The following is a 57,671-nucleotide window of genomic DNA, read 5'->3' as shown; positions in this document are numbered from 1 at the left end:
CTCGCTCGCGTCGATCGGTGCGGCGCCGATGATGAGCGCCTACTGCGCCTCCAAGGCCGGCGTCGAGGCCTTCGCCCACTCGGTGCGGGCGGAGGTCGTGCACCACGGTGTGGCGGTGGGCATCGCCTACGTGAACTGGACCGACACCGACATGATCCGGGACGCCGACCAGCACCCGGTGCTGCGGGAGCTGCGCGCGCAGATGCCGCCGCCCGCCCGGCGCGTCCACTCGGCGGAGGAGGTGGCGGAGCGGCTGGCGCGCGCGGTGGAGCGGCGCCGCACCGCCGTCTACGTACCCGCCTGGCTGCGGCTCGCCCAGGTGACGCGGGCCGCCCTGCCGCCCCTGGTGCTGCGCCGCTGCCGACGCGAACTGGCCCGTATCGAGGCCGAGGAGCCCCTGTACCCAACGGGCCTGCTCGGGGCCGGCGGCCGGGCCGACAGCGGCGCGTCGGCCACGGCATGAGCGGCCCGAGGAGCACTCCTCAGTCGACGTCGGCGCCCGGTCTGCGGCGCAGCACGAGCAGCGCGGTGTCGTCGGTGGGCATGCCCGCCGAGTGGCGCCGCAGATCGCGGTAGACGGTGGCCGGCACGTCACCGGGGCGGATGTCGCCCCAGCCCGCGGCACGCTGTTCGAGCGGGTAGAAGCCGCCGGAGGGGTCGCGGGCCTCGGTGACCCCGTCCGTGCAGAGCAGGAGCGTGCTGCCGGGCGGGAAACCGAACCACTCGACGGTGCGCGGCTCCGGGGCCAGGGCGTCGAGACCCAGCGGAACGCAGGGCTCTGCCCGCAGGACCGGACCCGACCGCTCGGTGTGGAGCAGCAGGGGTGCGACATGCCCGCAGTTGATCGCCTGGACCTCCTCCTCGGAACCGATGCCGAGCACCAGCGCCGTCACGAACCGCTCGCTCTCACCGACCTGCGCCGCGAACGAGTTGTGCCGCAGCACCGCGTCCTCCAGGGCGTCGACGACGCCCGTGAGGGTGGGCTCGGAGACCGCGGCCTCGCGGAAGGCGCTCAGGACCGCGAAGGCCGCGCTGATGGCCGGCAGCCCCTTGCCCTGGACGTCGGCGATGAAGACACGGCTGCCGTACGGAGAGGTCACGACCTCGTAGACGTCGCCTCCCACCCGGCTGTCCTCCTCCACGGGCTGGTAGAGGCCATGGACGAGGAGCTCGTCCGTGACCAGCGGGAACGGGCGCAGAAGCTGCCGTTGCAGGGCGGCCGCGGCGGAGCGCAGCCGGGCGATCTCGCCCTCGTCGCGCACCCGCTGGGCCGCCCGCGCGACGCTGAGCCCGTTGAAGATCAGGGCGAAGACGACGGTCGCCACGCCGGCGCCGACCGAGTCCTCCGCGGCGTCGAACAGCGCGCCGATGATCATGACGGTGGCCCATCCGGAGGCGACGGCGGTCTGCCGCACGGTGCCTCGCCCGGCGACCAGCGCGGGCACCACCACCAGGAACGGGGCCAGTCTGGTCTCCCGGCCCAGGAACACGCCGACGACCGCCAGGACCGCCGTGAGGCCCACCAGGCAGCCGAGGACGACGGACCAGCGCAGGGGAGGTGCCGGCCGGACTCCGACGCCGACCGCGGACACGCCGTCCGGATCCCTCGACCCAGCCACCGTCCCTCCCGCTCGTGCGACCTGCAACGAACCCCCTCCACAACACCCTCCCGCACTATCCGCCCCCCGGCGCGGCGTGACGGCGGCCCCGCGCCGCACCGGACTCAGCCGGGCGCGGGGCGCTCTGCGCCGGGCTCGCGGCTGGGCCCGCTACTCCCGGACGCCGCGCCGGCGCCGGACGAGGAAGGCGGCGGACGCGGCCAGGACGAGGACCGCGGCCGCGATGCCGGTCCAGGCGGTGGCGGACCATCCGCTGTCCTCGTCCTCCTCGGTGCCGGCCGCCTGCGGGGCGGGCGAGGCGGTCTTCGCGGCGGTCGGTGTCGCGGCGGAGGAGGGGGTCGGCGACGCGCTGGGGGAGGGGCCGGCCGGCTCCGCGCCGGGTGCGGCCGCCTTCAGCTTCAGCACGGGCGCCTCGTTGCCGTGGCCGTGACCGTGCCCGTCGCCGCCGGACTCGCCCAGTTCGATCCAGCGGTCGACCGTGCCGTCGCTGTAGGTCTGGAGCGTCTTGAACGCCAGTTCCTCCGCGTCGGGCAGCCGGCGTACGACGATCGAGTGCTCGGCGTTCTCGCCGACCTTCACGGCGGGCCCCTTGACGGTGTAGCCGTCGCCGTCGGCGGTGAACGCCCAGCCCGCGGGGCCCTCGCCGTACACCACGTCGGCGGGCTCGATGCCCTCGGGCAGGATCACCCGCAGCTGGGTGATGCCGGCCGTGGCGGACTCCGACTCGGCGACGAAGGTGATCTCGACGTTCTCCGCGAGGGCCTGGGCCCGGTCGGACTCCACCTCGACGTGGGCGGCGGCCGGAACGGCGGTGAGCAGGACGGCGGTCGTCGCGGCGGCCGCGGCGACGGTCAGGCGCCGCGCGGCACGCGGCAGGGTGATGCGGGACATGGCGGTCTCCAGGCACGGGGCAGGGCGGGGCGGCCGTACGGCGATGCCGGACCGGTGCCCCGGTGGGGTCGGCTGACACGAGCGGTCCGCGCCGGGGGAGGACCCCGCCGTACCACCGCGTGGGCGAGCACCGGCCCCGCGGCCGGCAGCCCCTCGACCTCTGACGTCAGCGGGGTCGGCGGCCCCGGCTCCCGGTAGGCCGCCCGCCGTCCGGCGATCAGCCGGCGGACGGTGGCCAGGCGGGTGCCCAGCGCGTGGAGCGCCGCCGTCACTCCGTGCGTCAGCGTCCAGCACGCCGAGTCCGCCCGGTGCAGGAGGACCGCGACGAGGACGGCGACGACGGCGTGGGCGACCGTCATGGCCAGGGAGTCGTGCGGATGCCCGGGCCGGCCCGCGGGGAGGCCGGTGACGTCGGGGGCGTGTCCGCCGTGCCGGTGCGCGTGAGGGGTGCCCGTCGCCGTCGTCGGCCGGGGACGCGCGGCGGACCTGAGCCACAGGTGCAGTCCGTACTGGGCGACGACACCGCAGACGACGACGGTGACCGGACGGCGGGGGCGGCGTGTGCCGGCCAGCCCCAGTCCGAGGAGGACGACGGCCGCGGCCGCACCCCGCGCCCACGGCACCGGTCCCTCGGTGAGCAGATGGTGGGCGCTCATCCCCAGCACCGTGCCGACGACGGCGAACACGACTGCCCGCAGGACGGGCAGAGGAGCGCGGGGCGTCGGGACGGGCTGGTGCATGGCCCGCTCATCATGGGGCACGGCCAGGCCGCAGGCAGGCAGGTCGGGGAAAGAGGCCGACACCTCCCTGTCCATGCCCATCGAGCGGTTCTGCCCGGGTTCGCCCGGTCCCCGGCGCCGTTCCAGCGGGCCACCCGAATACCATGGCGAATTATGACAAAACGACGATGGGGGCGAGGGAAGGTGCCGGCTGCGGGCGCTCGGCAGGCCGCACCCCGCGCCGACCACCCCGGAGGGGCGTACGTCCCCCTGGGGGCGTGGCCGGACGGCGGCTGTCCGCAGCCGTTCCGGCAGCGCGCCCCAGTGATGCTGGAGGTTCCTTGTGACCAGCGCGGGTGATCCGGCCACCGCCGCCATCGAGGCCCTGGACGCCGCGTTCGCGGAGACGGTGCGCGGGACCGGCGCGGCCATCGGAGCGCTGTACCTGCTCTCACCGGACGAGCAGCTGCTGTGCCTGGACGTGCTGTGCGGGGCGCCGTCCGGGATGGCCGACCCGTGGACCAGGGTGTCGATGGCCGCGCCCGCCCCGGTGGCCGACGCCGTCCGGGAGGACCGCCTGGTGTGGCTGGGCAGCCTGGGGCAGATGGCCCACTTCTACCCGCGCACCGCGATGGCGCTTCCCTACCCGCTGGCGCTGGTCGCCGCGCCGGTCACGGGCGTCCGGCGGTGGGGCGCCCTGCTGCTGATGTGGCCGGCCACCCGCCCGTCGCACATGACCCGGCGGGAGCGCAGCCACATCGCGTCCCGGTGCCGACGTCTGGCCCGCCTGGTCGAGGATGCCGTCGAGCACGGCAAGCCCCCGCCCTGCGACGGCCGGCCCCGGGTGCTCCCCGCCGGAACCGGTGACCGGTTCGCGACCCCGGTGATGGCCACCGCCGACTTCATCGAGCGTCTGCCCGGCGGCAGCTGCGCCCTGGACCTGGAGGGTCGCTTCACCTACCTCAGCTCCGGTGCCTGCGTCCTGCTGGACCGCACCGCCGGTCAGCTGCTGGGCACCCTGCCGTGGCAGTCCCTGCGCTGGCTGGACGACCCCACCTACGAGGACCGCTACCGTGCCGCGGTGATCAGCCGCGAACCCGTCGCCTTCACCGCGTGCCGACCCCCCGACCGGTGGCTGGACTTCCACCTCTACCCGGACGCCAGCGGTATCAGCGTCCGCATCGTCCCCACCGGCGCACAGCCCCCGCCCTGGCCGGCGCCCCACCGCTCCCCCCACCCGGCCACCCCGGCCCGCGCCGGTCAGCTCTACCAGCTCACGCACCTCGCGGCCGCCCTGACCGAGGTCGTCGGCGTCCAGGACGTGGTCGACATGGTCGCCGACGAGATCATGCCGGCCTTCGGTGCCGACGGCCTGGTCCTGTCCACCGCGGAAGCCGGCCGGCTGCACATCACCGGGTTCCGCGGTTACGCCCCCGACGTCATCGAACGACTCGACGCCCTTCCCCTCGACACCTCCTTCACCCCGGCCGGGCGTGCCCTCGGCAGCGGTATCCCCGCGTTCTTCTCCTCCCCGGGGGAGATGCGGCGCATCTATCCCGAGGCGCCCCTGATCAGCGGCAAGCAGGCCTGGGCCTTCCTGCCGCTGATCGTCTCCGGCCGCGCGGTCGGCATCTGCATCCTGTCCTACGACCACCCCCGCGAGTTCCCGGCCGAGGAGCGCGCCGTCATGACGTCGCTCGCCGGGCTCGTCGCCCAGGCACTCGACCGCGCCCGCCTGTACGACACCAAGCACGACCTCGCCCACGGCCTCCAGGAGGCGCTGCTCCCGCGCACCCTTCCCACGGTCGGCGGACTGCGGGTCGCCGCCCGCTATCTGCCCGCCACCCGGGGGATGGACATCGGCGGGGACTTCTACGACGTGATCCGGCTCGGCGACACCGCCGCCGCGGCCGTCATCGGGGACGTCCAGGGCCACAACGTCGCCGCCGCCGCCCTGATGGGACAGGTGCGCACCGGGGTGCACGCCCACGCGGCCCTCGGCACGGCCCCCGACCAGGTCCTGGCCAGGACCAACCGGCTCCTCACCGATCTCGGCCCCGACCTGTTCACCAGCTGCCTGTACGCCCATCTCGACTTCGCCGGGCGGCGGGTGACCCTGGCCAGCGCCGGCCACCCGCCGCCCCTGCTGCGCCTGCCCGACGGCGACACCCGGCCCGTCGACGTCCCGCCCGGACCGCTCCTGGGCATCGACCCCGACGCCGACTTCCCCCTGACCGAGATCCCGCTCGTCCCGGGGATGATGCTCGCCTTCTACACCGACGGTCTCATCGAGACACCGGGCGTCGACCTGGACGATTCCATCTCCCGGCTCGCCGCCCACCTCGCCCACGCCGACGAGCGCGATCTGGACCGGCTCATCGACGACCTGGTGAGCGGGGCGGGCTCGAGCGGGCAGCGCACCGACGACATCGCGCTCCTGGTGCTGCACCATGCCGCGGCGGCGGTCAGGGGTGGCTGACGGGGTGGGCCACGTCGGTGGCGGAGTCGGACGGGCCGCCGCGGTCGTCGATCGCGTGCCGGATGGTGCCCGTGCCGCCCGGCGAGACGGTCCGGCCTCGCGGATCCGCACGAGACCGTCCGCCACCACGCGGTGCTCGGTCTCACGCGCCGGGTGAGGGCGGCCGGCGGGCCGGCGGGGGAGTGCCCGGAACGGCTGTCCGCCCTCGCCGCGGACCCTCCCCGTGGTTGCGGCGGGCCGCCGCCCGGTTGCCGGCGACCCTCGCCGCCGGCACGGACGACCGACCGCACCCCTCGGCCGTTCCGGAGAAGGGCACGCGGCGACGTCCGCCGACCGGCGGTCGCCGCGCGCCCTCACTCCCGGAACCGGGTCACGCCGGACGCGGGCCGCGTCTCACCGGCGCGTCCCCGTACCCACCAGCTCGGGCAGCGGGTTGACGAGGCCGTCGCCCGGTGTCTGCCGCTGGGCGGAGGGCCCGGTCGGCCACACCGCGGGGCAGTGGGTGCCCTTGCGGGGCGCCTTCAGGGTGATGAGGTACGTGTCGATCGCGTCCCGTGCGCACGGGCTCAGCCAGTAGTCACCGTGGCCGACGCCGTCGTACGTGAGGAACACGGCCTCACGGCCGATCTGGCGGGCCGCGTTGGAGCCCCAGGAGTGCGGGGTGGCCACGTCGTAGCGGCTGTTGGTCACCAGGATGGGCGGGGTGCCGTCGACACGGAGCCGGTGCGGTGGGTTGGTCACCTCGGTCGGCCAGTTCTGGCAGCCCGTCAGGTCGGTCCAGGCGAGCGAGCTGAGACGGGTGACGGGCGCCAGACGCGCCAGTTCGCGCTCGAAGCGGGCGAGCGTGGCGTACGACGGCACGTCGAAGTCGTAGTCCTGGCACATCACCGGCAGGTACGCGAACTCCGTCGGCTCCCCGCGCTTCCTGAGCGACCGCGCCGCCGCGGGGTCGGCGGCGTCGAAGTAGGCGAGGTCCTCGGCGAACTGCCACCAGGAGGCCGGGTCGTACATGGCGCCGAAGGCGATGATCTGGAGGTCCTGGGTGGTGACGGTGTAGGGCGGGTCGCCCGGCAGGACCAGTTCGCCGGCGTCGGCCCGCCGGTAGAGCGCGTCGAACAGGGCGCGGGCGTCCCGGCCGTGGAGCGCGCAGGACGCCGTGCGGGCGCACCAGTCGGCGAACTGGCCGTACGACTCCTCCATCGCGACGGTCTCGGTCCGCTGGTAGGCCCACGGGTCGAGGCTGTGGTCCATGTTCGAGTCGAGGGTCATCGCGCGGACGCGGTGCGGGTAGCGCTCGGCGTACTGCTGGCCGATGCCGGTGCCGTAGGAGACGCCGTAGTAGCTGATCCGCTTCTCGCCGAGGCCGACGCGGATGGCCTCCATGTCACGGATGACGCTCGCGGTGTCCATGTGGCCGACGAGGGCGCCGGTGAGGTCGAGGCAGTTCTCGCCGAGCGCGCGGTTCGCCTCGCGGAGGGCGGCGAAGGAGGCGGCACTGTCGGGGTGCAGCAGCGTGGCCTGCGCGGCCACCCGGTCCTCGTCGCACCGCACCGGGTTGCTCAGCCCCACGCCACGCGGGTCGAAGCCGACTATGTCGAAACGCTCGAGCAGGCCGGGAGAGAAGGAGCCGGGGGCGCTGAACGCGAAGTCCACTCCGGAGCCACCCGGCCCACCGGGGTTGATCAGCAGCGAGCCGATACGGCGCTCCGGGTCGGTGGCCAGGTGCCGGGCGAGCGCCAGATCGATGGTGGCGCCCCGTGGCCGCTTCCAGTCCACGGGCACCGTGAGGGTGGCGCACTCGAAGCCGCCCTCACCCGAGGGCGGCGTGCACGGTTTCCAGGCGATGTGTCCGGGGGACGGGGCACCGGTCGAGGGCGCGGCGACCGCGGGACCGGTGAGTAACTGGCCGAACAACGCGGTGACCAGGGCCCCGAGGGCCAGTCTCCGGCGCCCCTTGGAGCGCGCGGCCGGTGGGGGGTTGGAAGGCAAGGATGTTCCTCCATGCAGCGGGGTTCACAGACGGAACACAGCATGGTGTGAAGATCCTTGCGCGACAAGGACGTTGCTGGTCAGTGGAGTTCGGCTGATCCGGGAGCGGAGCCCCGGCCGGTCAGGCCCTCCCGTGCGCCTCCTGCGAGCGCCGGGAGAGCGAGTCGATGACGACCGCGGCGAAGAGGACTCCGCCCGTGATCACGAACTGGACGGCGGCGGGTGTGTCCGTGATCGCCATGCCGGAGGCGATGGACTGGATCACCAGCATGCCGAGCACCGCGGACCAGGTCGTACCGCGTCCCCCGAACAGGCTGGTGCCGCCGATCACGGCCGCCGCGATCGCGTTGAGCAGCAGGACGCCGGAGCCCGAGTTCTGGCTCACCGAGGTGATGCGCGAGGCGAGGAACAGACCGCCGACCGCGGCCATGGTGCCCGACACCGCGAGCACCGCGGTCTGCACGCGGATCACGCTGAGGCTGGCCCGGCGGGCCGCCTCGACACCGCCGCCGAGCGCGTAGACCTGCCGCCCGTAGTGGGTGTGCCGGAGCACGATGTCGAGGCCCGCCACCACCGTCAGGAAGATCAGGAGGGCGAGCGGCAGCCCCTGGAACCGGTTGAGCAGGTACGCGACGGTGAAGGCGATCACCGCGACCGATCCGGTGCGGACCGTGACGGAGCGGACCGAGCGGTGCGGCATGCCCATGGCCCTGCGGCGCCGCCGGTCCAGGTGGGTGACGAGGAAGACCGCGCCCGCGCTGACCACCGCCAGGCCGTAGGCGACGGCGTCGTGGGTGAAGTAGTAGCTGGTCAACCTGGCGACCAGCCCGTTCTCGTCGAGGTTGATGGTGCCGCTGGTCCCGAGGATGGACAGCATGAGGCCGTTCCAGGTCAGCAGCCCTGCCAGCGTGACGACGAACGCCGGTACCCGGGCCTTGGCGAAGGAGTAGCCCTGGACGGTGCCCGCCACGGTGCCCGCGAGCACCCCGATGACCAGGGCGAGCCATTCCGGCACCCCGTGGTTGACGTTCAGGACGGCGAAGACGGCCGCCGCGAGGCCGCTGATCGAGCCGACCGACAGGTCGAGCTCACCGAGCAGCAGCACGAAGACGATGCCGACCGCGATCAGTCCCGTCCCCACGATGTCCACGCTGAGGTTGGACAGGTTCCGCGGGGAGAGGAAGTTCTCGTTGAGGGACTGGAAGATGATCCAGACCACGGCGAGGACGAGAACGACGGGGAGCGAGCCCGTCTCACCGGCGCTCAGTCTGCGCCGGAAGGAGGCGATGCCGCCCCGCACGGCCCGTACGACGGTCCGCCCGTGCCCCGGCCGGCGCCCGTGCGCGTCGGGTGTGACGGGCGCGGCCCGGTCGGTGTCCGCCGTGTCGCGCGTCCCTTTCACCACGCCGCCTCCTGGGGGGCCGGCCGGCGCGGCACGTTCTCCGTGGCGCCGGTGATGGAGGAGATGATCTGCTCCTGGGACGCGGTGTTCACGTCGAAGAAGCCGTTGTTGCGGCCGAGCCGCAGCACGGCGGCCCGGTCCGCGAGCGCCTTGACGTCCCCCATGTTGTGACTGATCAGCAGCACTCCCAGACCGCGGTCGCGCAGCCGGTCGACGAGGTCCAGCACCTCGGTGGTCTGTCGGAACCCCAGTGCCGCGGTCGGCTCGTCCAGGAGGAGGACCCGCGGGTCGGCGAGGAGCGAGCGGGCGATGGCGACCGTCTGCCGCTGCCCGCTGGACAGGGAGACGAGGGGGGCGCGCAGATCGGGGAGGTCCTGGGTCAGGCGCTCCAGCAGCTGCCTGGTGCGGCGCTCCATCTCCACCTCGTCGAGGAACCCGAACCGGCGGATCTCCCGCCCGAGGAACAGGTTGCCGACGACGTCGAGGTTCCCGCACAGCGCGAGATCCTGGTAGACGGTGGCGATCCCGAGGTCCCGGGCGTCGTGGGGGCGCTTGATGTGGACCGGCCGGCCCTCCCACTCGACGGCGCCCCGGTCGGCGGGGGCGACCCCGGAGATCACCTTGACCAGGGTGGACTTGCCGGCCCCGTTGTCGCCCAGCAGGGCGACGACCTGGCCGGCGTGGATCTCGAGCTCGATGTCCTTGAGCACCTCGACGATGCCGAAGCGCTTGCACACACCGTGGAGCGCCAGCAAGGGGGGAGTCAGCACGCGAACCATCTCCTTCCCGCGGTCCGGAATCCGGCCGGAGCCCGCCCGTCAGGTGAGTCCGGCCCTGGAACAGGCGGCCCCGAGGCGGGCCGTGCAGATCTGCTGCACGGTGTAGACGCCGTCCTTCACCAAGGTCTCCTTGATGTTGTCGACGGTCACGGTCAGGGGAGACAGCATGACGGCGGGAACGGTCTCCCCGCTGTGCGTCCTCACGGTGTCCGTGGTCACCCGGTCGAGGCTCTCACCGCGGGCCGCCGCCACGGCCATGGCGGCGCCGCCGGTCGCCTCGGGGGCGAACGGCTTGTACACGGTCATGTACTGATGGCCGCTGACGATGCGCCGGACGGCGCCCAGCTCGGCGTCCTGCCCGGTGACGGGGGGCAGCGGGTCCACCTTGTTCGCCCGGAGCGCGGAGATGCTGCCGGCGGCGAGGCCGTCGTTGGCCGCGTACACGCCGTCGATGTTTCCGGCGCCGAGGGCGGAGATCGCGCCGGACATGTTCATGTGCGCGGACTCCGTCCTCCACTGGAGGGTGTCGTACGCCTTTCCGATCTTCACCCGGCCCGTGAGGACGGACAGCGCGCCCTTCTTGAACGACACGGCGTTGGGGTCGCTGGGGTCGCCGTTCAGCATCACGATCTGGCCGTCCGACACGTTCTCACCCATGCCCTCCAGCAGGGCCCTGCCCTGGAGCCGGCCGACCTCCTCGCCGTCGAAGGAGACATAGCCCGAGATCGGTCCCTCCACGAGCCGGTCGTAGGCGATGACGGGGATGCCCGCCTCGTCCGCCTTCCTGACCGCGGCGCCGAGCGACCGGGCGTCCACGGCGACCAGCACGAGGGCGTCGAGCCCCTTGGCGATCATCGAGTTCATCTGCTCCTGCTGGATGGCCACCTCGTTCTTCGCGTTGGCGTGCTCGACCTCGCACTCCTCGCACAGCTCCCTGATCTCCTTCTCGAGCAGGGGCCGGTCCTGCGTCTCCCAGCGAGCCGTGGTGGCGTCGGGCAGCAGCAGACCGATTTCCGGCCCGTTCCCTCCACCGGAGTCGGCTCCGGTGCCCGTCCCGCAGGCCGTGAGGGCGACGGCCGTCGAGACCGCGGTCAGGGCCAGGGCCACGTCCCGGATGCGGGCCCTCATACGGCAGACCTCCCTTCGACCGGCCCCCGCCGCGATGTCCGGGCGTCCCCTCGGGCGGGACCGGCGCGGGGTGCGGACGCGGGCACGGCGCGACCGCCGGTCGGCGTCGAGGAGGCGCGGACGGGGCGGTGGGGCCGTACCGGCGGCAGTCGGCGGGGCGCGACGGGGCGGGCGGCCCGAACGGCCACGCGAGCGCCCCGGCCGAGCCGGACCACCGCGTCGGCGTGGACGCTCGGCCGAGGCCGCGGCGCTCGTGGAGCAGCCGACAGACGACGACGCGGGCGCCGACCGTCCGCCTGGAACGCGCCGCGCGGATGCGGCAAGACGGCCACGTCGTCAGTGTGACACCGGCCGCGGTGATCTGCGAACGCAGTGCAGCCACCCGATCTGTCTGCTTCATCCGTATATGCGATTCTGGTGGGTGGGTGCCGGATCCCCACCTGCCGACACCCGTTGCCTGTACGGGGAGGTAGGTCGCGGACATGCCTCATGACGGCCGTACCGGGTCCCGGGTCTGGGAGCCGTCGGCTCCCGAGACCCGCCCCGCGGACCCGGGGGCACCCCCTCCGACGCCCGGGTCCACCGCGAGCGAACGGGCCCTGACCTTCGCCGGAGCGGCGCTGGCGGCCGTCTACCTGCTCGACCGGCAGAGCGCGGAGCTGCGGCTGGCCGAAACGGCCGGATGCGCGCCGTCGGCGTACGGACTGCCGGAGCGTCCGGCCCTGTCGGGCGGTTCCCCCATGGCCCACGCCCTCCGTACGAACCGGGCCCGGTGGCTCAACTCCGCCGCGCTCGGCGCCTACGGCGAGGGAGCGCCGGCACGGGCGGACGTGTCGCTCGCCGTGCTGCCGCTCGGCACGGAGAGCGCACGGCTGGGCTGCCTCGTCGTGGTGGGGACCGACGCGCAGGGCTTCGAGGCCGAGCGACGGCGCTTCCTGGAGCGGTACGCCGACGCGGTCACCGGCCTGCTGCACACCGGCGCCGGCCGCCCCGGACCGTCGTCGCTGCTCGGCCCCGCCCTGCGGAACCTGGGCGTCGGCTCGTTCGCCCTGGTGCCGGACATCGGCCAGGTCGAGGCGGACGAGACCCTGCTCGAACTCGTCGGGATCGAGCCGGACACCTTCGACGGCAAGGCGGAGACCCTGCTCGCGCACGCCCTGCCGGAGGACATGCACGCGCTGATGTCGGTCCTCGAACCGTCCACCCAGACGTTCGGCCGGCGTGAACTGGATTTCCGAGTCCGCTGCCCCACGGGTGAGACCCGCTGGCTGAGCCTGTGGTGCCACGTGGTGACGAGAGCCGACGACCTGCCGGAGCAGGTGCTGGGGGTGGTGACGGCGGCCTCGGTCCTGCGCCGTGGCGCCGACGACGTCTCCCGGATCCAGTGGCTGACCGCCGAGCTCGACGAGGCCGCGACCGCACGGGACGTCGGCCGCATCGTGGTCACCGCGCTGCGTGACCAGCTGGGCGCCGACCGGGTGGCCCTCGCCGAGACGCAGGGCGACCGGCTCACGGTCGGCGTGCTCCACCCGCCGGAACCCGCCGCGTGGCCCGAGGCCTGGCGTTCCGCCTGGCGCGCGGAGCGGCCCGGCGTACCGGCCGGCGTCCTGTCCGCCCTCCGGGCGACCCTGCGGGACGGCCGCATGGAACTGTGGCCGGCCAGGACGGCGTTCGAAGAATCCGGTCTCGCGGGTGTCGGCACCGGCGGTCTGGCCGTCCTGCCGCTGCCCGCCAAGGGCCGGGTCGTGGGCCTGTGCCTGGCCGGCTGGGACCAGCCGCACGAGTTCGTCCCCGAGGAACGGTCCTTCCTGACCGCCGCCGCGGCGCTCGCCGGGCAGGCCCTCGTACGTGCCCACGTGCACGACGCGGAAGAGGAACTCGCGACGATGCTGCAGCGCAGCCTGCTGCCCCGGCGGCTGCCCGACCTGCCCGGCGGAACGGCCGTCGCCCGCTATCTGCCCGCGCGGCGGGGGCTGCAGGTGGGCGGCGACTGGTACGACGTCATCGCCCTCACCGAGGAGCGCGTGGCGCTGGTCATCGGCGACGTCCAGGGACACAGTGCCGCGGCCGCGACGATCATGGGCCAGATGCGAACGGCGGTCAGGGCCTACGCGGTGGAGGGCCACCCGCCGGACGTGGTGATCTCGCACGCCAACCGGCTCCTGGTCGGCATGGAGACCGACCTGTTCGCCACCTGTTGCTACGCCGAGGTGGACATGGAGGAGGGCACCATCCTGTTCGTCCGTGCCGGACACCTCTCCCCGCTGGTCCGCCACCCCGACGGCAGCACCGAGGAGGTGCAGGTCGAGGGCGGGCCCCCGCTCGGCGTGCTCGCGGAGGCCGATTTCCCCATGACCTCGGTCGCCCTGGCCCCCGGGACGGTGCTCGCCCTGGTCACCGACGGCCTGGTCGAGGCGTCCGACCTGCCCATGGACGACGGCATGCACCGCACGCGCACCGCGCTCGCCGCGGCCGAACCGGCGGACCCCGGGGGCATGGCCGACGCCCTGCTCGGCGACCACGGCCGCCGGGAGGACGATGTGGCGCTGCTGCTGCTGCGCTACGACGGCATGAAGACCCGGCCGATCAAGGCCGGCTGGGCGGTGTGGCGACTGCCCGACGCCGTCATGCACGCCCGCCGCTTCACCGCGCGCACGCTGCGCCGGTGGAAGGTCGAGGACGCGGCCGACGCCGTGCTGCTGGTCGTGTCGGAGCTCGTCACCAACGCCCTGGTGCACACCCAGGGCCCGGTCCGCGTCGACCTGGTGCTGCGCGGGGACCGGGTACGCGTCTGCGTGAGCGACTCCTCGCCGCGCGCGCCCGCCAAGCCGGTGATCGTGGACTGGGAGTCGACCGGCGGACGGGGCCTGCTGCTGGTCGAGGCCATGTCGGACTCCTTCGGCTCGGTGCCGGTGGCCGGCGGCAAGCAGGTGTGGAGCGAGATCGTCGTGCCACGGCGCCGGCCGGCTCAAGTGGACCCGGCGCCGCTGACGCCCGCGGGGGGATCGTCATGAGAACCCGTGCGCGGCAGGCCGCGGCGGCACTCGTCGCCGGACTCATGACGCTGTCCCTGGCCTCCTGCGCCGGGGACGACGCGGGCGGCACGGACGGCTTCAGCGTCGGCCTGCTCCTCCCGAGCCGGGCGCTCCCGCGGTGGGAGCACTCCGACAAACCCCTCATCGAGAAGCGGCTGAAGCAGCTGTGCCCCCGCTGCACCATGGAGTACGCCAACGCCGACAACGACGCGACGCGGCAGCGGCAGCAGATGGTCTCCATGATCACCAAGGGGGTCAAAGTGCTGATCCTCGACGCCGCCGACACCAAGGCGCTCCGTTCCTCGATCCAGGAGGCGCGCAGGGCGGACGTCCCCGTCGTCGCCTACGACCGGCTCGCCGAGGGCCCGATCTCGGGCTACGTCAGCTTCGACGGCGCACAGGTCGGCCGGCTCCAGGGCGAGGCGCTCCTCGCGGCCATGGGCGACAAGGCCGGCACCAGGAACGTCGTCATGATGAACGGCGACCCCACGAGCCCCAACGCGGCGTGGTACCGGAGCGGGGCGCTGTCCGTCCTCACGGGAAAGGTGAAGATCGGCCGGTCCTACGACACCCTGGGCTGGAGCGCGGACAACGCCCACGCCAACATGTCCGCGGCCATCGCGGCCCTCGGCCCGGACCGGATCCACGGTGTCCTCGCCGCCAACGACGGCATCGCCGCGGGAGTCATCGCCGCCCTCAAGAGCGCCGGCGTCAGGAAGCTGCCGCCGGTCACCGGCCAGGACGCCGACCTCGACGCCGTACGGCGCATCGTCAAGGGTGAGCAGTACATGACCGTGTACAAGGCCTTCGACGAGGAGGCCGCGGCCGCCGCCGCCATGGCCGTCGCCCTCGGGCGCGGCGAGGATCCCCGCGACACCGCCACCACGACGACCGACAGCCCGACCACCAGGGACATCCCGTCCGTCCTGCTCACCCCGATCCCGGTCACGGTCGACACCATCGAGCAGACCCTGGTCGAGGACCGCGTGTACACCCTCGACCAGATCTGCACCCCGGCGCTCCGGTCCGCCTGCGAGAAGGCCGGGCTCGGCCGTTAGGGGTGGACCTCAGCCCGCGAGACGGCTGCCGATGGACCGGGCGACCTCGCCGTGGGCGAGGTACTCCACGATGTGGTGGGCCCGGTCACGGGCGTTGAGGACGGCGAGCTCGGTCAGTCCGTCCGCCCAGTCGTCGCCGAGCGGGCACCCGATGGACACCGCGTCGGTCGGACACCAGGCGTTGAGCCAGTCCGCCACCTTGTCCGGCCGCTTCGGCCCGCCGACGAGCAGCCGGGTGTACACGCTGTCCAGACCGAGGGGGCTCCCCGCCGTGGTCAGGTGGACGAGCTGCACACCGGGGGAGAGCCGGGTGATGACGTCCATGCCGACGACCGAGCCGAGGCTGTGACCGACGAGGACCACCTCCCCCGCCTCCGGCATCGTCTCCAGCACACGGTCCAGGACCTCGTCCCGGACACGCCGGTCGTCGAGGTACGCGGCCACGTCACGCAGGATCAGGGCGATGGCCCACGCGTCGAGATCGCTGCGGGCGGCCAGCCAGCTCAGCTGCCGCTGCAGCGGCCCGACCACGCCGCTCAGGCCGATCCGTTCGGTGGCCAGCTGCCTCTCGTGCGGCATGTTCCACTTCGTGGCCGCCTCACCGACGATCTCCTCGTACACCGCACGGGCGGTGGGAGTGGCGGGTGCGACGACCTCCGCCGCCGTGGCGGTCGGCGCCTCGACGACCCGGGGCACGGCCTCGTGCGCGGCGAGGGACTGCACCAGCGTGTCGCCGTAGTAGGGGAACCACACGTCCGCCGGGTCCACGGGGGGCAGCCCCGCGCGGACGAGCCCCTGGTTGAGTCCGGCCGTCCATTCGCGGCGCAGCCGCTCGGGGTCCTTGCCCCCCTGGGAGCGGCCGTGCAGGAACACCAGGTGCCGGTGGCCGCCGAACGCGCCGTCCCGGGCGCGCAGCCCCGCACGCGCGGCCGCCCTCTCCGCGGCCGGACGCGGCGCGCCCGCGCCATCCGCGGTGGGGGCCGCCACCGGAGCGGCCGCGGGGGCCGGGGCCGCGACCGGAGTGACCGCGGCGGCCGGAGCCGCCACCGGACCCAGGGCGGCCTCGGCGAGGCCCAGACCGGCCTCCGGGCCCATCCCGGCCAGCAGGGAACGCTCGCGGGAGGTGAGCGGCAGGGCGGCCAGGTGCCTCAGGAGGGAGCTGATCCGCACGCCCTCGTTGGCCACCCAGTCGATGGCGTCGTCGCCGTCTCCGGGCTGCCAGACCCGTCCGTCCAGGCGCAGGACGCGCCCCTGGTCGTCGGTCCTGGGAACACCGCTGTGATGGAGCGCGACGACCTCCCACTGGTCGTTGAAGACCGGGGAACCCGAGTTGCCCGGCTCGGTGTCCGTCCGGTAGTGGACGAAGTCGTCGAGGCGCACCAGGGCCATGTTGTCGCGTACGGCGATCTCCTTCAGGCGTCCCATCGGGTGACCGATGACGTTGACCGGCTCGCCGATCACCAGCTTTCCCGTCTGGGCGCTGAGCCGGCTCCAGCCGAACGTCTCCCCAGGAGGCCGCCCGTCCGGCCCGGGGGCGACCTTGACCAGGGCGAAGTCCAGGCGCTCGTCCGCCACGAAGAAGTCGTCGGGATCGAGCTCCAGCCGTGTCGGCGCCTGCGGAACGTTGTCCACGGAGACCTGGGCGTCGAACTCCGCGACGCACCTTTGGGCGGCCTCCACGTCGGTGAGCACGTGATGGTTGGTCAGCAGCAGGCTCGGCGACACCAGGAAGCCGGTACCGATCGGCAGTTCGCGGCCGTTCCGGCGCACCGAGATCCGGGCCACGGTACGCGCCGCCCGGGCGCCGCGCGGCAGGAAGCTCGCCGCCTGCAGATCCTTCGACGCCCCGAGGATGCGCTCGTACGCGGCGGGCGCGGTCAGCGGGTCCGCCCGGACGGCCTCCACCACCATGGCGGCCGACACCGCGTGCCGGTCGAGCAGACGTGCCGCGCGCGCCGCCAGCGCCTCCTCCGAGTCCGGGAAGGCGACCCCGGCGTCCTGCTGCCGCTCGACCGTCCGCCGCTCGTCGCCGGTCTCCTCGTACCGCGCGGCGGCCGCCGCGCGCTGACGCTCCCGCTCCTCACGGGACCGGTCCGTGACAGCCATGTCACTTCCCCGCCTCTCCGGCGGTGTGCCATGGCACGAAGGCGTTCGTCAGACCGGCGAGGGCCGTGCGCAGCTCGGGGTGGTGGCGCAGCAGCACGGTGATCATGCTGTTGTCGTCGATCCAGGCCATCCCGGCCTTGGAGTACACCTCGGGGGTGTAGTACTCGGTGAAGAAGCGGTCGCTGTTGAGGCGGCGCGAGGCCATCAGGATGAAGATGCGGAACGCCGTGTCGCTGAAGGCGAATCCGGCCGGCAGCTTCTCCGCGTACAGCCCGACCATGAGGTCGACCTTCTCGATGTCGCCCTCGTACAGCTGCTCGATCTGCTCCGCCCACGCCCGGTTCTCCGTCAGCTCCAGGAAGTTCTTCGCGGGCTTCAGCCGCAGCAGCCGCCGGAACTCGTTGTAGCGCGGGACGCCCAGCTCCCGGGAGCGCAGGATGTCGGTGGCGGCGAGGTCCTGCAGATGCCCGTCCGGACGCTCGAACTCCTGTAGGAACCGGGGGAAGTTGTGCAGGGTGACCAGTCCGGGGTGGAGCGTGCCGAAGCTGTACAGCAGGTCGGCCATGTCGGTGGTCTCCAGGACCTTCAGCGCCCCGGGGCCCGAGATGTCGCGCAGGGTGCAGTGGCGCAGCGTCTCGTCGTCGGCGAAGGAGCGCAGGTGCCACTCGTCGCGGATGAGCGGGTGCATGCGGTAGACGGCCACGAACTCCTCGGTGAGGGAGTAGGGGACCCCGTAGTGGTCCGTCTCACCGCCGGGGATGCCGCTGATCACCTCACTGTCGCTGATCCGGCCGAAGAGGTTGTGGACGCGTTCGCCCGCGACGCCCCACCAGTTGGCGCGCAGCGCCTTGACGGTGGTGGGGTGGCTGATCACGGCCGGGGTCCACTCCACGGTGTGGATCTTGGCGAGGAGCGCGGCGTTGACGAGCCGGGCCCGCTGGAACAGCTCCTCGTCGCCCCAGGACGGATACGCGCCGTGCAGGTGGTCGCAGATCGCGTTGTGCTCCCGTGCGAACAGGTCGTGCATCATGGCGAGGCCGAGCCAGAAGCCGGGGATGCGCGAGGGGTCGCGGGAGGGGTCGGAGGGCACCGGGGACTGCTCGTCGTCCCACAGGTGCAGCTTGCCCAGCTCGCCGGTGCGCATCAGGCGCTGCTCGGTCTCGTTCGTCCCGTAGATCTGGGACGCGTCCCACCAGTGGGAGGACACGTTGACGCGGGTGTCGGGCGTCCCCGCGGGTGCCTGCGGGTCGCGGGTCGGGTCGTCCGGTGTCCGCATGATCCGCATGGGGTGTTCCGGCCATGGGTCGTCGTCCATGAGCGGTACCTCCCACGGCCGTTCCGTGGGGCTGGTCCCGTGGCTGAACCAGTCGCGCACCATGAACTGGAGCCAGGCGGAGACGAGGGAGTTGACCGATTCGGCCGGAGTGAGCTCGTCCCGGGTGAGCAGGGCGCGGCTCACCTCGCGCGGGTTCGGCCGGGACAGCACCTCCTCGGGGCCGGCCGGAGGGATCCGGTCCAGTGGGATGTTCCGGCCGAAGCGGGTGCCGGCCATGCCCATCCGCGGCTCGGCGAGGTCGTTGTGACTGCCGTCGGCGGTCCGGTTGACCTTGTGGCTCTCGGAAGGGGGCGCCGGCTCGGGCAGACCGGCCGACGGCAGGCGGCCGGCGTCGTGGAGGTTCCTCTGCCGCAGCTTGACGCGCAGCCCGAGCAGGGTCACCAGTCCCGGGACGACGGGCAGCCTGTCCCAGCCGACGCGACGGTCCACCCACTCGGCGACCGCCGTGACGATCCGCCAGGGCAGTGACGTACGGTATCCGGCCGCGGAACTCCGCGCGGCGCGTGGTTGCTTGCTCATCGCGATACTCCTTGCGCGGCGAGGATCACGTCGCTCGCCTTCTCACTGATCATGTAAATGGGGGTGGCGACGAAGAACCCGGGGATGCGGGGGAAGACCGAGGCGTCGACGATCCGCAGGCGGTCCACGCCACGCACCCGGAAGTCGCTGTCGACGACGGCCGCCGGATCGTCCGCCCGTCCCATCCGGCAGGTGCAGGAGGCGTGGTGGCCCCAGGCCTCGTCCTGCACGAAGCGGCGGAGGTTCTCGTGGCCGTGGACCTGCTCGCCGGGCCACAGCTCCTCGGCGATCACCGAGCCGGCCCTGCGGTTCATCCCGCGCACGAACTCCACGGCGTCGGCCATCGCCTCGAGGTCGACGTCGTCCTTGTCCGTGCCCTCGGTGAAGTAGTGGAAGTTCACCAGCGGGGTGTCCCGGGGGTCGGCGGAGCGCAGCCGCACCCGGCCCCCGGTGTTGTGCGTACGGCTCTTCAGGATGGCCCAGGTGAAGCGGTCCCGATGCAGTGTCAGGTCCCGTGCGTAGTTCGGGTAGTAGCCCCGGAAGTCGAAGGGGCCGCCGAAGATGAACAGATCGGGGGCGTCCAGCGACGGCCGGGACTTGCGGGTGACACCGACGACGGCCCCGTTGGTCGTGTACAGACCCTCACCGCGCCGCCAGTCCCGGTAACAGCGGTCCGGTTCCGCGCCCGGCCGCGGGGCGTGGAAGTCGCAGTCCCCGACGGCCGGGAACGCGCGGTCCATCCGGCTGACCACCCCGACCTCGTAGCGGTCCTGGAGATGGGCGCCCACGCCCTGGAGATCGACCCGTACGGGAATGCCGTGCCGTTGCAGCTCCGCACGCGGTCCGATACCCGACAGCATCAGCAACTGGGGCGTGTTGAAGGCCCCCGCGGCCAGGATCACCTCTCGGGAGGCGAGCACCCTGCGCGGGACCGGCGGTGGCCCGGTGCCCTGCCCGCTCGCGGGATCGGCCCGGTAGGCGTGGGCCTCGTCCAGGTAGTCGACGCCGATCGCCGCTCCGCTCCCGTCCAGCACGACCCGGGCCGCCAGGGCGTGCGTGCGGACCACCAGGGTGTCGGGATGACTGTGCCGGACCGCCTGCACGCGTTCGCGTACCGCGCTGCGCCGGCCGTCCGCCGTGGAGAGCGGGATCTGCCACAGCCCTTGCAGCGCCCGCGTCTGCACCCGCCAGTCGTTGGGATCGACGAACGAGCCGAAACCCTCCAGCGGGGACAGCGGCCGGTCGAGGAGGTCGGTGAGCGCCTCCTCCGCGGCGGACAGGATGACCTTGAGCAACTGCTTGTCCCGTACGGCCAGTTCGGGGTCGGCGAGCGTGGTCGGCAGCCAGCCGTCGAACCCGTGCCGTGCGTCGTTGCGGTACCGGGCGGCCGTGAAGGGCAGGGCGTTCAGCAGTGCGGCCAGCCACGGGTTGGCGGGCGGGTCCTTGGGCCGCGGCCGGTACGTACAGCGCTCCAGCCGCTCGAAGTACCGGCGCATGGCCGCGCTGTGCCACGTCGTGTCGCCGGTCTCCTCCGCGATCGCGTCCCAGTCCCGGTTGTACGGGTAGACGGTGATCAACGCGTGGTGCGCGGTACAGCCGCCGACCGTCCCGGCGCGCGGATACAGGACGCCCCGGTCCGGGACGAGTTTGCTGTCGCGCTGCTGCTGCCGCTCGTCGGCGTAGTGCCGTACGAAGTAGTTCCAGCACTGGACGGGGTCCTCGGAGGCGTCCGCATGGAAGGCGGGGACCAGGTAGTTGTCGTTCTCCTCGGCACCGCCCGCGTCGAGGAGCAGGGTGCGCCGCCCCGCGGCGGCGAGGTTGGCCGCCAGCGGCCCGCCTCCCGCACCGGCACCGACGACGACGTAGTCGAAACCCGTCTCGGCGGGGGGAGCGGCGCCGGGCTCCGCCGTCACGTGCGCTTCCCCTTGGGGGAGTTGGCGAGGGAGAAGGCGGCCAGCACGGTGTTGGTGGCCGAGATCAGCGTGGTGAGCACGGCGGTGCGCGGGGGAAGCCGGCCGTGCAGGCCGAGCATGGCCGCCGTCGCGGTGTCACTGCCGTGGATCAGCACGCCCTCGCGCAGGTCTTCCCTCAGCCGCTCGTCGCGGTTGGTCAGCAGGTCGAGGCCGAGCAGGACGGTACGGATCCCGAAGAGCCGGAAGGCGTAGACGGCCGCCGGGCTGAGTGGTTCACGGTCGGGATCGAGGCGCCGGATGAGCAGGTCCGGCGCGAGCAGTCCGGTGGCCCCGTTGACGATCCGGATTCCGGCGAGCGCGTAGAGCGAGGCGGGGCGGGTGACGGCACGGTGCGTGGCCATCGTGTCTCCTGAAGCTGGAGCGAAGTGTGCGGCGACGGGAACTCCGGCCGAGCTTCCCGGCGAGGGAGGCGAAAACTCCCGAAACCCCCCTGGAAGCACTCCGACTACCACGTTATGGGAACGACTGCCCCACTGCACCTTGAGAACCACGCCTGTTGCGAGGGCAACCAACGGCACGGCACCGGCACCGGTGACCGCCCCGGTCTCCGTGCCCGCTGCCGCCCCGGTCGCCGCGCCCGTCACCGCCCCGGTCGTCACCGTCGCGCACCGGCCCACCGCCCGGCCCGAGGTGGCGTCAGCGATGGCTCATCGTCCCGTCACGCCGGTGGGTGGCCGGACGGGGGCCGCGCCGGGACGGCCGACGCGGGCTCGCAGCCACCGCTCGGCAGGGTGCTCGACGCAGTGGTATGCCAGCCCCGCGAGCGCGAGGCTGACCACCAGCACACCCGCCCAGAAGGCGAGTGTCTCGGCGCCCGGGGCGGGCTTGCCCCAGTGGAAGACGGCCGCCCGGATCACGATCTCGTGGATCAGGTACCAGGCGAACGACCAGTGCCCGAGCCGGATCGTCCACGGCCCGCCCAGTCCGGTGCGCCTGCCGTCGAGGTCGGCACGGGCGGCGGCGCAGATCAGGGCCGCGAAGAGGGGTGCCGACAACCACTGCGAGGCGTTGTAGGGGCTGTACCAGAGGGTGTCCGGCACGGCGTCGGACCAGGGGATCAGCAGCAGGTGCCAGCCGGCGACGAGCCCCGACGCCACCGGCAGGGGCACGGAAGGCCGCCAGCCGCGCTTGAGGGCGAGCCCCGCGACCACGCCCAGCACGAACTGCAGGAACCGGGTCAGCGGCAGGTAGTCGAGAGCCCAGTTGCGGGTGGTGGCCGGCAGACCGGACAGCGCCGGCCACAGCACGAGGGCGGCGCAGGTGACGGCGAGCGCCGTCCAGGCCCAGACCCGGGCGCGGCGGCCCGCGAGCAGCGCCAGCAGCGCGGGGAAGGTCAGGTAGAACCAGGCCTCGTCGCTGAGCGACCAGGCCGCCGGGTTGCCCCCCGTGAACATGACCGGCTGCGGGAACCACGCGTGGACCAGCAGCAGGGTCGCGGCCACCGCCTTGGCCGGCACGGCACGGTCCATGACGGCCCACACGGCGACCGACAACCCGGTGCTGACGGCGAGCAGGGGCCAGACGCGGGCGAAGCGGCGCCACAGGAAGACCCGCGCGGGCACACCCGCGCCGTCGTACGTCCACGCCAGTACGACGCCCGACAGCACGAAGAAGAACGTCACGCCGCTCCGGCCGTACCAGACGGTCTCACTGAGTCCCGGGACGAAGCCGACCTGCCGGGACAGGTGGTACAGGACGACGAGCAGGGCCGCCCAGAAGCGCAGCCCGGTCAGTGAGGGCAGCCGGTCACGACCGCCCCCCGGTATGGCATTCAACGATGGGTCCTTCAACCTCTGGAACACGAGCCCCGCTCGGCGGAGCAGAGAGTAACACCGGGCCCGGTTGTCCCCGCCCCGCCGCGTCCCCAGCTGGATGCGGTCCGCCGCCGACCGCTCGACCACGTCCGTCGCCGTCGACGTGCGAAGTCGCCCGGCGCGATGGAGCCTGGGAGTCATGCAGCGCGAGGGCGGGAACCGGCAGCGGGCGGGCGCGCAGGACGTGGAGTCCGCTCTGGACGAGCTGTACACCACCCCGCCACCCCGGTTCGTCGCCCGCCGTGAGGAACTGGCCGCCGCGGCCAGGGCGGACGGCCGCGCGGAGGACGCCCGCAGGATCCATGCCGCCCGCCGCCCCTCACTCGCGGCCTGGGCGGCGAACCTGCTGCTGCGATCCGAACCGCAGGAGAGCCGGCGGTTCCTGGAACTGGGCCAGGCCCTGCGGGAGGCGTACGGCGGTATGGACAGCGCCGGGGTCAGGGAGCTGTCCGTCCAGCGCCGGCGTGTGGTCTCCGAGCTGTCCCGGCAGGCCGTGCGGATCGCCCTCGAGGCGGGCCACCGGCTGTCGGGCGCGGCGCAGCAGGATCTCGAGGCCACCCTGCACGCGGTGCTCGCCGACCCGGCCGCAGCCGACCGGTGGGCCGGGGGCCGGCTGGAGAGCGCCCTCGTCCCGCCCTCGGAGTTCGCCGCCGTCGCGGCGTCCACGGCCGGCGCGCCGCCCGAGCCGGCCCGGCCCCGGGCGGCGTCAGCCCCGGCCCCCTCGGCCCGGACCCAGGACGAACTGGCGGAGCAGCGCCGTGAACGGCGGCGGCGGCTCGCGCGGGCCAGAACGGCGGCCAAGGACGCCGAGCAGCGGCTGCGGGCCTGCCGCACAGCGCGATCCGACGCCGACGCGCACCTGACGCGGGAGCACAGCCGCCACGACCGGGCCCGGCAGCAGGTGTCCGACGCCGAGCGGCGGCTGGGGCAGGCCCGCGAGGAACTCGACCGGGCCGCCGCGGCCGAACGGGAAGCCGGGGAACGCAGCCAGGCGGCGGCCGAAGCGGTCGTCGAGGCCGAGCGGGAAGCCCGTGAGGCCGCCGACGAGGTGGACCGGCTGTCCGCACGGACGCCGTGACCGCTGCCCACTGCGGCGTTCGGCAGCCGAGCGCCCCTGGCGGCCCGCGACGGTGACGGACGTCCGCGAGGGCGCGCCTGCCGCCTCGCCTCCGAAGGGTTGACCGTGACACTCGGCATGGTTCTCCGGGGCACGCCGGCCGGCCCCGACGCACCTCGGTTCGTCAGGCGCTGACAAAGGCGGCAGCCGCCGCTGCGTTGTTGTGAGCATCGCCCGACCGAGCCGTCCGCACGGACCTACGGTCCGGCTATGGACACGAGTCGCAGCAGTACAAGAACCGCGAAGTCCCTGCGCAGCGCCGCGCTGGCGGTCCTGCTGACCACCGGGGGGCTCACCGCGGCCGCCCCCGACGCGCAGGCGGCGAGCGGCAGGACCGAGACCGCCGTGGCGTCGACCAGCCCGGTCACCGGGGTGACCGAGACGGTGGTGCGGGTGAAGGCGCCGCTGCCGGCCTCCTTCGGGACCCGCCCGGCGGCGTGCGACTGGCTGTCGTACCTGCGCTACCGCGCCTCCGACGGACCGTCGGCGTCGGCCGACGCCGACCGGATCCTCGTCGCCCAGCCGGGCATCCTGGAGGGCGCCGGGGCGTTCGACAGCGTCGCCCGCAACACCGTGGCACGCGCCGCCGCACAGGGGCGGCACATCGAGTTCTGGGCGCTGGACCGGCGTTCCAACTGCCTGGAGGACCGCACCGGGATCGCCTCCGGCGACCAGCACACGGCGGTCGACTACTACTACCGCGGCAAGCAGGTCGACGGGCGCGCCTTCGCCGGGTACCTGGGCAACGACCGGCTGGGGTGGATGGCGAGACTCGGCATCGAGCAGACCGTCCGCGACCAGTACGACCTGCTCGCCGCCGAGTTGCCCGACCAGGGCCTGCGCAAGCGGAAGCTGCTGTGCGGAGGCCACTCGCTCGGCGGCGTCATCACCGGGTACTTCGCGACCGCCGACTTCGACGGCGACCGCGCCACCACCGCCGACGCCGGACACAACCAGTGCGCCGGGTACTTCGCCCTGGACACGACCGTGTCCACCTCGCTCGCCGACCTGAGCGGCAGCATCCCCGACGACACCAACCTGCCCGACATCGGTCTCGGCCACGGCGTCGTGCAGGCCGGGCTCGACAGCGGACTGCTGCCGCGCTCGCTGTCGGCGCCCGTCCTGCTCAACCCCGAGACCATGACCCTGCTGGCCATCGCCGGCCTGGGCGTCGTACGGGACCCCGACGGCGAGGCCGACCTGCCGGCCTACCTGCCCGTCAACACCAACATCGAGGCGACCCACCGCTTCCTGTTCTCCAAGGACGCCGCCGCCTTCCTCACCGGGTCACCGGCGGTGAAGGACTTCCGGCTCACCAACGCGGCGGTGCTCGGCGCGCTGATGGACGACAACTCCGTACCGCTGGCGTTCCTGCAGAGCAGCGTCGGCTTCTTCGACGGTGGGCCGATCGCCGACAAGAGCTTCCCCGTCGCCAACGGCGGCGACCAGCAGCCGGGGCCGTTCGGCACCGCCTACAGGGCGATCCCGGACCGGCCGCACGGGCCGCTGTACACCTGGCGCACCTACGACCGGGTGGGCGACCCGGACGACCCCGGCTACCGGTCGGCCGACGGCACGCCGTTCACGGGACCCGGCAAGGAGGTCACCGACCTCCAGGAGCTGGCCCGCAGCCTGGCCGAGCAGCCGCTGGACTTCACCGAGCAGTACTTCCCGACCAAGCTGGTCACCGACCTCCAGCTGTCCACCTCGCCGCAGGTGAAGCGGCTCGTCGTCCACCCCGACGGGCTGACCGCCAACCCGACGCTCACCGTGCTGGCGGGCGACGGACTGCTGGCCGGCCGCATACCGTCCGACCTGCGCCCCGTGGTCGCCGACGGGTATCAGCACCTCGACGTGCTGACCGCGGCACCGGTGCAGAACGACGGACGTCCCGAGCCCGTCTCGACGAGCCTCGTGGAGTTCGCCCGCACTCCCCGGTAGCGCGTCCGCGGGGAAGAAGGGCCCGGGAGGATCTCCTCCCGGGCCCTTCCGCGCGTGTTCGTCCGCCGCGGACTCAGACCTTGCCGGCGGCGAAGGCGGCCGCCGTGTCGGCGTCGTCGCGGTAGCTCAGATGCGCCAGGGTGTCGCCCCCGCCGCGCTCGCAGATGGGGTCGCCGTCCGCGCAGATGTCGAGGGTGCGGCTCTGGTAGGTGCCGGTGACGCTCTTGCCGAGGGCCCGGATCGGATTGCCGAACAGCAGGACCGCGGCGACTCTCGGCTCCAGAGCGGCCGGGATGGTGGCCACGATCGGACTGCCGACCACCGCGCCCGCGCTGCTGATGCCGATGGAGTTGTCGACGACGTTCGCGCCCTGGGAATAGCCCACCAGGACGAAACGCTGGTTCGGGCAGGCGGCCGCCTGGCTCCTGACGTGGTTCACCAGGTCCGCGTTGCCCTGCGCCGCCGAGGTGAGGGAAAGGTCCGCGGGATAGTTCACCTTGTAGCTGGAGAGGCTTTTGCCCGTCAGTTTCCTCTGCAGGGCGGAATACACGGGATCGCCGACGATGAAGCCGAGGGTGCCCGGCTCGAGGGTGCCGCGCGCGGCCACGACCTCGATGTCCGTGCAGGGTGCGGCCGAAGCCGTGGGCGCCGAGAGGGTGGCCAGACCGGCCCCGCCGACGAGTGAGAGCGCGGCGAGACACAAACGGATGCGCATGGGGATCCTTTGCGGGTGGGGCGCGTGCAGCGCCTGGGGAAAAGGACGCCCCGAACGTAATCGCGTGTCCCCGCCGGGTGTTATGGACGGGAATTCAGAAACTCCCCGGGTTTTGTTGCCGACATGAGCGGTCCCCGTGCGTCACGGGGTGAATCCGCTCCGGTCCCGCAGTTCCTCCGCGCGCAGGGCCAGGATGAGGTCCAGACGGGTGCCGGGATCGTGCAGCGCGTCGCCGAACAGCTTCTCCAACTGGCGCAGGCGGTAGCGGACCGTCTGCGGGTGGACGTGCAGCCGGGTGGCGACCTCCGGCACGTTGCTGCCGCTGAGCAGCCACGCCAGCAGTGTCTCGGCGAGCCGGGCGCGCTGCCCCTCGGACACCGTGTCGAGCGGCGCGAGGACCCGCGCGGCCAACCGGTCGAGCAGCGGCTCGTCGCTGTGCAGCAGCAGGGTCGACAAGTGGTCGGCGCACCGCACCACGCCCTGCCGGGGAAGGATCCCGCGCCCCATCAGCCCCAGGGCGCGGGTGGCCCAGTGCAGCGACCGGGCGGCCTCGGTGAGCGGGACCGTCGGGCCGATCGCCGCCGGGCGGCCCCGCAGGGCGAGGGCGAACGCCCGGCCGCCGAAGCGGCCGGAGCCGTCCGGGTCGGGCACCAGCATCCGGGGCGGCCGGGACTCCATGTCCACCAACGCGCCCGCCGCCACCAGCGGCCGGTCCTCCTGGTGGTGCTCCGGGCCGGCCGCGAGCGCGACGACGGCGACCTGCCGCGGCACCGACCACCGGGCGCCGTGCGCCAGGTCCTGCACCGCCTCCGGGGACACCGGCCCGTCGCCCAGCAGCAGGTCGAGCAGGCGCCTGCGACGCCGCTCCAGTTCGTCCGTGCTGCGCAGCTGAGCCTCCGCGTATCCGGCCGCGGCCGCCTCCGCCACCTCGTGCACCGTCCGGAACGCCAGCTCGCCCAGCGCGGCCACGACCGCGGAGTCCAGCCCGAGCTCCTCGGCGGTACGGCCCAGCAGCCGCCAGGCCTGCAGCCCGCCGACGCGCAGCGCGGACTGCAGCGCGTCCAGACCGCGGCCCTCCACCGCCTCGCCGCGCCCGAGTTCGTAGTAGGTCGCGGCGATCGCGTCCCCCCGGCCCCGCGGGTCGGCGATGTGGTCGACGAACAGGGTGAGCGCCTGGACGACCCCGGCCCTCAGGTGCGCGCGGTACGTCCCGTCGGCCGGCCGCGCGTACTCCGGGACCTGTCTGCGCACCTCCTCCTCCACCTCGTCGGCGACGGCCTCGAGCCGGTCGCGCAGCAACTGGGCCAGATCGGGCGGCACACAGGAGGCAACGAGGCCTTCCGGTACGCCGTGCGGGGTGGGGGCGGCCACGGCGGACCCTCCTTTCACACGGAAGCGGCTCACCCGCGGGGCGTTGCCCGCGGGGCGAGGGGTGACTGGCCAGTTGGACGCGCGCCCCCTGCGGTCCGTTCCGTGCCCCGACGGCAGCCCCCTCACTCCGGCACCCCCAGCGCACGGGCGAGCATCGGCCACGACGCGGTGAACTCCCGCTTCCAGTAGGCCCAGCTGTGTCCTCCTCCCGCGTAGTAGTGCGTGGTGACCGGGATGCCGAGCAGCGCGAGCGTGTCGGTGAAGTGGTGGGCGGAGGGCCACAGGGCGCTCTCCAGCGTCTCGGGGAGCCAGTCACCGCTGCCGCCGGCCACTCCGCTGCCGCTGGAGACGTACAGACCGGTGCCGCGCAGTCCCGCGGCGCGGACGCGCGGGTTGTGGGCGCGCCAGGTAGGGAGATGGAGGACCGGACTGCCCCACAGGGACAGCGGCAGCAACTTCTCACGGGCGACGATGGCGTCCACGATCGGCGGCACACCGGGTGCCGTGGTGTCGAGGATGCCGCTGTAGGAGGCCGCCGCCGTGAACGTGCCCGGATGGCGTGCCGCGTGCGCCATCGCGCCGTAGCCGCCGGTGGACACCCCGGCGACGGCCCGCACGCCGGAGGCCCGGTAGGAACGGGCCAGCAGCGCCGGAACCTCCTCGACCTGGAACGTCTCGTAGTCGGGACCGGCACGCCAGGCGCTGGGAATGCCGGTGGGTCCCGCGTCCGGCATGGCCACGATCAGGTCCCGGCCCTCGGTGAAGGCCTCGATGTCCGTCTCCCGGGTCCAGGACGTGTAGTCGTCGTGGGCGCCGTGCAGCAGGTACAGCACGGGATAGGTCCGCGCGGGCCGCGCGTCGAAGCCCGACGGCAGGATCAGCCGTACCGGCGCGCTGCGGCCCAGGGCGGCGGAGGACACGGACACGTCGAGGGTGCGCGGTCCGAGCCGGGTCGCGGCCCGCGCGGTGACGGCGCCGGTTCCGAACAGGGCGGTCAGACCGGCGGCCGCCGCGGCTTTGGTGACGGCGCGTCGGGACGCTCCGGGGGAGTGGTGGGGCATGGCGGCTCCTCGGATCCGGTTCAGCGGGTCTGTTCGGCGAGTCGTCGTCGCAGGTGGGCGGCGATCTCGTCGACGTGCGGGGGGTCGAGCAGCGACAGATGGTGGCCCGCGACCCGTACGACCGTCAGGCGCGGGCACACCTCGTCCCAGCCCAGTGCCTCGTCGCCCCGTTCGTAGGCGGGGTCGCGCACGGTGTGCGGTGCGGCGTCGGTCGCCCGGTACAGGACCACCCGCCCGTCGTACCGCCCCGGCCGGTGGGCCTCGCCGATCCTCAGGTCCAGGTAGGAGGAGCGCTGGTGCTCCAGGGCGGCCGGCGGCACGGCGGCGGCCTCGCGCAGCGCCCGCAGCACGGCGTCGATGCGCTCTCCGTCGTCGTCCATCGCGACGAGGTCGTCGTACGGCAGTTCCAGCCGGACCCCGTAGGTGTCGGCGACATGGCGGGCGAATCCCGTGAAGTGGGCGCGGATCCGGTCGGCCGGTGTCAGGCCGGGCCGGGGGAGGGGCCGCACGGAGTCGATCAGCACCACCAGTTCCACCTCCCGCCCGGTGGCGGTGAGCTGCCGTGCCGTCTCCTGGGCGACGAAGCCGCCGAAGGACCAGCCGCCCAGCAGACAGGGCCCGTCGGGGTGGACGGCGGTGACCGTCTCGGCGTAGCGCCGCGCCTTCTCGGCGACCGTGGGGGCGTCTTCCAGCCGCTCCAGTCCGTACACGGGCCGCTCGTCGCCGAGCCGTTCGGCGAGGGACCGGTAGACGTCGGTGGTACCGCCGGCGGCGTGCACGAGGAAGAGCGGCGGCAGGGACCCGGCGGCGCGCAGGGTCCGCAGCGGGGAGCACTCGGCCCGCCGTGCCCGGAGCGCCTGCTGGAGCCGGGCGGCCGCCTCCTCGACGGTGGTGGCACCGAGCAGGTCCCGCAGGGGCGGCTCGAACCCGAACTCGCGGTGCAGGGCGGCGCGCACGCGGACGGCCATCAGCGAGTCCAGACCGAGGTCGGCCAGGGCGGTGGAGGGCGCGACACGGCTTCGGGGATGGCCGGTGACGGCGGCGATGTGGTGACGGAGACGACCGGTGACGGAGGTGTCTTCCACCGTGCCGGCCTCCTCCACCGTGCCGGCCTCTCCCGTCGGCGCCGCCGGTGCGCTCGTCGCGGCGGCGGCGCCCGTACGCCCGTCCGTCCACCAGTACCGCACGTGCCGCCAGCGCGGTGAGGGCAGGTCGACGACCCGGCCCGGCGGCAGGGGCAGGCGTCCGCCCGCGGCGTACAGGGCTCCCACCTGCGTGAGGAACGCCGAGGAGCCGTCGGCGTCGCGGCGCAGGGTGCCGAGGGCGAGGGCGCCCGGCACGGTGTCGGTGACGGCCCGGGTCAGCACCGGGTGCGGCGAGATCTCCACGAAGGCGGTGTGACCGTCGGCCGCCGCGGCCGTGACGGCCCGGTCCAGACGCACGGGCCGCCGCAGGTTCGCCGCCCAGTGGGAGGCGTCGAACACCGCGTCGCCCCGCGGGTCGTCCAGGACGGTGGAGTACACCGGAACCCGCGGCCGCCCGCCCCGGACGTCGGCCAACGCGTCCGTCAACTCCGGCAGGAGCGGCTCCACCTGGGGCGAGTGCCCGGCCCCGGCCACCCGCAGGGCGCGGGCGGCCCGCCCCGCGCGCTCCAGCCGCCGTACCACTTGTGACACCGTCGGCTCGTCGCCGGTGACGACCTTCTGACCGGGCGAGGAGTGGACGGCGACGTGCAGGCCCGGGAAGTCCCGGCGCAGGGCGTCGAGTTCGCCGTCGTTCACGTCGACGACGGCCATGGCGCCGCCCCGCAGCTTGCCGAGCAGCCGGGCCCGTACGGCGACGACCCGGGCCGCGTCGGGCACGTCCAGGGCGCCCGCGCACACCGCGGCGGCCACCTCGCCCACGGAGTGGCCGATGACGGCGGCGGGCTCGACGCCGTGCGCGCGCCACAGTTCGGCGAGCGCCACCTGGACGCCGAACAGGACGGGCTGGGCGACCTCCACGCGATCGAGGGCCGCCCCGGACGCCAGATGGTCGTGCAGCGACAGACCGCACTCCGGGGCGAGCTGGGCGTCGAGCTTCTCCACGGCGGTGGCGAAGGCGGGCTCCTCGGCCAGCAGCCGCCGCCCCATGCCGGCCCACTGGCTGCCGTACCCGGAGAAGACCCACACCGGACCGGGCCCGACGAGATCACGCTCGCCGGTCACGACCCGGGCGTGCGGGCGCCCCCGCGCCAGCGCGCCCAGCGCCTCCGCGAGTTCGGCACGGTCACGGGCGGTGACCGAGGCCCGCACGGGCCCGCGGCCGACCCGCCCGGCGAGCGTGCGCGCCACGTCGGCGGGGCGCGCGGCACTCCCCTCGGGCGCAGCGAGCCAGTCGGCGAGCCGGGCCGCGGTGTCCCGGACACGCGCGGTGTCGACGTCCGACAGGAGATGCAGACGGGCGGCCGGTTCCTCGGCCCGCGGCGGCAGGACGGCGGGCCGCCACTCCTCCAGCACCACGTGGGCGTTGGTGCCGCCGAAGCCGAAACCGGAGACCCCGGCCGTGGCCGTGCCGCCGTAACGGGGCCACGGCTCGGGCTCCGTCACCACCCGCAGCCGTACGTCGTCCACGGAACTGCCCCCGGCGCAGTGCAGGGACGGCGGAACGAGGTCGTGGTGCAGCGCGAGCACCGTCTTGACCAGCCCGGCGATGCCCGCGGCGGACTCCAGGTGGCCGAGGTTGCCCTTGACCGAGCCGAGGAGCAGAGGCTGGTCCGGGTCGCGGCCCGCGCCGAGCACGGCGCCGAGCGCCCCCGCCTCGATCGGGTCGCCCAGCGGGGTGCCGGTGCCGTGCGCCTCGACGTAGTCGATGTGCGCCGGGGTGAGCCCGGCCCGCCCGCAGGCGGTCGTCAGCAGGGCCCGCTGCGCCGCGGGGTTGGGCGCCAGCAGACCGTTGGAGCGGCCGTCGGAGTTGACGGCCGTGGCGCGGATGACGGCGAGGACGCGGTCACCGTCCCGCTCGGCGTCGGACAGCCGCTTCAGCAGCACGGCCGCGCACCCCTCCCCGCGTCCGATGCCGTCGGCCGCCGCGGAGAACGGCTTGCACCTCCCGTCCGGGGCGAGGGCGCCCGCCCGCCGGAACGCGACGGTGACGGTGGGGGAGAGCAGCAGGTTGACCCCGGCCGCGATCGCCGTGTCGCACTCGCCCGTGCGCAGGCTGACGCAGGCCTGGTGCACGGCGACCAGCGAGGAGGAGCAGGCGGTGTCGACGGCCACGCTCGGTCCGCGCGTGTCCAGCACGTACGCCAGCCGCCCCGCGGTCACGCCCAGCGCGCCGCCGGCCGGTGCCCAGGGGTCGACGGCGGCCGGGTCGGCGCCGGTCAGCGAGCCGTACTCCGGGGCGGAGACACCGACGAAGACACCGGTGACGGTGCCGGCCAGGGATGCCGCCGGGACGGCCGCGTGGTCGAGCGTCTCGTGGACGACCTCCAGCAGGATCCGCTGCTGCGGGTCCATCACCGCGGCCTCGCGCGGCGAGATGTGGAAGAACTCCGCGTCGAACCCGGCGATGTCGTCGAGGTAGCCGCCGTACGGGAGGGCGTCGGCGGGCGGGAAGGCGGTGAAGTCGCGCCACCGGTCCTCCGGCACCCGCCGGATCGCGTCGACGCCCTCGCTCAGCAGCCGCCAGTAGTCGCCCGGGCCGTGCACACCGCCCGGCAGCCGGCAGCCGACGCCGATGACCGCGACGGGTTGAGCGGACGCCGGCGACGGAACGGGCGACCCCGCCGGCGCAGCGGTCGCCGGGCCGCACAGGTGCGCCACCAGGGCGTCACCGGTGGGCGCCTCCCACAGCAGCGTCGCCGACAGCTCACGGCCCGTCACCCGGGAGAGCTCCCCGGCCAGGACGACCGCCTCCCGTGAGGACATGCCGAGGTCCGTCAGCGGCCGGTCCATCGCCACGTTCTCGACGGCCGTGCCGGTCCAGGCCGCCACCCGTTCGGCGATCAGGCGGCGCAGCGCGCTCTCGTCGACGGCCCTCACCCGGCGGTCCCCGGCGCGTAGGCACCCTCCAGATAGCGTTCGCGGGTCAGCGCCCGCGACACCTTGCCGCTGGAGGTGCGGGGCACCGTGCCCGGCGGGACCACGACGACGTCGGCGAGCCGCAGCCCGTGCCGCGCGGAGACGGCCGCGCGCACCGCGCGGGCGAGGGCCGGCAGGTCGGTGTCCGCGAGGCTCGTGCCGCGTGCGTGCTCGGCGACCACGACCACCCGTTCACCCGGCTCGCCGGGGACCGCGAACGCGGCGAGCCGGTCGCGCCGCACGGCCGGGTGCGCGTCCTGGACCGTCGCCTCCAGGTCCTGCGGATAGTGGTTGCGGCCGTCGACCACGATCAGGTCCTTCAGGCGGCCGGTGACGATCAACTGCCCGTCCAGGACCGTTCCCAGGTCACCGGTGCGCAGCCAGTCCCCGGGTCCGGCCGTGACGTCGGCGAAGGAGGCGCCGAAGACGCGCCGGGTCTGCCGGTCCTGCCGCCAGTAGCCGCGCCCCACGTTGGGACCGCGCACCCAGATCTCCCCGACCTCCCCCTCGGACAGCCGGACGCGGGACACCGGATCGGCGATGCCCACCTCCTGGCCCGCCGGAGTGCCGCAGCCCGCCAGCGGCACGGCCCGGGGATCGTCGGGCCGCGCCGGCAGCGCCTTCCCGGCGGCGAGGGCGTCGCGGTCGAGAGAGAACCGGCGCAACGGCTCCCCGGGCCGGGCGGCACTGACGAAGACGGTGGCCTCGGCGAGACCGTACGACGGGCAGTGGGTGTCCGGCGCCAGTCCCCGCTCGGCGAACGCCGCGTGGAAGCGGTCGGCCGTGCCGGGTCGGACCGGTTCGCTGCCGTTGATGAGCGCGGCGACACCGTCCAGCCGCAGGTCGGCCTTCTGCGCGTCGGTGACGGCCGAGGCGCAGTAGTCGTAGGCGAAGTTGGGCGCGGCGCTCACCGCGCGCGGATGGGCCGCCAGCAGCCGCAGCCAGCGCGCCGGCTCGTGCAGGAACGCCACCGGATCCATGAGCACCGACAGCAGGCCCCGGACGACCGGGGCGGCGACGCTCAGTACGAGACCCATGTCGTGGTAGAGCGGCAGCCAGCCCACGCAGGTGACCGGACGGTCGTCGGCGCCGTAGGCGGTCAGCGCCTGACGGGCGTTGGCGACGACGTTGGCGTGGGTGATCTCCACACCGGCCGGTGTCCGGGTCGAGCCGGAGGTGTACTGGAGGTAGGCGACCGCCGAGTCGTCCGGCGGGACGGGCCGCCCCTCCCCGGCGGCGGCGTCCGGTACCCGGTCCGCCACGACGACCCGCACCGGCGTGCCCCCGCTCTCACACAACTCCCGTACCTCTTCGGCGGCCTGACTGGTGGTCACGACCGTTGTGGGACGCGCGTCGGCCAGGACCGCCGAGAGCCGGTCGCCGTGCCCGGGCAGGCCGGGCGGATACAGCGGTACGGCGACCAGCCCGGCGGTCTGCGCGGCGAGGAAGGCGGTGACGTACTCCGTGCCCTGCGGGCACAGCAGCGCGACCCGGGATCCGGGCTCGGCCTCCTCGGCGAGCCGGGTGGCCAGCGCCCGCACCCGCAGGTCGAGGCGCCGCCAGGTCAGGGTGCGGTGCACGCCACGCGCCCGCGCGGCCGGGTGGTCGACGAAGGTGAACGCCCGGCGGTCGGGGGTGTGTTCGGCCCAGTGCCGCACGTACTCCGGCAGACTCCGGTACGCGGGCGCGAGCGGGGGGCGGCGGGTGTCCATCGGGGATGGCTCCTCACATCGCGGGATCGGGTTGCGGTCGGGCGGTGCCGGGCGGGTCAGAGCGGGATGTTGCCGTGCCGGCGCTGCGGCATCGGGCCGCGCTTGCCGCGCAGCGCACGCAGGGCACGGCAGATCTGGGCGCGGGTGTCGCGCGGGGCGATGACGGCGTCGACGTATCCGCGTTCGGCGGCGGGATACGGCGTCCCGTGCGTGCTCTCGTAGGCGGCGACGAGCCGGGCGCGCAACGCCTCCGGGTCCTCGGCGGCGGCCAGTTCACGCCGGTGCAGCACGCCCACGGCACCCTCGGCGCCCATGACGGCGATGCGCGCGGTGGGCCAGGCGAGGTTGATGTCGGCGCCCAGGTGCTTGGAGCCCATCACCGCGTACCCGCCGCCGTAGGCCTTGCGCACCACGACGGTGACCTTGGGGACGGTCGCCTCGGCGTAGGCGTACAACAGCTTGGCGCCGCGCCGGATGATCCCGGCCTGCTCCTGGCGGACGCCGGAGAGATAGCCGGGGACGTCGGCGAACGTCAGCAGAGGGATGCCGAACGCGTCGCAGAACCGTACGAAGCGCGCGGCCTTCTCGGAGGCGTCGATGTCGAGGACACCGGCGGCGTGCAGCGGCTGGTTGGCGACGACACCGACCGGGCACCCCTCGACGAGGGCGAACGCGCAGACGATGTTCGGCGCGAACAGCTGGTGCACCTCCAGCAGTTCGCCGTTGTCGACGACGGCGCGCAGGATGTCGCGCATGTCGTAGGCCTGCCCCGGCCGGTCGGGCACCACCTCGTCGAGCCGCGCGCCGTCCGGCGCGGGCGCCGGCGCGTACTGCGGCGGGTGCTCGAGGTTGTTGGCGGGCAGGTACGACAGCAGGTCGCGCACGGTGTCCAGGGCGTCCACCTCGTCGGCGGCGAGGAAGTGGGCGTTGCCGTTGACGGTGTTGCTGGTGCGGGCGCCGCCGAGGTCCTCGGCGTCGGTGCGTTCGCCGGTGACCGTCTCGATGACGTCGGGTCCGGTGACGAACATGTGCGAGGCGCCGTCCACCATCACGGTGAAGTCGGTGATGGCCGGCGAGTACGCGGCCCCGCCGGCGCACGGCCCGAGGACGACCGAGATCTGCGGGATCACCCCGGACGCCTTGACGTTGCGGCGCACCAGCTCGGCGTAGAGGGCGAGCGAGGCGACGCCCTCCTGGATGCGGGCGCCGCCGCCGTCGTTGAGCCCGATGACCGGGCAGCCCGTCTTCAGGGCGAGGTCCATCAGCGCGACGGTCTTCTCACCGAACGCCTCGCCCATGCTGCCGCCGTAGACCGTGGGGTCCTGGGCGAACACACAGACCGGACGTCCGTCGACCGTCCCGTACCCGGTGACCACCCCGTCGCCGTAGGGACGACGGGCACCGTCCCCCCGGCCCCGGACGAACAGGCCGGTCTCGGTGAAGGAGCCCGCGTCCAGCAGCAGGTCGATCCGCTCGCGGGCGCCGAACTCCCCGCGCCGTCTCGGCCCGCCCGGAGCCACCGCCCGCGCCCAGCGGCTCTCCAGATCGGCCAGGCGCCCGGACGTGCCGTCGGGCACCCGCGCCGCCGTCTCCCTCGTCCGGGATGTCGTCGCCTCTCGTGTCACAGCCACCTCCGAAAAGTGGCTTCGAATATGGCAGCGAGACGGCGGAGGACCGGAGCGAACGCGGCTACGTGTGCGGGAGGTGAGTCCCGGGGGAACCAGGTTCGTTCCCCCATGACAACAGGCCGGTGGCGGGGCCTATTCGACCTTGGCCCAGTCGAGGGTGCGTTCGACCGCCTTCTTCCAGCCCGTGTAACCCTCCTCGCGCTGATCGTCGGACCACTGGGGCTCCCAGCGCCTGGACTCCTGCCAGTGGGTCCGCAGTTCGTCCGTGTCCCGCCAGAACCCGGTGGCCAGACCCGCCGCGTAGGCGGCGCCGAGCGCGGTGGTCTCGGCGACGACGGGGCGGCTGACGGGGACGCCGAGGACGTCCGCCTGGATCTGCATGCACAGGTCGTTGGCGGTCACACCGCCGTCGACCTTGAGCACGTCGAGGTGGACTCCGGAGTCCTGCTCCATGGCCTCGACGACGTCGCGGCTCTGGTAGCAGATGGCTTCCAGGGTCGCCCGGGCGAGGTGGCCGTTGTCGTTGTAACGGGCGAGACCGACGATGGCGCCCCGGGCGTCGGAGCGCCAGTACGGGGCGAACAGGCCCGAGAACGCGGGAACGAAGTACATGCCGCCGTTGTCCTCGACGGTACGGGCCAGCGTCTCGCTCTCGGCCGCGGTGCTGATGATCTTCATCTGGTCGCGCAGCCACTGCACCGCGGACCCGGTCACCGCGATGGAGCCCTCCAGGGCGTAGATCGCCGGGCTGTCGCCGAACTGGTACGCCACGGTGGTCAGCAGACCGTGCTGCGACCGCACCAGCTCCGTACCGGTGTTGAGCACGAGGAAGTTGCCGGTGCCGTACGTGTTCTTCGCCTCGCCCGGCGCGTAGCAGACCTGTCCGACGGTGGCGGCCTGCTGGTCACCGAGCACCCCGCTGATCGGGATGGCGGTCCGCAGGGGCCGGGAGGAGCGGGTGACGCCGAACGCCTCGCGGTGGGAGGAGGGGTTGATGGTGGGCAGCATCTCCCTGGGGATGTCGAAGAAGCCCAGCAGCTCGTCGTCCCAGTCGAGGGTCTCCAGGTCCATGAGCATGGTGCGGCTGGCGTTGGTCACGTCGGTGGCGTGGATCCCGCCGTCGGGGCCGCCGGTCAGGTTCCACAGGACCCAGGCGTCCGTGTTGCCGAACAGGGCGTGGCCCGCCCGCGCGGCCTCGCGGACGCCGTCGACGTTCTCCAGGATCCACTGGATCTTGCCGCCGGAGAAGTAGGTCGCCGGCGGCAGCCCCGCCTTGCGGCGGATGACGTCGCCGCGGCCCGAGCGTTCCAGGGCCGCCGCGATGGAGTCGGTGCGGGTGTCCTGCCACACGATGGCGTTGTAGTAGGGGCGTCCGTTGCGCGGATCCCACACCACGGTGGTCTCCCGCTGGTTGGTGATGCCGATCGCCGCCAGGTCCTCCGGGGACAGGTTGCCGTTGCGCAGGGCGGTCTGCATCACGGAGTTGGTGCGCTCCCAGATCTCCACCGGGTCGTGCTCGACCCACCCGGACTGCGGAAGGATCTGGGTGTGCTCCAGCTGGTGCCTCGCCACCTCGTTGCCGGAGTGGTCGAAGATCATGAAACGGGTGCTGGTGGTCCCTTGGTCCACCGCGCCCACGAAGTCAGCCATGGGATGCCGCCTCTGTTGCGGGGGTCAGCGCTCGGGGGTGGGGACGCGGCCGGGAGGCTCCGGCTCTCCTGTCGGCAGGAACCGGCCGACGAGGACCTTGTACAGGCCGGCGCCCACCAGGCCGCCGATCAGGGGACCGAGGATCGGCACCCAGAAGTAGAGGTTCCCGTACTGATCTCGCCAGGCGCTCCCGTACCCCGTGAGGAAGCTGGCCAGCCGGGGTCCGAAGTCACGGGCGGGATTGATCGCGTACCCCGCGTTCGTCCCCCAGGCCATGCCGATGCCCACGACGATCAGACCGACGATGAACGGTGCCAGGTTCGCGCCGGGCGGGTTGTTGAGCAGATCCGTGACGGCCAGGATCATCAGCAGCAGGATGGCGGTGCCGATGATCTGGTCGCGGAAGGCGCCCCACTCGTACACCGGCAGGTTGGTGTTGCCGTTGGCCGGGAGCGTGGAGAAGACGCCCTGTGTCTTGATGGTGTGACCGGGGTCCGCCTTGGCCAGTGCCTCGGTGTAGTTCCAGCGCACGATGAGGGCCGCGACGAAGGCGCCCGCCGTCTGGGCCACCGCGTACGGCGCCACCTTGCTCCACGGGAATCCCTTGAATGCTGCCAGGGCGACGGTCACCGCGGGGTTGAGATGGGCGCCGCTCAGCCGGGCGGCGACGTAGACGCCCAGGGTGACGCCGATACCCCAGGCCCACGCGATGCTGTCGTGGTCTCCGAGGCCTCCCGGCGGTGTCGTCAGCGCCCCGCCGGCGACCACCTGGGCCACCACGCCACAGCCGAAGAGGATCAGGATCATCGTGCCGGCGAACTCGGCCAACAGTTCGCCGACCAACCCGGACCTTTTGAGTCGCTCAGCCATGAAAGCCCCGCTTCCCACCGGCACGGGACCGGTGTCGACTGCCCGAGCACTTCTCAGATCAGAATAGGGCGGTCATGAAGTAAGCGCAGATATAGGTAGATGTTCGGTTTTCCGGATTTTGGGATATAATCCGCTGCTTGCCCGCACAAGTCGGCGAAGAGCGGGCGCCCGGCGGAATGGTTGCACCGGGCCGTGGTGACATCCGTCACGCGGGCTTCTCGTGTGTACGCCGCCCGGTAGTACTTGGCGCGCGGGCGATATAGGCGGATCTGCCGCCCGCAAGCGGACATACGGTGCGCGTGATCCGGTGGCGCGGGCCGGAATCGGTCGGTTCGCGCCGTCCGCCCGACGGGGGCGGCGTTCTGGCGGGGCGTCAGCTGCCGGCGCCGTGCGCCCGAGGCGGGTCTGCACACCCCCGGGCCGGTTTCAAGGGCCGTCGGCGGCTACGAGGCGGGGTAGTAGCGAGGGTCGTTGCCGCTTGCTCACCCACGTTTGAGAATGGCGGCGCCCAGAAGGCGTCACCGCAGGTCAGGCATAGCGTCCAGGCAGGACGAGCCCACCGGAGGCGCACTCGAGACGACCGAGCGAGGCCCGCATGAAGCACCGCAGGACAACGCGCCACCGGCACATAGCCATCGCCGCCGTCGCCCTTGGCGCGCTGGCGATACCGTCCGCCGCCATGGCCTGTATGGACGACCCGAGCGCCGAGGGCGCCGAGTCCTACGGTCAGTGGAGGGACGGGACGAACACCTCATGGGGCGAGCGATGGGGCAGTGGCGACGCCACCTCGCGGCCCGGGGCGTCGGCCTCACCGACGGCTACCGCGCCCGCCTCGACGGCGCCCACCGCACCGGCCTCGACGGCGCCCACCGCGCCCAGGACGTCGACGGCCCCCACGGCTTCCGCGAGCGCCTCCGCCCCGGCGTCCACCGCCGCGGCTCGCATCGTGGCCCTGGTCAACGGCGAGCGCGGCAAGGCCGGCTGCTCCCCGGTCACCCTGAACGCCCAGCTCACCAAGGCCGCCCAGGCCCACAGCGCGGACATGGCGAGCCACCGCAACATGTCGCACACGGGCTCCGACGGATCGAACCCGGGCGAACGCATCACGCGCGCCGGCTACACCTGGAGTTCCTACGGCGAGAACGTCGCGTACGGATACTCCACCCCGGAGCAGGTCATGGCGGGCTGGATGGCCAGCCCCGGCCACAAGCGCAACATCCTCAACTGCGGCTTCAAGAACATCGGCGTCGGCCTCGCGCAGCCCGGCAACTACTGGACGCAGGACTTCGGCACGCCCCGCTGACGCCGGCCCCGACCGGCCCGGGCACGGCGGGCCCCGTCGGCCTCCGGTGACCCCGACCAGCTGTGCGAGTCGAGCGGGCCCTCCTCGGAGAGGGCCCGCTCGACGTTCGTACCGGGGGACCGGTCCCGGCGCGGAGGAGGGAGAGCCGTCGTACGGCTCCCGTACGCCCCGTCACCCGCCCCCGCGCCCGCCGCCGGTCAGCCGGCCGGATCGAGCACGACCGGCAGTTCCGCGAGGCCGCGGAAGGCGGGGAAGGGAACCTCCATCCATCGGGGCTCCCCCGCGGGGTCGGCCAGGGTCATCCCCGGGAACCGGCCGAACAGCCGGGTGAGGGCCAACTCCATCTCCAGCCGGGCCAGCGGGGCTCCCAGGCAGTAGTGGTTGCCGTGCCCGAACCCCAGATGGGCGTTCTTGCTGCCCGGCCGCGTCACGTCGAACTCGTCCGGGGCGTCGAACTTGCGCGGATCGCGGTTGGCCGAACTGAGCGCGATCTGGACCAGGGCGCCCTTCGGGATCCGCGTCCCGGCGTACTCCACGTCCTCGGTCGCGTAGCGGAACGTCGAGCTCTCCACGGAGCCGTCGTAGCGCAGCACCTCCTCGACCGCCGGACCGATCAGCTCCGGGTTCTCCCGGACGGCGCCGAGCTGCGCGGGATGGGACAGGAGGTGGTGGACGGCGTTGCCGATCAGGTACGCGGTCGTCTTGTGCCCCGCGAACATCAGCAGGAACACCGTGGAGACCAGCTCGCTCTCGGTGAGCCCGCCGTCCGTGTCGCGCACCTCGGTGAGCGCGCTCAGCAGATCGTCACCCGGGCGGTCGCGCTTGGCCGCGAGCAGCTCCGTGAAGTACGCGTGCAGATCCTCCTCCGCCTTCTGCTGCGCCCGCTTGGACTCCGGGCTGAAGCCGGTCTGCGCCACCGTGGTGGACAGGTGCTGCATCCGCGGCCGCTCCTGCGGCGGCACCCCGAGCAGTTCGCAGATCACGATGATCGGCAGCGGGAACGCGAACGCGGGCAGCAGGTCGAAGGGCTCCCGGGTCGGGCACGCGTCGAGCAGCTCCTCGACGATCTCCCGCACGCGCGGCCGCAGTGCCTCCACCCGCCGCGGGGTGAACGCAGAGCTGACCAGCTTGCGCAGCCGGGTGTGCTTGGGCGGGTCGGAGTTGAGCATGTTGTCGTCCAGCGCCACGGACGAGTCGCCGAAGATCCTCCGGTAGGCGTCCATGGCCCCGTACATGTCCTTGCTCAGCCGCGGGTCCGACAGGGCGGCCCGCGCGTCCTCGTACCGTGTGATCAGGTACGTCTCGTTGCCGTGCGGCGGTCTCATGGGACAGACCGGCGCCGCCTCCCGGAGCTGGGCGTAGACCGCGTGCGGGTCGCGCCGGTACTCCGGGGTGCACCGCTCGGCCGCGGTGACGGCGTCCTGTGTGGTGGTCACGGACGGCTCCTCAGGTCGAAGAGGGTCTCGGCGTTGCCGCCGAGGATGAGCTGCTGCGACGCCTTGTCGACCGGCAGCTTCTCGATCATGCGGATGGAGTCCTCCAGTGGCGCCGCCATCGGCGGTGAGTCGGTGCCGAACAGCATCCGTTCGGGCCCCAGCACCTCCGCGTTCAGGCTCAGGTGCGCCGGGCTGAACGGGCTCGTGTCGACGTACATGCGCCGGAGTGCCGCGGCCGGGTCGGCCGTCGGCGCCTCGGCCGGCGGGCGTGGGGCCGAGGCCGCCGCGGCGGGCCCGCCGGTGGGCGGCGCGCCCCCGGACCAGTGCCGGGGGCGCGCCGCGGTCTGCAGGCGCTCCGGCAGCAGCGCCATGGCGCCGCCGCCCGTCGCGCCGATCAGCCGCAGACCGGGGTACTTGTCCAGCCATCCCGCGAACGCGATCATGGCCAGGCCGATGGTGAGGTCGCCGAACCGGCCGATCTGCTCGACGAAGCCGATCTCCTCGACCCGTTCCGTGCCCACCGGTTCGGCCGGGGCGTGCACCAGGACCGGCACTCCCGCCTCCGCGGCCAGCGCGAAGAAGGAGTCGGCGCGCGGGGAGCCGAGCAGCTCCCCGTGGACGCTGGACGTGGTGATCAGGCCGACGAAGGCGGGGTCCGCCAGCGTCTCCCGCACCCCCTCCAGGTGATCGTCGTCACCGAACGGGTTGGCGTACACGTAGCCGCGCAACTGGTCCGGGAACCTGGCGATCAGGCCTGACATCCAGGCGTGGAAGCCGCGCAGCCGGTCGCGTGGCTGGGCGTAGTTGTCGACGCCCGGGACCCGCGCCATCGCGCCGGCGCCGACGGGGCTGCCGATGATGGTCAGGTCGATCCCGGCCTCGGCGCGAGCGGCGAGCATGCCGTCGACGTCGGTCAGGCTCGGGGGCATGGGGAAGCGTTCGGCCGCCTCCGGTGGGGACAGGTGCCCGTGGATGTCGATGATCATGTGTCGCTTCCCGGGTTCGGTGAGAGGGCGTGGGCGACCGCGGCGCAGTCCTCGTCACCCAGCCCCTGCTCGGTGGCGCGGACGTGGGTCTCGGCCGCGGCGGCCGCCAGCGGCAGGCTCAGGCCGGCCGCCGCTGCCTGCTTGGAAGCGAGCATGAGGTCTTTCGCCATCAGGCGCAGCCGGAAGTCCGGCTCGTCGAAGCGGCCGGAGGCCAGGCGCCTGGACTTGAACGCCATGACGGGCGAGGCGAAGCCGCTGCCCGCGATGGTCTTGAGGACCAGCTGCCGGTCGAGTCCGGAGGCGGCCGCCAGTTCGGTGGCCTCGGCCATCGCCTGCACCTCCACACCCATCAGCAGGTTGAGGAGCAGCTTCATCCGCATGCCGGAGCCGAGTGCGCCCAGATGGACGACCTCCTTGCCCAGCGTCTCCAGCAGCGGCCGGCCGGCGTCGAACACCGACTCCTCGCCGCCGACGAACAGCCGCAGTTCGCCGTCGCGGGCGTGGTCGCGGTTGCCGAGCATGCCGACGTCCAGGACCGACGGGAGGTTGCCGGCGATCTGGACGACCTCCTCGGGCGCGACGGTGCTGGCGCAGATCAGCGTGCCGGGGTAGGAGCCCCCGGCCAGTACTCCGTCCGGTCCGCGCAGCACGTCGCCGAGGGCCTCGCCGTCGGCGACGGTGCACAGGGCGGCGGTCGTGCCCGCCACGGCGTCAGCGGGGTGGGCCGCCACGAAGGCGCCCGCCGCGGCGAGCGGCTCGGCTCGCTCCGCGGTACGGTTCCAGACCCGCACCCGGACACCCTGGTCGAGGAGGCGGCCGGCCAGGCCGGTGCCCATCCGGCCGAGGCCGAGTACGGCGACGGGGCCGTCGGGTATGCGCGTCATGACGCCACCCCCACGGTCTCCTTGACGATGCGGAACCGCAGCGACTGGGTCGAGTCGACCCACTGGCGCAGCGGGGCCACCAGCGCCCGGTGCTCCTCGCTCTGCTGCCACGCGAAGAAGTGCTCGGGCGTCTCCCACTCGCTGGTGATCACCCACTGGCGGGAGTCGTCCACGGGTTCGCCCAGCCTCTCGACGATGTGGCCGGGGGTGCGGGCGACGGACTTTCGGATCTGGTCGTACAGCTTCAGGAACCCCTGCTCGCCGCCCTCGATCACGCGGACGGTGAACACGACGGACAGGTTCCCGGCCGAACGGCCGTTTCGTTCAGTGCCCATGTCTCCTCCTGATGGTGAGATCCGGCAGGACACGACTCCCACCGACTCATGACCCCCAGGCGGACGCAACTCCGAACGGGGCGGAGGCCGGGCGGCACAAGGGGTTCACGCTCCGTCGTTGGGCCGTTCGGGTGGGTGACGGGACGTCGGGTCCGCCGCGCCGCCGGCCCGTCAGAGGCCCCCGGCCGGCGCCTCGTCCGCCCCCTGTCCACCGCCGGGGGACCGCGTCAGGAAGCGGCTCATCTCGCGCGCCACGATCTCGGGCCGGTCGAGCGTGGACAGCACGTACGCGTCGGGCACCTCGGCGTACCGGCCCGCGGGCAGCAGCTCGGCGAGACGGCGGCCGTGCTCGGGCGGCATCACCCGGTTGTCGGGCGACCACAGCACGAGCGTCTCGCCGGTGAATCGGCGCAGCGCCTCGGTGTCGCGGGCGAGTTGCCGCTTGTCGAACGGTCCGCGGCAGTAGGCGAGCAGGTCACGCCGGACGGCGGAATCGCTCAGCACCGGCTCGGTCCAGCGGTGGACGAGGTCGTCGGCCAGCGGTCGCCGGGCCATCCGCCCGAGCAGCGGGGGCAGTCGGCGGAGCCGTCCGACGCGCAGCTGGCGGGCGGCGAGCCGGAGGCCGCCCGGCAGCCGGACGGCGAGGGACACCATCCGGCCGGGCAGGCCGGGCGGGAAGTTGTCGAACGCCTCGCGCGGAAGGATCACCAGTCGGCCGCGCGCCGGTCCAGGCCGTGCGCGGTGGGGAAGAGCGCCCCGCCCCAGTCGGTGTGCACCAGGGTGAAGCCGTCGAGGCGCAGTGCGTCGAGGAAGTCGGAGACCAGACGGACCTGCCCGCGCAGGGTGAGGTCGGCGCCCGGGTTCATCGGCCGGCGGTGGGCCCCGAGCGGCAGGACGGGGCGCAGGTATCGGAAGCCGTGAGGGAGCAGGGGCATGACCCGGTCCCACAGCGTGCGGTCCATCAGCAGCCCGTGGAGAAGGACGACCGGTGGCCCCGATCCCGTGTCGTCGTACTCGATGACCCCGGCCGGTAACACGACGTTCCTCATGGCAGCCTCCGAACGAAGAGCGACGCCTCCGATTGTCGGGGGCGCGGACTCCCGGGGGCGGCGCCCGCGGCGAGTCGCCCCGGACGGGGCGCGGCGCCCGCCGTCAGTCGCGCCGGACGGGACGCGGGCGCGCTGGGCGGGCGAGCGGGGCCGGGTGCGCTCGGCGGGCGAGTGTCAGGACCGGATGCCAGTCTGAGGTGCACAGGATCTGCGAAAGGCACTCGTCATGATCACCACTGACTTCGCTCCCGGCTCCCCCTGCTGGCTCGATCTCGGTACCCCCGACGTCCGCGCCGCCGCGGCCTTCTACGGCGCGGTGCTCGGCTGGGAGTACGAGTCCATGGGCGAGGGGGAGGACATGGAAGGCGGCATGTTCCGCAAGGACGGCAAGATCGTCGCCGGTCTCGGCAAGCTGACCGAGGAGGGGGCGCGCTCGGCCTGGATGATCTACTACGGCGTCACCGACGCGGACGCGACGACCCAGATCGTGGAGCGTCTGGGCGGCACCGTGCGGGTGGCTCCCACGGATCTCGACGACTGGGGCCGCATGGCGCAGTACAGCGACCCGCTGGGCGGCCAGTTCGCCGTGTGGCAGCCGGGGACCAACAAGGGCGTCGACCTGGTGGACGAGCCGGGCTCGCTCTCGTGGACCGAGCTGTTCACGACCGACGCGTCGGCCGCGAAGGAGTTCTACGGGTCCGTCTTCGGCTGGGAGTTCAGTGACATGGAACTGCCGGGCGGCGCGGGCACGTACTCCCTCATCACGCCCGCCGGGCTCCCGCAGGAGCGCATGCACGGCGGCGTGATGCAGCTCCGCGCGGAGGACCTGTCCCTGACGGACGGACGGCCGTACTGGCACCCGGTCTTCGCCGTCGCCGACTGCGACGAGGCGGTCGCCAAGGTCACCGGGAACGGCGGCGGCGTGCAGATGGGACCCGAGGACGCGGAGGGCGTGGGCCGGCTGGCCATCTGCCTCGACCCGGCGAACGCGGACTTCGTGGTGCTCTCCCCGGTCGGCGGCTGAAGTCCCTCCGGGTGCCGCCTCACGGCGCGGACAGGGAGACGCACGTCACATGTCGCCATGTCACATCGCGCCGAGCCGTTCCGTCCTAGGTGTGCAGCCAACGGCAACGGCGAAGGAGCACACCATGGACGCCCGACTGAACCTCTTCACCAACGCGACCGCAGGCAAGTTCCTGAAGCACCTCGTCTCGGCGGGCCGCGTCCTCTCGGACTCGGCGCTGCCCGCCGCGACACAGGAACTGGTCAAGCTCCGCGCGAGCCAGATCAACGGGTGCGGTTTCTGCACCGACATGCACACCAAGGACGCCCTCGCCGCGGGGGAGTCTCCGGTGCGCCTCAGCCTGGTCGCGGCGTGGCGGGAGGCCACGGTCTTCACCGAGGCCGAGCGCGCCGCCCTGGAGCTGGCGGAGCAGGGCACCCGCACCGCCGACGCGTCCGGCGGCGTCACGGACCAGGCCTGGGCGAACGCCGCCAAGCACTACGACGAGGAGCAGCTCGGCGCGCTGGTCTCCCTGATCGCCCTCATCAACGCCTTCAACCGGATGAACGTCGTCGTCCAGCAGCCCGCCGGCGACTACCAGCCCGGTCAGTTCGCGTAGCCGGTCGTGGACCCGGAGGCCGGTGCGGTCGCGCACCGGCCCTTCGGGCGTCGCCGGGCGGACCGGACCGGACATCCCGTCTCACGAGAGCCGGCTCTGGTCGCAGGGCGCCGGATAGGAGCTCGCCGCGGCGGCGTAGGGCAGGCACGCCCCGTCCTCGGGGGCGTACCGCATGAGGTGGACGCGCACCCGGTCCGTGTAGGGGCGGACGCGTGCCGGGATGCCGTTCTCCTTCTGCACGATCCACGTCGCCGTACGGTAGGCCGCCGCCAGGTTGAGCACCGGATCTCCGGCCACGCCCTCCAGTTGGGGAGCGAGCGTGCACAGCATGCGGCCGAGGGCGGCGATCGACATCTCGGGAGCCAGCGGAGGCTCCGGAACGCGTTTCTGCTGCTCCTCCGGCAGGTAGTACCGCAGGACCCGTGGCGTCCAGCGGGCGATGCCGTACTCGTCCTTGGCCGGATCGCTCAGGTGCGGATCGAAGTCGGACTCGGCCTTGAGGATCGCGGCGACGAGGGCGGGCGACACCTGGGGCGCGGCACAGGAGGTACCGGCCGCGACGATGGCCGGACGGTAGCGCTGCGGAATGTCGGCGTCCGGGCTGAACCAGACCTCGGTGGCCGCGGCATTCGCCGCGTCGCTCCGGGGCGGTGACGCGGCGCTGGTGGTGGCGAGCAGCAGACAGGTGAGGCCGATCCCCGCACATCGCCACAACGGCCGACGCCCGCGCAGAGGGGAACGCCCGCGACCGTCCCGTCGCGCGGGAGGCCGGTGGGACGATGCCGGATGCCGCGGGGTGACCGGGGACTGCGCGGCGCCGGTCCCGGTGCGCACGGTGGCGGTGGCCGCGGGGTGCGCGGTGCCGGGGTCGGTGGCGGTGCTGGTGGGGGTGGCGGGGGTGGTGGCTGTGGCCGGAGGTTCGGACGCGACGGGGGGAGGCCCGGCAGGAGACGCCGTGGGGTGCGCGTCAGCGGTCGGGGATTCCGCCAGTGACGCCCAGAGCGCGCGACGTCTCGCCTCCCACTCCGCCACGTCGCCGCCGCACGCCTCCACGTACGCGGCGAGAACCGCGGCGCTCGGAAGCTTCCTGCCCGCCGCCGCGGCGGCCAGGGTCGAGGCGGCGAAGTGGGTGCGCGCGGCGAGGCGTTGGTAGGACGGCGACCCCGCGGCACGCCGCAGCCTGCGCAGATCCTGGGCGAAGAACGCGAGCGGGCCGCCGCCCGGGTCGAGCGGCCGTTCCTGCCTGCCCATGAAGGACTCCCCCGATGCGGCCGGCCCCGGCGGCCGGATTGTCTGCCAATTGTCCACAGGTTGTACACCCGCACAAAGGATCTGGTGAGAGCTGCTTTGCTGCTCGTACCCGGGCCTTGTGCGGGTGCCCTTCCGGGGCCGGGCCCTCAGGCCGCCGACCACCGACCACGGTCACGCCCGGGACCCATCACGACCACGACCACCAAGACGACACGACCACGACCCACGACCACCAGGACCTCAACGAGCAAGACCACGACCGGAGAAACGGGGAACACCATGAGAAGACCCGAGCAGGGCGGCGGCGGCCGAAGACCACACGGCCGCCTCCGTCTGCTGCGGCTCCTGCTCACCGCCGCCGTCGCGGCCGCCTGTCTGGCGCTGCCGACCGCCGCACCGGCGACCGCCGCGCCGGCCGTCGACACCTGCGCGCCACTGAAGTCCGGAGCGAGCATCGCCGCCGAGGACGCGGTCGACGTCGCCTGCCGCTACGTGAACTGGACCTACGCCTGGGGCGGCGGCCACGCCGCGGGTCTTCCGGGCCCCAGCCAGGGCATGCTCGACCCGACGGACCCGCTGTCCCTCAGGGACCCGGAGTTCTGGAGCTTCGACTGCATCGGCCTGGTGCGCTGGGCCTGGTACAAGTCCACGCGCCAGGACATCATCAGTGAGCGCACCACACAGTCCACCTGGCAGAACCCCGGATACGCGCACACCAGGTTCACCAAGGCACAGGGCGAGGCCCCTCTGCTGCCGGGCGACATCCTGTACTTCGGTGACGGCATCACCCATGTCGCCCTCTACCTCGGTGGAGGCAAGATCGTCGAGGCGCCCCATTCGGGCACCGTCATCCGGGTCGCCGACGCCAAGTGGGACCGCTACCAGGGAGCGCTGCGGCCCAACGTGCCGGGCACGTTCCCGGTGTGGGAGTACGACGGGCTCGGCAAGCACGTGAAGACGTGGGGCCAGCCCAACCTGCGCGCCGACTCCCACACGGGCAGCGCCGTCAACTGGCGCATCGACAACGGCATCTCGGTCGCCGTACGGGCCCTGTGCCAGCGCGTCGGGGAGCGGGCCACCGTCGACGGCATGGTGAACAACGTCTGGACGTACCTGCCGGACTACCGGAGCTGGATCAGCAACCTCTTCCTTCAGGGCCCGGCGGTCATGCCCGGGGTGCCGTCCTGCGGGGACTATCCGAGAATCGGCGGCACACTCGACGGCGCCGACTCCAACACCTCCTGCGGAGACGGCACCCAGCCCGACTCCGCCGGCGCCTGGACGGCCAAGTCCGCCACCCTGCTCGGCCGCACGGTCGAGCTGCGCTACAACAGCACCACCGCCTGCGCCTGGGGCCGCATCATCGGCGGCACCGTCGGCGACGAGGTCTGGGTCGACCGCAGTTCCGACGGCGGTGACACCTGGGACCCGATGCTCGGCTACACGACCGTCACCTCGGGCGGCGACGCGTACACCACGCAGTGGAACGACAACGGGCTGGTGATGCGTGCCTGCGGCACCAACGGCAAGGGCGGCTCCATCGTCTGCACGGGCTGGTTCTGAGGCCGCGTGCCCGCTCTCCCGCACCACCGCACGGCACGACTCCACAACTTCCCGACACCACCCGGAGAACCAGAGGAGAAGATGGCTTTCGTGAAGAACACCTCCCGTCGCCCGGCCGCCTGGCTGCGCACCCGCCTGGCCGCCACCGTCGGCGCGACCGTCCTCGCCACCGCCGGCACCGTGGTCGGCACGGCGGGCACCGCCCATGCCGACGGGCACGGTGTGGGCTGGTACGGCGTCTGGGCCACGGGCGTCAACATCCGCGCTGGCGGTGAGTTCTGCCACCTGTACCCGTCCACCTGGGAGTGCGACCGCATCGTCAACCAGGTCAGCGCCCCCGAGGCCGTCTACGTCTACTGCCAGGAGTACGGCGGCCAGAGCGTCGGCGGCAACCCGTACTGGCTGTGGGTGGCCCCCACGCACGGCGAACGCGGCTGGATGGCCAGCTACTACATCGACAACGTCACCAACTGGATCGACGGCGTCCCCGACTGCTGACCGTCCGGGGCGGCAGGCCCCACCGGCCGCCCGGGGCGGCGCTCGACCCGCCGGGACGGCGCCCAGCTCCGGGTCGGTTGGCTGATTCCGGCAGGTGACGAGGCGGCCGCGGCCACCGTGGGGGGTCCCGGCATGACAAGCTGTGCACTCCACTGCCCGAACCCAGGAGGCCACCATGGCTGCAGAACTCTCACCGCAGGAAGGTTCGGATCCGGACGGCGCCGAGACCCCCGCCCTCACGCCCGACGAGGACGGCCAGTACGACCTGAAGCGCAAGTTCCAGGAGGCGCTGGCGCGCAAGCGCGGCATGCAGGCGGACGCCGCAGAACACGCCGCGAACAGCGGGGCGTCGAAGGTCCGTGGTGCGCACGGCCCGGCCTCGAGCCAGCGGTCGTTCCGGCGCAAGAGCGGCGGCTGAGTCCCCGGCCCACCGCCCGGGACCCGGCCGCACACGGCCGGACCTGGCCGGACACGGCTCGACCAAGGTGTCGACGCCGTGTCGGCCGGGTCCCACCGGGGGACGAGGGACCACCCGGTCCCCGTCGTCTTCGTCCCCGCGGGGGCCCCGGCCCCGCCTCCTTCTGATCTTCCTCCCGCACGGGGGTTGTCCGGACATTAGGCCTGCTCTAGGGTCGGCTCGGTGCAAGCGCTTACTGCGTCTCCTGTCCGTCGGCCGTCCGAGGTGGACCGCATGTCCCCTTCTCCCGCCCGCCGCCGCGTCGCCGGCACCGGCGCCCTCGTCACCGGCAGCCACCTGCCCACCCTCAGAGCCCAGGACGACCGCGCCGAACCGGTCGCCGCCGCCCCCGGCTCGCTTCACGCCGTCCCCGACCGGCTCGACGCCGCTCCCGACCGGCTCGACACCGTCCGGCGACTCGCCGTCCACCAGCCCGCGCTCACGGGCCACCCCGTCCCCGCGGGCGGCACCGGTTCCGGTGACGACCCCCACTCCTCGGCCCTGTACGACGACCACCTCCACCGGGCCCCCGAGGAGCGCGCATGAGCATCCGCGTCAGTCACACCCACGGCGACCACATCGCGGTCGTCGCGGGCAACGGCACGGAGATCCTCCGCTACGTCTACCGCCCGGACCCCGAGGCCTTCGAGTCCCGCAAGCCGTACGCCCACCCGGTGCGCACCCTCGCCGGGCGCACGGTGACCGGCTACCGCCCGAACGACCACCGCTGGCACAAGGGCCTGCAGATGACGGCGAGTCACCTGTCGGGTCAGAACTTCTGGGGCGGCAACAGTTACGTCCACGGCCAGGGCTATCTGGCCCTGCCGGAACGGGTCGGCTCCATGCGCCACGACGGCTTTACCGACCTCGCCGTCACCGACGACCGGCTCACCTTCACCGAGGAGCTGGCCTGGGTGGAGAACGGCGGCGCCGAGTGGGCGCGCGAGGCACGCGGACTGACCGTCCACTCGGTCGACGAGGAGGCCGGCGCCTGGGCCCTGGACTGGTCCATCCACCTCACCAACCTGCGCGAGGAACCCCTCGCCTTCGGCTCCCCGACCACCGCGGGCCGTGAGATGGCCGGCTACACCGGCCTGCAGTGGCGCGGCCCGCGCGACTTCACCGGCGGCACCGCCTTCGCCCCGGACGCCGACGCCGGCGCCGAGAAGCTGATGGGCACCCAGGGCCCGTGGCTGGCCTTCACCGCCGAACACGACGAGGTCGACGCCCACTCCACGATCGTCTTCGCGCACGCGCCGGAGAACCTCGACGAGCGGCGCGCGATCCACGAGTCGCACTGGTTCGTGCGCTCCGAGCCGATCCCGACGGTCGCGTTCTCCTGGGCGTTCTTCGAGGAGTTCCGGCTGCCGCCCGGCGAGTCCTTCCGCTACCGCTACCGCGTCGTCTTCGCCGACGGCGCCTGGGACCGCGACCGCGTCGCCGCGCACCTGGAGGGCCTGGCATGGTGAGCGACCCCGCGCCGGCCCTCCCGCACCCCCTGCCCGGCGCCGTGGGCCTGTCCCACCTGAGCGCCTACGACTGGCAGGCCGCCGACGGCGTCTGCGGCGGCAGCCCCCATCTGCACCTGGTGTGCACGGAGGCGTACGTCGTCACCGGCGGACGGGGAGCCGTGCAGACTCTGAGCCCCGAGGGCTACCGCGACATCCCCCTGGAGCCCGGCTCCGTCGCCTGGTTCACCCCGGGCACCGTCCACCGCATGGTGCAGGGCGGCGGCCTGCGCGTCACCGTGCTGATGCAGAACAGCGGCCTGCCCGAGGCGGGCGACGCCGTCTTCACCTTCCCGCCCGAGGTGCTCGCCGACCCCGACGCGTACGCGGCCGCGGCCACCCTCCCGCCGGGCACGGGACCGGAGACGGCCGCGGCGGCCCGGCGCCGCCGGGACCTCGCCGTCGAGGGCTACCTCGCCCTGCGCGAGGCCCTCGTCGCCGGGGACGGCGGACCCTACCGGGAGTTCCAGCGGGCCGCGGCCCGGCTCGTGCGCGACAAGGTGCCGGCCTGGCGCGAGCTGTGGCGGGCCGGCGCCCTGGCCACCGTCGAACGCACCGGCGCCCAGCTCGACGCGCTGGCGGCGGGCGACCCGGCGTATCTCGCCCGGTCGACCGCGTACGAGGCCGCGCCGACCCGCCTCGGCGGCTTCGGCATGTGCGGCCGCAGAGACGAGTACGCGCTGCCGGGCACGACGCTTCCCTACCTGGGGGAGCAGCGGCGCGACCCGCCCCCCTGAGCGTCGGCCACGCCACCGCCGTGGCCCGCCTGCCCTCTGACCGCCCGGCCGCACTGCCGGGCGCCTGCGCGGTGCGGCGGGACGCGGGGGAGGGGCGGGGCGCCCCGCCACCGACGCCACCGACCGGGACGCGGGCGGCGGCGCCCTGGTGCTGCTCGCCTGAGCGCCGGGGCTCCGCGCGCCTGCCACGTTCGTGTCACGTCCTCAGTGCGCCTGCCACGTTCGTGTCACGTCCTCGTCCGCACCGGCCGCCGCCGGAGCAGGTAGACGGCGGCGGTGGACACCAGGACGGCCATGCACGCGATGAACACCAGCCCCGCGTCCTCCAGACCGACGGCTTCCGACAGGACCCCCACACCGATCACCGGCACCGAGATGCCCGCGTACGCCACCACGAACAGCGTCGAGAGCACCGACGCGCGATGCTCCGGGGGAGACGCCTCGGCCACCGCGGACAGCGCGCCGCGAAAGGCCAGCCCCTGCCCGCCCCCGCCGACGAGCGCGCTCAGCACCACCAGCAGCAGCAGATCCCACCGCAGCGCGCCCGCGAGCAGCGCCAGCCCGGCGAAGAGTCCGGCGCAGCCCAGCGGCAGCGAACGCGCCACCCCGACCCGCCCGACCGCCAGCTGCCCCGCGGTCGAGGCGAAGAAGGCGAGCGCGACCACCAGCCCGCTCACGGAGTGGTTGTCCACGTCCAGGGACTGCGCGAGGAACGCCGGACTGACCGACGTGAAGACCCCGAACAGCGCGAACCCCACGAACGAGGCGATCGCAGCGGGCCCGAACACCGTTCGTACCGGCGCGGGCACACCGGGACGCTGCGGCCGTACGGCGCTCAGCGGCCCCCGTTCCCGTACCGTCTCCGGCAGCCGCAGCAGGACGGCCACCGAGCCGGCCACCAGCGCGAGGTGCGCGACGAAGGGCAGGTGCAGCGGCCAGGGCGCGTACTGCGCGAGCACCCCGGCGAGCAGCGGACCGCAGCCCAGCCCGCCCATGTTGGCGGCGGTCGCCACGAACGTGGCCCGGGCGCGGCCACCGTACGGCGCCGACTCCATCACGTACACGGTCGCGGCCCCGGTGAACAGTCCGGCCGACAGCCCCGACAGCAGCCGCCCCGCGTAGAGCCAGCCCAGACCGGTGGCACACAGGAAGCAGACGGCGCTCGCCGCCGCGCAACCCAGGCCCGTCAACAGCACCGGCCGCCTGCCCACGGTGTCCGAGGCGTTGCCCGCCAGCAGCAGCACGCCGATGACTCCGAACGCGTACACGGCGTACACGGCGGTCACGACCAGTTCGGAGAACCCGAACTCCTCCTGGTAGAGACCGTAGAGCGGGGTCGGCAGCGTCGTGCCGGCCATGCACACGGCGAACACCGCCCCGCCGAGCAGACACTGGCGCCACCCTCGGCGATCACCGTTCATGACGCCGAAGGTAGTCCCGCACGGCGCCCCGCACCGGCGCGGCATGCCCGGGGCGCCGCCGGCCGGGGACGGGGCTGGGAGCGGGCGCCGACCGCGTGAGCCCCCGGAAGGTCAGCCGACCGCCGGCCGGACCTCGAATCCTCCCCGCCCGTCGAACCGGACGTCGTACACGGCGTCGAAGCCGTCGCTGCGCGCGGGACGGCGCAGGCGCCGCAGCGTCGCGTGGACACCGACGTCGGGCACGCGCGCGCGGCCCGTGCGCGCGGCGTTGCGGCGCAGCGAGTCCGCCAGGTCCGGCGGGAACCAGTACGCGGCGACCGCGGCGCCGTGGGCGCGGGCCGCGGCGACCAGCGGGTCCCACTCCTCGCGCGAGGGGTTGGTGTTGTCGACCGCCACCGACCGCCCGGCCGCGAGCGCCTCCTCCACCAGCCGCATCTGCCGGGCCTGCTTGTGCCGGGCGGAGCGCGGGAAGAGGTCCTTGCTCACCAGGAGGTGACCGTCCCGCAGGCACTGTTCGTAGAACGTGGACTTCCCCGACGCCTGCAACCCGACGAGCACCGCCAGCTCCACCACCGCGCTCAGCCCTCACCCGTCCGTCGGGCCGCGAAGGAGCACACCCGGGCGCCGGCCACTGCGCCGCGGTTCACGAGCGTGGCGTAACCGCACGGGGGCACTTCGCCGCCATCGTCGTGGCGGCCGTGGCGCGGTCCGAGCGCCGTCATCAGGACCTCCCTCACACCACCTCTGCCCGGCCGGGGTCCGAGTGCCCCGGCAGGCCCGGCCGCACACGACGGCGCCCGGTCCACCCGACGGTGCGGCTGCAACGCCGCGCACGCCTCCGCCCGGCCGCACAGGCGTCGGGCGGGCGGGGCCCCGGCGACCCCCACACGCCTCCGTCGGGCCGCGCCGGCCCGCGCCCGAACCGCGCTCGGGCACATACAGCCGCATACTGGGCACAACGCCCCGCTCGCCGGCGTACCCGGGCAGCCGTCGGCCGGTTTCTCCGGGTGGGGCAGGCAACCCGGTGCCGACGGCACGACGGCGCAGCCGCGTGCCCGCGCCCCGGTGACCGCCCCCACTGCCGCGTCCCGTAGGAGGCCGGATGACCATCACCTCGCCCTCACCGCCCGGCCGGACCGGTCCGCGCATCGGCGTGCTCGGTTCGTACGGCGGTTACAACACCGGAGACGAAGCCATCCTGACCTGTGTCCTGGGCTGCCTGCGCGCGCACCGGCCGGACGCCGGGCTGGTGGTCCTCAGCCGCGACGCCGAGCACACGCGCCTGCACCAGCCCGAGGCCGACGAGGTCGTCGCCTGGGAAAACGTCCCGCAGAGGGGCGTACTCGACGTCCTGGAGGGCCTGGACCTGCTGGTCCTGGGCGGCGGCGGCATCCTGTACGACGGTGAGGCCCGCCGGTACCTGCGGCTCGTCGGCGCCGCCCAGGCCCGCGGCGTGCCCACCTTCGCCTACGCCGTCGGCGCCGGTCCGCTGCGCGAGGCCGACGACCGGCACGCGGTGCGCACGGTGCTGCCCGCCATGGACGAGGTCGTCGTGCGCGACGAGGAGTCCCGGCTCGTCCTGGAGGAGGTCGGCGTCGACCGCGACCTCACCGTCACCGCCGACCCGGCGCTGCTGCTGCCGCCGGAGCCGTTCACCGAGCAGATGATGCGCCAGGAGGGCGTCCCGGCCGGAGTCAGGCTGGTGGGGATGTCCGTGCGTGAGCCGGGCCGGGCGGCGGAGAAACTCGACGAGAGCGACTACCACGCGCTCCTCGCCGACGTCGCCGACTTCCTCGTCCGGCGTCTCGACGCGCACGTGGTCTTCGTCCCGATGGAACGGCACGACGTCCGCCACGCCCACGGCGTGCTGTCCCGGATGACCGCGCCGGACAAGGGACGGATCCTGAACAACTCCTACAGCCCCGGGCAGGTCCTCGGCTTCATGAGCCACCTGGACCTGGTGGTCGGCATGCGCCTGCACTTCCTGATCTTCGCGGCGCTGTCCGGCCTGCCCGTGCTGCCGCTGCCGTACTCCGGCAAGGTCTTCGACTTCGCCCGCCGCATGGGCGCGCCCGCGCTGGTCGGCGTGGACCGCGAACAGGCCGGGCTGCTGCTGGCGGAGGTGGACCGGCTCTGGGACGAGTTCCCGCAGCGGCGCGCCGACCTCAACGCCCGCATCCTGCGGCTGCGGGACCTGGCCCGGGAGACCTGCGTCCGCTGCGGCACCCTCCTCGACACCCTCGAGATCGGGGGAACCCTCGCCCGCGGCGACCGTCTCGGACTCGGTGCCGTCGCGGGCGACCCGTCCCGGGCGACGACCGCCTTCCGCGCCTGACGCCCCGCAGCCAGCAGAACCAGCCGACGGGAAGAAGCCATGCCCCTCCTGGAAGCGCCCCGAGAGCCCCGTACCGTCACCCTCCCCCCGCGCCCGGCACACCACGGGGGCCGGGTGGACGTCCTGGTCGTCGGCGGCGGGCCGGCCGGGACCGCCGCGGCCCACGCGGCCGCCGACGCCGGCGCCGACGTCGTCCTGGTGGAGCGGTACGGCTTCCTCGGCGGCAACGCCACCGCCGCCCTCGTCATGCCGCTGATGTCGTTCCACAACGAGCAGAAACAGGCCGTGTTCGACGAGGCGGGCCTGGACAACCGGCTGCTGCCCTCGGACCACGGCGAGGGCGAACCGGTCGTGGCCGGGTTCCTGTGGCGGCTGCTGGACCGGCTCACCGCCCGCGGTGGCTGCGTTCCCCCCTCACTGGACACCGGCTACACCGTCCCGTTCGACCCGGAGATCTTCAAGCTCGTCCTCCTCGACCTGCTCGACGAGGCGGGCGTGCGACTGCTGCTGCACGCCTTCGCGTCCACCGCGCTGCCCCTGGACGACGGCTGGCGGGTCGTCTTCGAGACGAAGTCCGGACCCGTGGTGATCGACGCCGGCGTCGTCGTCGACGGCACCGGGGACGGCGACGTGGCGGCCGCCGCCGGGGCGCCGTTCGAGGTCGGCCGGCCCGAGGACGGGCGGGTGCAACCGATGACGCTGATGTTCCGCGTCGCCGACTTCGCGGCCCCCCGCTTCGCCGAGTACGTGCGCGACCACCCCGACCAGTGGCGCGGGGTGCACGGCCTGTGGGACCTCGTCGAGGAGGCCACCCGGGCCGGCGAACTGCGCCTGGCGCGCGAGGACATCCTGTTCTTCGGCACCCCGCACCCCCGCGAGCTCAGCATCAACAGCACCCGGGTCACCGGAGCCCTCGGCATCGACGTGTGGGACCTCACCCGCGCCGAGTGCGCCGCCCGCCGCCAGCTGGAGCAGATCGACCGCTTCCTGCGCACCCGCGTCCCCGGCTTCGAGGAGGCGTACGCCGTGCAGAGCGGCACCCAGATCGGGGTGCGCGAGACCCGCCGCATCCTCGGCGACTACCACCTGACGGGCCACGACATCCTGGGCGCCCAGTCCTTCCCGGACGTCGTCGCGCACGGCGCGTACCCGGTGGACATCCACAACCCGCGCGGCAAGGGAACCGTCCTCAAGCGCGTTCCGCAGGGCCGCTTCTACGACATCCCGCTGCGCTGCCTGCTGCCCCTCGACACCGAGCGGATGCTCGTGGCCGGGCGCTGCATCTCCGGCTCACACGTGGCGCACTCCTCCTT

The 57,671-nt window shown here is 73.5% G+C and carries 44 protein-coding genes and 1 pseudogene (2 of these 45 only partly in view); 17 read left to right on the top strand and 28 right to left on the bottom strand.

The window, feature by feature from the left end:
* A protein-coding gene (locus ACIBBD_RS31440; protein ID WP_399422960.1) for an SDR family oxidoreductase crosses the window boundary here: on the top strand, positions 1–463 show its 3' portion. The gene continues 416 nt to the left of window position 1, outside the view; only the last 463 of its 879 coding nucleotides appear in the window; the start codon falls outside the window, past its left edge; it ends in the stop codon at positions 461–463.
* A 19-nt stretch (positions 464–482) separates the two neighbouring features.
* Here the strand turns inward: ACIBBD_RS31440 and ACIBBD_RS31435 are convergent, their stop codons facing one another.
* The 3 genes from ACIBBD_RS31435 to ACIBBD_RS31425 all read right to left on the bottom strand — a co-directional run bounded on the left by ACIBBD_RS31435 (position 483) and on the right by ACIBBD_RS31425 (position 3,250).
* On the bottom strand, positions 483–1,592 hold the full coding sequence (locus ACIBBD_RS31435; protein ID WP_399422959.1) for a PP2C family protein-serine/threonine phosphatase: 1,110 nt from the start codon (positions 1,590–1,592) through the stop codon (positions 483–485).
* A gap of 177 nt (positions 1,593–1,769) precedes the next feature.
* Positions 1,770–2,510: a DUF1775 domain-containing protein gene (locus ACIBBD_RS31430; protein ID WP_399422958.1), complete on the bottom strand. Its 741-nt coding sequence runs from the start codon at positions 2,508–2,510 to the stop codon at positions 1,770–1,772.
* A complete protein-coding gene (locus ACIBBD_RS31425) occupies positions 2,471–3,250 on the bottom strand; it encodes a hypothetical protein (RefSeq protein ID WP_399422957.1) in 780 nt (259 codons plus the stop codon). Before ACIBBD_RS31425 ends, ACIBBD_RS31430 begins: the two co-directional genes overlap by 40 nt.
* A gap of 322 nt (positions 3,251–3,572) precedes the next feature.
* Between ACIBBD_RS31425 and ACIBBD_RS31420 the strand changes: the two genes are divergently transcribed.
* Entirely contained in the window at positions 3,573–5,708 is a 2,136-nt protein-coding gene (locus ACIBBD_RS31420) for a SpoIIE family protein phosphatase (protein WP_399422956.1), read from the top strand.
* 393 nt (positions 5,709–6,101) lie between these two features.
* On the opposite strand, the gene ACIBBD_RS31415 is transcribed toward ACIBBD_RS31420, so the two are convergent.
* From ACIBBD_RS31415 to ACIBBD_RS31400, 4 genes are all read right to left on the bottom strand, one after another.
* Positions 6,102–7,697 (bottom strand): alpha/beta hydrolase, encoded by a 1,596-nt coding sequence (locus tag ACIBBD_RS31415; protein WP_399422955.1) that lies wholly within the window; start codon positions 7,695–7,697, stop codon positions 6,102–6,104.
* A gap of 121 nt (positions 7,698–7,818) precedes the next feature.
* The gene (locus tag ACIBBD_RS31410) at positions 7,819–9,102 is read right to left on the bottom strand and encodes a sugar ABC transporter permease (RefSeq protein WP_399422954.1); all 1,284 of its coding nucleotides are present in this window, start codon (positions 9,100–9,102) and stop codon (positions 7,819–7,821) included.
* Positions 9,096–9,878 (bottom strand): ATP-binding cassette domain-containing protein, encoded by a 783-nt coding sequence (locus ACIBBD_RS31405; RefSeq protein WP_399422953.1) that lies wholly within the window; start codon positions 9,876–9,878, stop codon positions 9,096–9,098. The genes ACIBBD_RS31410 and ACIBBD_RS31405 overlap by 7 nt, the downstream gene beginning before the upstream one ends.
* Positions 9,879–9,917: 39 nt before the next feature.
* Positions 9,918–11,006, bottom strand: coding sequence for a substrate-binding domain-containing protein (locus ACIBBD_RS31400; RefSeq protein ID WP_399422952.1), 1,089 nt, complete (start codon positions 11,004–11,006; stop codon positions 9,918–9,920).
* A gap of 482 nt (positions 11,007–11,488) precedes the next feature.
* On the opposite strand from ACIBBD_RS31400, the gene ACIBBD_RS31395 reads away from it, so the two are divergent.
* Both ACIBBD_RS31395 and ACIBBD_RS31390 read left to right on the top strand, forming a co-directional pair.
* On the top strand, positions 11,489–14,020 hold the full coding sequence (locus ACIBBD_RS31395) for a SpoIIE family protein phosphatase (RefSeq protein ID WP_399422951.1): 2,532 nt from the start codon (positions 11,489–11,491) through the stop codon (positions 14,018–14,020).
* Positions 14,017–15,099, top strand: a complete 1,083-nt coding sequence (locus tag ACIBBD_RS31390) for a sugar ABC transporter substrate-binding protein (protein ID WP_399422950.1) — start codon at positions 14,017–14,019, stop codon at positions 15,097–15,099. Before ACIBBD_RS31395 ends, ACIBBD_RS31390 begins: the two co-directional genes overlap by 4 nt.
* Positions 15,100–15,108: 9 nt before the next feature.
* On the opposite strand, the gene ACIBBD_RS31385 is transcribed toward ACIBBD_RS31390, so the two are convergent.
* The 5 genes from ACIBBD_RS31385 to ACIBBD_RS31365 all read right to left on the bottom strand — a co-directional run bounded on the left by ACIBBD_RS31385 (position 15,109) and on the right by ACIBBD_RS31365 (position 22,808).
* A complete protein-coding gene (locus tag ACIBBD_RS31385; RefSeq protein WP_399422949.1) occupies positions 15,109–17,205 on the bottom strand; it encodes a trypsin-like serine peptidase in 2,097 nt (698 codons plus the stop codon).
* Position 17,206: 1 nt separating this feature from the next.
* Complete coding sequence (locus ACIBBD_RS31380; protein ID WP_399422948.1) at positions 17,207–19,060, bottom strand: peroxidase family protein; 1,854 nt, start codon at positions 19,058–19,060, stop codon at positions 17,207–17,209.
* Complete coding sequence (locus ACIBBD_RS31375; RefSeq protein WP_399422947.1) at positions 19,057–20,973, bottom strand: GMC family oxidoreductase; 1,917 nt, start codon at positions 20,971–20,973, stop codon at positions 19,057–19,059. The genes ACIBBD_RS31380 and ACIBBD_RS31375 overlap by 4 nt, the downstream gene beginning before the upstream one ends.
* Complete coding sequence (locus tag ACIBBD_RS31370; RefSeq protein WP_399422946.1) at positions 20,970–21,374, bottom strand: hypothetical protein; 405 nt, start codon at positions 21,372–21,374, stop codon at positions 20,970–20,972. The genes ACIBBD_RS31375 and ACIBBD_RS31370 overlap by 4 nt, the downstream gene beginning before the upstream one ends.
* A gap of 306 nt (positions 21,375–21,680) precedes the next feature.
* Positions 21,681–22,808, bottom strand: a complete 1,128-nt coding sequence (locus ACIBBD_RS31365; RefSeq protein WP_399422945.1) for an acyltransferase family protein — start codon at positions 22,806–22,808, stop codon at positions 21,681–21,683.
* A 178-nt stretch (positions 22,809–22,986) separates the two neighbouring features.
* On the opposite strand from ACIBBD_RS31365, the gene ACIBBD_RS31360 reads away from it, so the two are divergent.
* Positions 22,987–23,925, top strand: coding sequence for a hypothetical protein (locus tag ACIBBD_RS31360; RefSeq protein WP_399422944.1), 939 nt, complete (start codon positions 22,987–22,989; stop codon positions 23,923–23,925).
* 249 nt (positions 23,926–24,174) lie between these two features.
* Positions 24,175–25,905, top strand: a complete 1,731-nt coding sequence (locus ACIBBD_RS31355) for a hypothetical protein (RefSeq protein ID WP_399422943.1) — start codon at positions 24,175–24,177, stop codon at positions 25,903–25,905.
* Positions 25,906–25,978: 73 nt separating this feature from the next.
* Here the strand turns inward: ACIBBD_RS31355 and ACIBBD_RS31350 are convergent, their stop codons facing one another.
* The 8 genes from ACIBBD_RS31350 to ACIBBD_RS31315 form a co-directional block, all read right to left on the bottom strand.
* Complete coding sequence (locus ACIBBD_RS31350) at positions 25,979–26,620, bottom strand: cutinase family protein (RefSeq protein ID WP_399422942.1); 642 nt, start codon at positions 26,618–26,620, stop codon at positions 25,979–25,981.
* 141 nt (positions 26,621–26,761) lie between these two features.
* Positions 26,762–27,991 (bottom strand): PucR family transcriptional regulator, encoded by a 1,230-nt coding sequence (locus ACIBBD_RS31345; protein WP_399422941.1) that lies wholly within the window; start codon positions 27,989–27,991, stop codon positions 26,762–26,764.
* A 122-nt stretch (positions 27,992–28,113) separates the two neighbouring features.
* Positions 28,114–29,052, bottom strand: coding sequence for an alpha/beta hydrolase (locus ACIBBD_RS31340; protein ID WP_399422940.1), 939 nt, complete (start codon positions 29,050–29,052; stop codon positions 28,114–28,116).
* A gap of 20 nt (positions 29,053–29,072) precedes the next feature.
* Entirely contained in the window at positions 29,073–33,074 is a 4,002-nt protein-coding gene (locus tag ACIBBD_RS31335) for an acyltransferase domain-containing protein (RefSeq protein WP_399422939.1), read from the bottom strand.
* Positions 33,071–34,825 (bottom strand): fatty acyl-AMP ligase, encoded by a 1,755-nt coding sequence (locus ACIBBD_RS31330; protein WP_399422938.1) that lies wholly within the window; start codon positions 34,823–34,825, stop codon positions 33,071–33,073. The genes ACIBBD_RS31335 and ACIBBD_RS31330 overlap by 4 nt, the downstream gene beginning before the upstream one ends.
* A 56-nt stretch (positions 34,826–34,881) precedes the next feature.
* Entirely contained in the window at positions 34,882–36,450 is a 1,569-nt protein-coding gene (locus tag ACIBBD_RS31325) for an acyl-CoA carboxylase subunit beta (RefSeq protein ID WP_399423010.1), read from the bottom strand.
* Between the two features lie 135 nt (positions 36,451–36,585).
* Positions 36,586–38,103 carry a glycerol kinase GlpK gene (gene glpK, locus ACIBBD_RS31320; RefSeq protein WP_399422937.1) on the bottom strand — a complete coding sequence of 506 codons (1,518 nt, stop codon included), beginning with the start codon at positions 38,101–38,103 and terminating at the stop codon, positions 36,586–36,588.
* Positions 38,104–38,127: 24 nt separating this feature from the next.
* Positions 38,128–38,973, bottom strand: a complete 846-nt coding sequence (locus tag ACIBBD_RS31315; protein WP_399422936.1) for an MIP/aquaporin family protein — start codon at positions 38,971–38,973, stop codon at positions 38,128–38,130.
* Between the two features lie 595 nt (positions 38,974–39,568).
* On the opposite strand from ACIBBD_RS31315, the gene ACIBBD_RS31310 reads away from it, so the two are divergent.
* The gene (locus ACIBBD_RS31310) at positions 39,569–40,276 is read left to right on the top strand and encodes a CAP domain-containing protein (protein ID WP_399422935.1); all 708 of its coding nucleotides are present in this window, start codon (positions 39,569–39,571) and stop codon (positions 40,274–40,276) included.
* Between the two features lie 197 nt (positions 40,277–40,473).
* Here ACIBBD_RS31310 and ACIBBD_RS31305 read toward each other — a convergent pair whose 3' ends face one another.
* The 5 genes and pseudogenes from ACIBBD_RS31305 to ACIBBD_RS31285 form a co-directional block, all read right to left on the bottom strand.
* Entirely contained in the window at positions 40,474–41,712 is a 1,239-nt protein-coding gene (locus ACIBBD_RS31305) for a cytochrome P450 (RefSeq protein ID WP_399422934.1), read from the bottom strand.
* The gene (locus ACIBBD_RS31300; protein ID WP_399422933.1) at positions 41,709–42,698 is read right to left on the bottom strand and encodes an amidohydrolase family protein; all 990 of its coding nucleotides are present in this window, start codon (positions 42,696–42,698) and stop codon (positions 41,709–41,711) included. The genes ACIBBD_RS31305 and ACIBBD_RS31300 overlap by 4 nt, the downstream gene beginning before the upstream one ends.
* A complete protein-coding gene (locus ACIBBD_RS31295; protein ID WP_399422932.1) occupies positions 42,695–43,582 on the bottom strand; it encodes an NAD(P)-dependent oxidoreductase in 888 nt (295 codons plus the stop codon). Before ACIBBD_RS31295 ends, ACIBBD_RS31300 begins: the two co-directional genes overlap by 4 nt.
* Entirely contained in the window at positions 43,579–43,917 is a 339-nt protein-coding gene (locus tag ACIBBD_RS31290) for an antibiotic biosynthesis monooxygenase family protein (RefSeq protein WP_399422931.1), read from the bottom strand. The genes ACIBBD_RS31295 and ACIBBD_RS31290 overlap by 4 nt, the downstream gene beginning before the upstream one ends.
* 171 nt (positions 43,918–44,088) lie before the next feature.
* A pseudogene (locus ACIBBD_RS31285) lies at positions 44,089–44,966 on the bottom strand (alpha/beta fold hydrolase).
* A gap of 226 nt (positions 44,967–45,192) precedes the next feature.
* On the opposite strand from ACIBBD_RS31285, the gene ACIBBD_RS31280 reads away from it, so the two are divergent.
* Complete coding sequence (locus ACIBBD_RS31280; protein ID WP_399422930.1) at positions 45,193–45,990, top strand: VOC family protein; 798 nt, start codon at positions 45,193–45,195, stop codon at positions 45,988–45,990.
* Between the two features lie 124 nt (positions 45,991–46,114).
* Positions 46,115–46,588 carry a carboxymuconolactone decarboxylase family protein gene (locus tag ACIBBD_RS31275; protein WP_399422929.1) on the top strand — a complete coding sequence of 158 codons (474 nt, stop codon included), beginning with the start codon at positions 46,115–46,117 and terminating at the stop codon, positions 46,586–46,588.
* Positions 46,589–46,669: 81 nt separating this feature from the next.
* Here ACIBBD_RS31275 and ACIBBD_RS31270 read toward each other — a convergent pair whose 3' ends face one another.
* Entirely contained in the window at positions 46,670–47,839 is a 1,170-nt protein-coding gene (locus tag ACIBBD_RS31270; protein ID WP_399422928.1) for a helix-turn-helix domain-containing protein, read from the bottom strand.
* A 279-nt stretch (positions 47,840–48,118) separates the two neighbouring features.
* Between ACIBBD_RS31270 and ACIBBD_RS31265 the strand changes: the two genes are divergently transcribed.
* From ACIBBD_RS31265 to ACIBBD_RS31240, 6 genes are all read left to right on the top strand, one after another.
* Positions 48,119–49,402 carry an NlpC/P60 family protein gene (locus ACIBBD_RS31265; protein WP_399422927.1) on the top strand — a complete coding sequence of 428 codons (1,284 nt, stop codon included), beginning with the start codon at positions 48,119–48,121 and terminating at the stop codon, positions 49,400–49,402.
* A gap of 81 nt (positions 49,403–49,483) precedes the next feature.
* Positions 49,484–49,900 (top strand): hypothetical protein, encoded by a 417-nt coding sequence (locus ACIBBD_RS31260; protein ID WP_399422926.1) that lies wholly within the window; start codon positions 49,484–49,486, stop codon positions 49,898–49,900.
* A gap of 175 nt (positions 49,901–50,075) precedes the next feature.
* Positions 50,076–50,318 carry a DUF5302 domain-containing protein gene (locus ACIBBD_RS31255; RefSeq protein WP_399422925.1) on the top strand — a complete coding sequence of 81 codons (243 nt, stop codon included), beginning with the start codon at positions 50,076–50,078 and terminating at the stop codon, positions 50,316–50,318.
* 273 nt (positions 50,319–50,591) lie between these two features.
* Complete coding sequence (locus tag ACIBBD_RS31250; RefSeq protein ID WP_399422924.1) at positions 50,592–50,903, top strand: hypothetical protein; 312 nt, start codon at positions 50,592–50,594, stop codon at positions 50,901–50,903.
* Complete coding sequence (locus tag ACIBBD_RS31245; protein ID WP_399422923.1) at positions 50,900–51,826, top strand: PmoA family protein; 927 nt, start codon at positions 50,900–50,902, stop codon at positions 51,824–51,826. The genes ACIBBD_RS31250 and ACIBBD_RS31245 overlap by 4 nt, the downstream gene beginning before the upstream one ends.
* Positions 51,820–52,602 carry a cupin gene (locus ACIBBD_RS31240; RefSeq protein ID WP_399422922.1) on the top strand — a complete coding sequence of 261 codons (783 nt, stop codon included), beginning with the start codon at positions 51,820–51,822 and terminating at the stop codon, positions 52,600–52,602. Before ACIBBD_RS31245 ends, ACIBBD_RS31240 begins: the two co-directional genes overlap by 7 nt.
* 227 nt (positions 52,603–52,829) lie before the next feature.
* Here ACIBBD_RS31240 and ACIBBD_RS31235 read toward each other — a convergent pair whose 3' ends face one another.
* Both ACIBBD_RS31235 and ACIBBD_RS31230 read right to left on the bottom strand, forming a co-directional pair.
* Positions 52,830–54,023 (bottom strand): MFS transporter, encoded by a 1,194-nt coding sequence (locus ACIBBD_RS31235; RefSeq protein WP_399422921.1) that lies wholly within the window; start codon positions 54,021–54,023, stop codon positions 52,830–52,832.
* Positions 54,024–54,134: 111 nt separating this feature from the next.
* Positions 54,135–54,596 (bottom strand): AAA family ATPase, encoded by a 462-nt coding sequence (locus tag ACIBBD_RS31230; RefSeq protein ID WP_399422920.1) that lies wholly within the window; start codon positions 54,594–54,596, stop codon positions 54,135–54,137.
* A gap of 529 nt (positions 54,597–55,125) precedes the next feature.
* Between ACIBBD_RS31230 and ACIBBD_RS31225 the strand changes: the two genes are divergently transcribed.
* A complete protein-coding gene (locus ACIBBD_RS31225; RefSeq protein WP_399422919.1) occupies positions 55,126–56,358 on the top strand; it encodes a polysaccharide pyruvyl transferase family protein in 1,233 nt (410 codons plus the stop codon).
* A 39-nt stretch (positions 56,359–56,397) separates the two neighbouring features.
* Positions 56,398–57,671: the 5' portion of an FAD-dependent oxidoreductase gene (locus ACIBBD_RS31220; RefSeq protein ID WP_399422917.1), read on the top strand. The gene runs 181 nt beyond the window's last position; only the first 1,274 of its 1,455 coding nucleotides appear in the window; it begins with the start codon at positions 56,398–56,400; the stop codon falls past the right edge of the window.

Origin of the sequence: Streptomyces sp. NPDC051315, from assembly GCF_044455165.1 — a bacterium.
In the GTDB taxonomy this organism is placed as follows: Bacteria; Actinomycetota; Actinomycetes; order Streptomycetales; family Streptomycetaceae; genus Streptomyces.
The sequence above is the reverse complement of the archived record's forward strand: the minus strand, read 5'-3'. Positions and strand labels throughout refer to the sequence as shown.

What these genes read in the sequence shown, in the direction of transcription:
- ACIBBD_RS31430 (WP_399422958.1), bottom strand. Translation starts at nt 2,510, where the DNA reads ATGTCCCGCATCACCCTGCCGCGTGCCGCGCGGCGCCTGACCGTCGCC.
- ACIBBD_RS31425 (WP_399422957.1), bottom strand. Translation starts at nt 3,250, where the DNA reads ATGCACCAGCCCGTCCCGACGCCCCGCGCTCCTCTGCCCGTCCTGCGG.
- ACIBBD_RS31405 (WP_399422953.1), bottom strand. Translation starts at nt 9,878, where the DNA reads ATGGTTCGCGTGCTGACTCCCCCCTTGCTGGCGCTCCACGGTGTGTGC.
- ACIBBD_RS31400 (WP_399422952.1), bottom strand. Translation starts at nt 11,006, where the DNA reads ATGAGGGCCCGCATCCGGGACGTGGCCCTGGCCCTGACCGCGGTCTCG.
- ACIBBD_RS31395 (WP_399422951.1), top strand. Translation starts at nt 11,489, where the DNA reads ATGCCTCATGACGGCCGTACCGGGTCCCGGGTCTGGGAGCCGTCGGCT.
- ACIBBD_RS31390 (WP_399422950.1), top strand. Translation starts at nt 14,017, where the DNA reads ATGAGAACCCGTGCGCGGCAGGCCGCGGCGGCACTCGTCGCCGGACTC.
- ACIBBD_RS31385 (WP_399422949.1), bottom strand. Translation starts at nt 17,205, where the DNA reads ATGGCTGTCACGGACCGGTCCCGTGAGGAGCGGGAGCGTCAGCGCGCG.
- ACIBBD_RS31380 (WP_399422948.1), bottom strand. Translation starts at nt 19,060, where the DNA reads ATGAGCAAGCAACCACGCGCCGCGCGGAGTTCCGCGGCCGGATACCGT.
- ACIBBD_RS31370 (WP_399422946.1), bottom strand. Translation starts at nt 21,374, where the DNA reads ATGGCCACGCACCGTGCCGTCACCCGCCCCGCCTCGCTCTACGCGCTC.
- ACIBBD_RS31360 (WP_399422944.1), top strand. Translation starts at nt 22,987, where the DNA reads ATGCAGCGCGAGGGCGGGAACCGGCAGCGGGCGGGCGCGCAGGACGTG.
- ACIBBD_RS31355 (WP_399422943.1), top strand. Translation starts at nt 24,175, where the DNA reads ATGGACACGAGTCGCAGCAGTACAAGAACCGCGAAGTCCCTGCGCAGC.
- ACIBBD_RS31350 (WP_399422942.1), bottom strand. Translation starts at nt 26,620, where the DNA reads ATGCGCATCCGTTTGTGTCTCGCCGCGCTCTCACTCGTCGGCGGGGCC.
- ACIBBD_RS31340 (WP_399422940.1), bottom strand. Translation starts at nt 29,052, where the DNA reads ATGCCCCACCACTCCCCCGGAGCGTCCCGACGCGCCGTCACCAAAGCC.
- ACIBBD_RS31330 (WP_399422938.1), bottom strand. Translation starts at nt 34,825, where the DNA reads ATGGACACCCGCCGCCCCCCGCTCGCGCCCGCGTACCGGAGTCTGCCG.
- glpK (WP_399422937.1), bottom strand. Translation starts at nt 38,103, where the DNA reads ATGGCTGACTTCGTGGGCGCGGTGGACCAAGGGACCACCAGCACCCGT.
- ACIBBD_RS31315 (WP_399422936.1), bottom strand. Translation starts at nt 38,973, where the DNA reads ATGGCTGAGCGACTCAAAAGGTCCGGGTTGGTCGGCGAACTGTTGGCC.
- ACIBBD_RS31310 (WP_399422935.1), top strand. Translation starts at nt 39,569, where the DNA reads ATGAAGCACCGCAGGACAACGCGCCACCGGCACATAGCCATCGCCGCC.
- ACIBBD_RS31300 (WP_399422933.1), bottom strand. Translation starts at nt 42,698, where the DNA reads ATGATCATCGACATCCACGGGCACCTGTCCCCACCGGAGGCGGCCGAA.
- ACIBBD_RS31295 (WP_399422932.1), bottom strand. Translation starts at nt 43,582, where the DNA reads ATGACGCGCATACCCGACGGCCCCGTCGCCGTACTCGGCCTCGGCCGG.
- ACIBBD_RS31290 (WP_399422931.1), bottom strand. Translation starts at nt 43,917, where the DNA reads ATGGGCACTGAACGAAACGGCCGTTCGGCCGGGAACCTGTCCGTCGTG.
- ACIBBD_RS31280 (WP_399422930.1), top strand. Translation starts at nt 45,193, where the DNA reads ATGATCACCACTGACTTCGCTCCCGGCTCCCCCTGCTGGCTCGATCTC.
- ACIBBD_RS31275 (WP_399422929.1), top strand. Translation starts at nt 46,115, where the DNA reads ATGGACGCCCGACTGAACCTCTTCACCAACGCGACCGCAGGCAAGTTC.
- ACIBBD_RS31270 (WP_399422928.1), bottom strand. Translation starts at nt 47,839, where the DNA reads ATGGGCAGGCAGGAACGGCCGCTCGACCCGGGCGGCGGCCCGCTCGCG.
- ACIBBD_RS31265 (WP_399422927.1), top strand. Translation starts at nt 48,119, where the DNA reads ATGAGAAGACCCGAGCAGGGCGGCGGCGGCCGAAGACCACACGGCCGC.
- ACIBBD_RS31260 (WP_399422926.1), top strand. Translation starts at nt 49,484, where the DNA reads ATGGCTTTCGTGAAGAACACCTCCCGTCGCCCGGCCGCCTGGCTGCGC.
- ACIBBD_RS31255 (WP_399422925.1), top strand. Translation starts at nt 50,076, where the DNA reads ATGGCTGCAGAACTCTCACCGCAGGAAGGTTCGGATCCGGACGGCGCC.
- ACIBBD_RS31250 (WP_399422924.1), top strand. Translation starts at nt 50,592, where the DNA reads ATGTCCCCTTCTCCCGCCCGCCGCCGCGTCGCCGGCACCGGCGCCCTC.
- ACIBBD_RS31245 (WP_399422923.1), top strand. Translation starts at nt 50,900, where the DNA reads ATGAGCATCCGCGTCAGTCACACCCACGGCGACCACATCGCGGTCGTC.
- ACIBBD_RS31240 (WP_399422922.1), top strand. Translation starts at nt 51,820, where the DNA reads ATGGTGAGCGACCCCGCGCCGGCCCTCCCGCACCCCCTGCCCGGCGCC.
- ACIBBD_RS31235 (WP_399422921.1), bottom strand. Translation starts at nt 54,023, where the DNA reads ATGAACGGTGATCGCCGAGGGTGGCGCCAGTGTCTGCTCGGCGGGGCG.
- ACIBBD_RS31225 (WP_399422919.1), top strand. Translation starts at nt 55,126, where the DNA reads ATGACCATCACCTCGCCCTCACCGCCCGGCCGGACCGGTCCGCGCATC.